The 56,436-nt window shown below is 71.7% G+C and carries 40 protein-coding genes and 3 pseudogenes; 28 read left to right on the forward strand and 15 right to left on the reverse strand.

Annotated elements, in window-relative coordinates:
* From TU30_RS30375 to TU30_RS30385, 3 genes are all read right to left on the reverse strand, one after another.
* Positions 1-2,106: serine protease (locus tag TU30_RS30375; RefSeq protein ID WP_042176268.1), on the reverse strand; the 2,106-nt coding region annotated here is incomplete at its 3' end.
* Positions 2,107-2,160: 54 nt separating this feature from the next.
* A complete protein-coding gene (locus TU30_RS30380; RefSeq protein WP_042176345.1) occupies positions 2,161-2,487 on the reverse strand; it encodes a trypco2 family protein in 327 nt (108 codons plus the stop codon).
* A gap of 160 nt (positions 2,488-2,647) precedes the next feature.
* The gene (locus TU30_RS30385) at positions 2,648-5,794 is read right to left on the reverse strand and encodes a Tn3 family transposase (RefSeq protein ID WP_042176270.1); all 3,147 of its coding nucleotides are present in this window, start codon (positions 5,792-5,794) and stop codon (positions 2,648-2,650) included.
* A gap of 294 nt (positions 5,795-6,088) precedes the next feature.
* On the opposite strand from TU30_RS30385, the gene TU30_RS34920 reads away from it, so the two are divergent.
* The 3 genes and pseudogenes from TU30_RS34920 to TU30_RS33265 all read left to right on the forward strand — a co-directional run.
* Positions 6,089-6,331 (forward strand): DUF397 domain-containing protein, encoded by a 243-nt coding sequence (locus TU30_RS34920; RefSeq protein WP_078878655.1) that lies wholly within the window; start codon positions 6,089-6,091, stop codon positions 6,329-6,331.
* A pseudogene (locus TU30_RS33260) lies at positions 6,235-6,791 on the forward strand (hypothetical protein); the annotation flags it as partial. The gene TU30_RS34920 and the pseudogene TU30_RS33260, both read left to right, overlap by 97 nt.
* A gap of 147 nt (positions 6,792-6,938) precedes the next feature.
* Positions 6,939-7,196 (forward strand): annotated as a pseudogene (locus TU30_RS33265) (hypothetical protein); the annotation flags it as partial.
* A 77-nt stretch (positions 7,197-7,273) separates the two neighbouring features.
* Here the strand turns inward: TU30_RS33265 and TU30_RS30395 are convergent.
* Both TU30_RS30395 and TU30_RS34925 read right to left on the reverse strand, forming a co-directional pair.
* Complete coding sequence (locus TU30_RS30395) at positions 7,274-7,906, reverse strand: DUF6879 family protein (RefSeq protein ID WP_052479973.1); 633 nt, start codon at positions 7,904-7,906, stop codon at positions 7,274-7,276.
* Positions 7,899-8,168 carry a hypothetical protein gene (locus TU30_RS34925; RefSeq protein ID WP_078878657.1) on the reverse strand — a complete coding sequence of 90 codons (270 nt, stop codon included), beginning with the start codon at positions 8,166-8,168 and terminating at the stop codon, positions 7,899-7,901. Before TU30_RS34925 ends, TU30_RS30395 begins: the two co-directional genes overlap by 8 nt.
* A 227-nt stretch (positions 8,169-8,395) precedes the next feature.
* Between TU30_RS34925 and TU30_RS30405 the strand changes: the two genes are divergently transcribed.
* From TU30_RS30405 to pglZ, 4 genes are all read left to right on the forward strand, one after another.
* Positions 8,396-8,806, forward strand: a complete 411-nt coding sequence (locus TU30_RS30405; RefSeq protein ID WP_042176274.1) for a hypothetical protein — start codon at positions 8,396-8,398, stop codon at positions 8,804-8,806.
* Positions 8,803-10,938, forward strand: coding sequence for a tetratricopeptide repeat protein (locus TU30_RS30410; protein ID WP_042176276.1), 2,136 nt, complete (start codon positions 8,803-8,805; stop codon positions 10,936-10,938). Before TU30_RS30405 ends, TU30_RS30410 begins: the two co-directional genes overlap by 4 nt.
* Before the next feature lie 380 nt (positions 10,939-11,318).
* Positions 11,319-15,212 carry a hypothetical protein gene (locus tag TU30_RS30415; protein WP_042176278.1) on the forward strand — a complete coding sequence of 1,298 codons (3,894 nt, stop codon included), beginning with the start codon at positions 11,319-11,321 and terminating at the stop codon, positions 15,210-15,212.
* Positions 15,209-18,139 carry a BREX-2 system phosphatase PglZ gene (gene pglZ / locus TU30_RS30420; protein ID WP_042176281.1) on the forward strand — a complete coding sequence of 977 codons (2,931 nt, stop codon included), beginning with the start codon at positions 15,209-15,211 and terminating at the stop codon, positions 18,137-18,139. The genes TU30_RS30415 and pglZ overlap by 4 nt, the downstream gene beginning before the upstream one ends.
* A gap of 386 nt (positions 18,140-18,525) precedes the next feature.
* Here pglZ and TU30_RS30425 read toward each other — a convergent pair whose 3' ends face one another.
* Positions 18,526-19,578: a CBS domain-containing protein gene (locus TU30_RS30425; protein WP_042176283.1), complete on the reverse strand. Its 1,053-nt coding sequence runs from the start codon at positions 19,576-19,578 to the stop codon at positions 18,526-18,528.
* The gene (locus TU30_RS30430; protein ID WP_042176285.1) at positions 19,575-21,392 is read right to left on the reverse strand and encodes a DUF262 domain-containing protein; all 1,818 of its coding nucleotides are present in this window, start codon (positions 21,390-21,392) and stop codon (positions 19,575-19,577) included. Before TU30_RS30430 ends, TU30_RS30425 begins: the two co-directional genes overlap by 4 nt.
* 240 nt (positions 21,393-21,632) lie before the next feature.
* Here TU30_RS30430 and brxD point away from each other — a divergent pair, with 240 nt between their 5' ends.
* The 4 genes and pseudogenes from brxD to fusA form a co-directional block, all read left to right on the forward strand.
* Entirely contained in the window at positions 21,633-22,982 is a 1,350-nt protein-coding gene (brxD, locus tag TU30_RS30435) for a BREX system ATP-binding protein BrxD (protein ID WP_042176288.1), read from the forward strand.
* Positions 22,982-25,174 carry a DEAD/DEAH box helicase gene (locus TU30_RS30440; RefSeq protein ID WP_042176291.1) on the forward strand — a complete coding sequence of 731 codons (2,193 nt, stop codon included), beginning with the start codon at positions 22,982-22,984 and terminating at the stop codon, positions 25,172-25,174. Before brxD ends, TU30_RS30440 begins: the two co-directional genes overlap by 1 nt.
* Before the next feature lie 1,106 nt (positions 25,175-26,280).
* A complete protein-coding gene (locus TU30_RS30455; RefSeq protein ID WP_042176296.1) occupies positions 26,281-27,621 on the forward strand; it encodes a PASTA domain-containing protein in 1,341 nt (446 codons plus the stop codon).
* A 10-nt stretch (positions 27,622-27,631) separates the two neighbouring features.
* Positions 27,632-28,048, forward strand: a pseudogene (fusA, locus tag TU30_RS30460) (elongation factor G); the annotation flags it as partial.
* A 107-nt stretch (positions 28,049-28,155) separates the two neighbouring features.
* Here the strand turns inward: fusA and TU30_RS30465 are convergent.
* Complete coding sequence (locus TU30_RS30465) at positions 28,156-30,000, reverse strand: hypothetical protein (RefSeq protein ID WP_042176300.1); 1,845 nt, start codon at positions 29,998-30,000, stop codon at positions 28,156-28,158.
* A gap of 308 nt (positions 30,001-30,308) precedes the next feature.
* On the opposite strand from TU30_RS30465, the gene TU30_RS30470 reads away from it, so the two are divergent.
* The 4 genes from TU30_RS30470 to TU30_RS30485 all read left to right on the forward strand — a co-directional run bounded on the left by TU30_RS30470 (position 30,309) and on the right by TU30_RS30485 (position 34,936).
* A complete protein-coding gene (locus TU30_RS30470) occupies positions 30,309-31,625 on the forward strand; it encodes a sugar ABC transporter substrate-binding protein (protein ID WP_042176302.1) in 1,317 nt (438 codons plus the stop codon).
* Between the two features lie 14 nt (positions 31,626-31,639).
* A complete protein-coding gene (locus TU30_RS30475) occupies positions 31,640-32,632 on the forward strand; it encodes a carbohydrate ABC transporter permease (protein WP_042176304.1) in 993 nt (330 codons plus the stop codon).
* A gap of 79 nt (positions 32,633-32,711) precedes the next feature.
* The gene (locus TU30_RS30480; protein ID WP_042176305.1) at positions 32,712-33,551 is read left to right on the forward strand and encodes a carbohydrate ABC transporter permease; all 840 of its coding nucleotides are present in this window, start codon (positions 32,712-32,714) and stop codon (positions 33,549-33,551) included.
* 29 nt (positions 33,552-33,580) lie between these two features.
* Positions 33,581-34,936: a GH1 family beta-glucosidase gene (locus TU30_RS30485; protein WP_199816921.1), complete on the forward strand. Its 1,356-nt coding sequence runs from the start codon at positions 33,581-33,583 to the stop codon at positions 34,934-34,936.
* Between the two features lie 332 nt (positions 34,937-35,268).
* Here TU30_RS30485 and TU30_RS30490 read toward each other — a convergent pair whose 3' ends face one another.
* Positions 35,269-36,243, reverse strand: a complete 975-nt coding sequence (locus TU30_RS30490; protein WP_042176308.1) for a DUF4232 domain-containing protein — start codon at positions 36,241-36,243, stop codon at positions 35,269-35,271.
* A gap of 216 nt (positions 36,244-36,459) precedes the next feature.
* Positions 36,460-36,582: a hypothetical protein gene (locus TU30_RS38100; RefSeq protein WP_267889358.1), complete on the reverse strand. Its 123-nt coding sequence runs from the start codon at positions 36,580-36,582 to the stop codon at positions 36,460-36,462.
* A gap of 235 nt (positions 36,583-36,817) precedes the next feature.
* Between TU30_RS38100 and TU30_RS30495 the strand changes: the two genes are divergently transcribed.
* The 6 genes from TU30_RS30495 (at position 36,818) to TU30_RS30520 (ending at position 41,556) form a co-directional block, all read left to right on the forward strand.
* Positions 36,818-37,390 carry a crossover junction endodeoxyribonuclease RuvC gene (locus TU30_RS30495; protein WP_042176310.1) on the forward strand — a complete coding sequence of 191 codons (573 nt, stop codon included), beginning with the start codon at positions 36,818-36,820 and terminating at the stop codon, positions 37,388-37,390.
* A gap of 28 nt (positions 37,391-37,418) precedes the next feature.
* Entirely contained in the window at positions 37,419-38,501 is a 1,083-nt protein-coding gene (ruvB, locus tag TU30_RS30500; RefSeq protein WP_042176312.1) for a Holliday junction branch migration DNA helicase RuvB, read from the forward strand.
* Positions 38,502-38,754: 253 nt separating this feature from the next.
* Positions 38,755-39,675 (forward strand): ATP-binding protein, encoded by a 921-nt coding sequence (locus TU30_RS30505; protein WP_042176314.1) that lies wholly within the window; start codon positions 38,755-38,757, stop codon positions 39,673-39,675.
* Positions 39,672-40,184, forward strand: coding sequence for a hypothetical protein (locus tag TU30_RS30510; RefSeq protein ID WP_042176316.1), 513 nt, complete (start codon positions 39,672-39,674; stop codon positions 40,182-40,184). Before TU30_RS30505 ends, TU30_RS30510 begins: the two co-directional genes overlap by 4 nt.
* Entirely contained in the window at positions 40,184-41,056 is an 873-nt protein-coding gene (locus TU30_RS36290; RefSeq protein ID WP_042176319.1) for a hypothetical protein, read from the forward strand. Before TU30_RS30510 ends, TU30_RS36290 begins: the two co-directional genes overlap by 1 nt.
* 11 nt (positions 41,057-41,067) lie before the next feature.
* Entirely contained in the window at positions 41,068-41,556 is a 489-nt protein-coding gene (locus TU30_RS30520) for a single-stranded DNA-binding protein (RefSeq protein ID WP_042176321.1), read from the forward strand.
* A 507-nt stretch (positions 41,557-42,063) separates the two neighbouring features.
* Here the strand turns inward: TU30_RS30520 and TU30_RS36655 are convergent.
* The 3 genes from TU30_RS36655 to TU30_RS30535 form a co-directional block, all read right to left on the reverse strand.
* A complete protein-coding gene (locus TU30_RS36655) occupies positions 42,064-42,237 on the reverse strand; it encodes a hypothetical protein (protein WP_176726341.1) in 174 nt (57 codons plus the stop codon).
* A gap of 231 nt (positions 42,238-42,468) precedes the next feature.
* The gene (locus tag TU30_RS30530) at positions 42,469-42,720 is read right to left on the reverse strand and encodes a hypothetical protein (RefSeq protein ID WP_042176326.1); all 252 of its coding nucleotides are present in this window, start codon (positions 42,718-42,720) and stop codon (positions 42,469-42,471) included.
* A gap of 13 nt (positions 42,721-42,733) precedes the next feature.
* A complete protein-coding gene (locus TU30_RS30535; protein ID WP_042176328.1) occupies positions 42,734-43,462 on the reverse strand; it encodes a TNT domain-containing protein in 729 nt (242 codons plus the stop codon).
* A 380-nt stretch (positions 43,463-43,842) separates the two neighbouring features.
* Here TU30_RS30535 and TU30_RS30540 point away from each other — a divergent pair, with 380 nt between their 5' ends.
* From TU30_RS30540 to TU30_RS30555, 4 genes are all read left to right on the forward strand, one after another.
* Positions 43,843-45,309 carry an aldehyde dehydrogenase family protein gene (locus TU30_RS30540; protein WP_042176330.1) on the forward strand — a complete coding sequence of 489 codons (1,467 nt, stop codon included), beginning with the start codon at positions 43,843-43,845 and terminating at the stop codon, positions 45,307-45,309.
* A gap of 72 nt (positions 45,310-45,381) precedes the next feature.
* Positions 45,382-46,950 carry a GMC family oxidoreductase gene (locus TU30_RS30545; protein WP_042176332.1) on the forward strand — a complete coding sequence of 523 codons (1,569 nt, stop codon included), beginning with the start codon at positions 45,382-45,384 and terminating at the stop codon, positions 46,948-46,950.
* Between the two features lie 258 nt (positions 46,951-47,208).
* Positions 47,209-49,332, forward strand: a complete 2,124-nt coding sequence (gene betT / locus TU30_RS30550; protein ID WP_078878659.1) for a choline BCCT transporter BetT — start codon at positions 47,209-47,211, stop codon at positions 49,330-49,332.
* A gap of 791 nt (positions 49,333-50,123) precedes the next feature.
* Positions 50,124-52,064, forward strand: coding sequence for an NACHT domain-containing protein (locus TU30_RS30555; protein ID WP_042176334.1), 1,941 nt, complete (start codon positions 50,124-50,126; stop codon positions 52,062-52,064).
* Here the strand turns inward: TU30_RS30555 and TU30_RS38465 are convergent.
* Positions 52,037-52,705, reverse strand: a complete 669-nt coding sequence (locus TU30_RS38465; RefSeq protein WP_360619232.1) for a hypothetical protein — start codon at positions 52,703-52,705, stop codon at positions 52,037-52,039. The two genes, TU30_RS30555 and TU30_RS38465, sit on opposite strands and share 28 nt — an antisense overlap.
* Positions 52,706-53,088: 383 nt before the next feature.
* Positions 53,089-53,976, reverse strand: a complete 888-nt coding sequence (locus TU30_RS30565) for a CAP domain-containing protein (RefSeq protein ID WP_042176336.1) — start codon at positions 53,974-53,976, stop codon at positions 53,089-53,091.
* Between the two features lie 910 nt (positions 53,977-54,886).
* On the opposite strand from TU30_RS30565, the gene TU30_RS30575 reads away from it, so the two are divergent.
* From TU30_RS30575 to TU30_RS30585, 3 genes are all read left to right on the forward strand, one after another.
* A complete protein-coding gene (locus TU30_RS30575; protein ID WP_042176341.1) occupies positions 54,887-55,195 on the forward strand; it encodes a transposase in 309 nt (102 codons plus the stop codon).
* On the forward strand, positions 55,192-55,932 hold the full coding sequence (locus TU30_RS30580) for an IS3 family transposase (protein WP_078878665.1): 741 nt from the start codon (positions 55,192-55,194) through the stop codon (positions 55,930-55,932). The genes TU30_RS30575 and TU30_RS30580 overlap by 4 nt, the downstream gene beginning before the upstream one ends.
* Positions 55,933-56,079: 147 nt before the next feature.
* A partial coding sequence (locus tag TU30_RS30585) for a transposase (RefSeq protein WP_042176355.1) occupies positions 56,080-56,436 on the forward strand: 357 nt, incomplete at its 3' end.

The raw sequence follows: 56,436 nt of genomic DNA on the forward strand, positions 1-56,436 counted from the left end.
AAAGGCGGCGGGGTTGCTGTGCGCCAGTTGCCGGCGGGCCTGGACGAGGGCACCGACGAGCCGTAGAGCGAGCGGGGTGATGATGCGGGATGGGTAGGGAAGTGCGGCCGAGGCCGACTGGACGGCCTGGTAGGCGAGCGGGGTGGTGTCCAGGGAGGTGTCCAGGGTGTGCAGGACGTGTTCGCTGTCGGCGGTCCGGCCAGAGTTGTAGTGGGCGATGACGGCGCGGGCCAGCACGGTGATGGTCTGGCCCTGCTGGGCGGGGGTTCCTGCGGCGAGGAGGGCGGGCAGGGCGATGCCGTCTTCTTCGAGGACCTGGCAGGCGTGGTATTCGGCGACGCGGTCGGGTTGGAGGGAGCCCCAGTAGCGGCCGGGTTCGGCCGGGTACAGCCGGGCCAGCCATGCCGCGGTGCGTGCCGTTTTGTCGGCGGGCAGGTCGGTGATTGTGCCCAGGACGTGGGTGGCTGCTTCGGTGGTGGTGGCTCCGCACAGCGCGGCGACGGCGACGGCGGCGGTCAGGGTGGTGGTGGGCAGGTTGAGTTTGAAGGCGGGGGCTTCGGCGCTGTCTTCCCAGAAGCGTGCCTCGTGCTCCAGGAGGATTTCTTCGGCCGGGGTGCCGGGGGAGGTGTCGGCGGGTTTGGGTCCGTGCTGCAGCAGGGTGACCAGGGCGGTGAGCTGCAGGGTGAGGGCGTTGTCGTAGCGGGGGTGGCCGAGGTCGTCGGGGGGCTGGAGGGCTTTGGCCAGAGTGTTCCAGTCGTGGTCGGGCACGGTGTGGACGCGTGGCAGCAGGCGGGCTAGGTCGCCGGCGGCGTGGGTGAACGCGGTGCGGCGGTCCTGGGCGGGCCGGCTGCGGGGGATGAGCGGGGCGAGCTCGACGGGCTGGGCTTGTTTGAGGAGTCTGCGGGTCGGCGCGTCGGCCTCGCGCAGGGTGGAGTCGGTGCGCCATTCGCCGTCGGAGCGGGCGAGCAGCAGCAGCCTGACGCGGTGGCGGGAGCGGTGCAGGTGGGTGATCAGGCGGCGCAGCAGGCGGGGGCGGGTCTCGGCGTAGTCGATGACGATCAGCAGGGGCAGGGCGGTGGTCAGGGGGGTGAAGTCGGGTGGGGTGTCGTGGTCGGTGAGGTCGGGGCGTAGGTGTCCGGTGACCCAGCCGTGGTGGCTGAGGAGGTCGGTCAGGCGTCGGGCCAGGCGGGTTTTGCCCTGTCCGCCGGGCCCGGTCAGCACCTGTACCGCCGTTGCGGGCGGGCCGTCCTGGCACCAGGCGCGCAGGTCGGCGAGTTCGCTGTCGCGGCCGTGGAAGGTGACGGCCTCGGCGTCGGCGCGCAGGAGGGCGGCGGGTGAGTCCAGAAGTCGTTCGGATGCCGCCGGGGTGAGCAGGGCGGCGGGCTCGACGGGTTCCAGGGCGGGTTCCCAGCCGGTGTGCTCGGTGACCAGGGCGCGGAAGCCGGGGTCGTCGAGGAGGCTCTTGGCGGGGGTGGCGGTCAGGCGGGCGCCTGTGTCGGCTTGGCGGTCGCGGCGGACGACCCCGCACAGCATGTCCCCGCCGTAGCCGTCGTCGGCCAGGAGGGCGGCTCCGGACATGCCGGACCAGCGGGTGCCGCCGCCAGCGGGGCCTTCATGGGTGGGGGTGGTACTGGTGATCTCGTAGCGGCCGGCGAGGGCACCGGTGCCCGGGGCGATCGAACCGGTCACCTGCTCGTCCAGGCGCCGGCCGTCGTCAGGGTCCTTCTGCAGGCGGGGGAAGCCGGTCGCGGTGACCGCGTGGGGCCGCGTGCCGATGAGCAGCCCGTAGCGCTGGGGCGGCCGGGCCAGCAGATCCGCGAGGGACTGCGGGACCTGCCAGTCCTGGTGGTCGGTGACCTCGATGAGGGCGGAGTCCACCGTCTTGTCCGAGTGCTGCCAGCGTACGGTTGCTGCGAACTCCCGCCCGCCGGTGTCGGGCAGGCGGACCGTCACCGGGACCCACTGCGCCTGGTCCATCCCCTCCAGGACGTGGGCCGCGGTCAGCACCAGACGCGGCGCGATGAGGTAGCCCGTTCCGAAGCCCGTGCTCTTCTCACCGTTCTTGAGACGGTTCACCCGGATCTGTACCCGGCGGTCGAACTCCACAGCAGTCCCCCGTTCGTCGTCCTGTCACATGCGGTGTGCCGCTGGTGGGCTGGGCTATTCCTCGTCGCTGACGTCGATGTCGCCGCCGCCGGGCCGGTGCGGGGTCAGCTTCACGGTCACCGTGTGGGTGGCCTTGCGGCCGCTCTCCTTCTTCCCGCCCAGGCTGATCACGCTCCAGCGCAGACCACCGTTGACGCCCTTGGTGCCGGTCAGTTCCAGACCGAGATCCAGGGTGATCTCCCCCATCGTGAACCGCACCCCCCGGTCGCCCCGTCCCGCTGGGTCGGCGATCCGGTCCTGGGCCTCGGCGATCTGATCCCGCAGCAGGGTGATCGCGTCCGCCAGGTCCATCCACTCCTCGTCCGAACTGTTTGCGCTCATGTCCATCCCCCTCCGTGTCACCACGCCCACCCCTGCCCTCCCGGCAGGAGGAAAGACGTGTCCTAGTCCTGTTTCCTGGAATGCGTCTCAAGAACCACACCATGCTGGGCGGGTGTGGAGAACCTGCCGTATCCCGGGCGGGACACGGCGTTGCCGTCTTCTACATGCCGTCCTCCAGGTCCTCGTCGTGTGCGGCGTCGGCCGGCTCGCGCAGAGGCCGCAGCGTCCCGCGGTCGGGAAGGGCGGGCCGGAAGCTGTAGCGGCCCAGGCAGTTGAGGTTCGCGTGCTTGAGCGGGGAGAGCCGGGCCACGTCCTCGTCCAGGACGTCGTGTTCACGCTGGTCGGCGGGCAGCGCGCGCAGCTGTCCGACGGCGGCGTCCAGGTAGCGGCTGGTCCACAGCACGGCAGCGTTGAGGACCAGGCCGAGCGCACCAAGCTGGTCCTCCTGGCCCGTCCGGTAGGCCTGCATGATCTGCCCGCGCTTGCCGTGGCAGATGTCCCGGGCCAGCTTGTGGCGGGACTCCTGCACGGTGAGCTGCCGGTTCATCTGCCGCCGATAGGTGTCGTCCACCGGGTCGACCACGCGCAGTAGGTGCAGCGTCTTGGCGATCCGCCCGTACTCGGCGAACGCCTGCCCCATCGGGGTCGGGCGACCCTCGCGGCCGAACATCCGCAGCAGGTCATACGCGCGGACCTGCCCGGTCACCAGGGAGCCGGCCACCCGCAGCATGTCCGGCCAGTGCGTGGTCACCTTGCCCAGGTTGACCTTGTTGCGGGCCAGCGGCTCCAGCGGCCCGTAGCCGCCGGTTTCCACGCCGGGCAACTCCGCCCGCCAAAACCGCTGGTCGGCCAGGTCCCTGAACCGGGGCGAAAAATTGTAGCCGAGCATCGAGAACAGGCCGAACACCATGTCCGAGTACGAGGCGTGGTCGGTGGCGACCATCTCCGGCTTCACCCCGGCGTCCAGGTTCAGCAGGGTGTCCAGGATGTGCAGGGAGTCGCGCGGGGTGCCCGGCACCACCATCTGCCCGATGCCCACGACCTGGTCATTGACGGCGTTGAGCCAGGTGATGCCGCGTTTGAAGTGGTAGTACTTCGGCGACGGACCGGCGTTGATGGTGCGCTTGGGCACCACGAACCGCAGTCCGTCGACCGAGGCGAGCAGGCCATCGCCCCAGTGCGCCACAATCGGCACCTGGGCTTGGGCTTCGATGAGGCGCGCGTTCGCCGCGGCGATGGTGTCCGCCCGCAGGTAGTACTGGTCGACGTGCACCAGCCGGGCCCTGGTGAGTGCCTCGTCGCCCGGGTCGGCGACGGGGGTGTAGCCGATGTTGCACGCCTCGGAGACCAGCAGCGCCACCAGGGAAGTCTTCAGGTTCTCCATACGGGTGCGGCCGTCGCCAAGGTGCACGAAGGCGTCCAGGAATCCGGTCCAGGAGTCGACCTCGAACAGCAGGTCCGGCAGGTCGATCTTCGGGAGCATCGTCGCGGTGGTCGTGCGCAGCCAGCGCAGCGACTTCGCTTCGCCGAGGGCGCCGAGCCGGTCCACGTTCAGCTTCAGCCGGCCGCCCGGCTGGACCTCGAAGCTGAGCTTGGCGTCCTGCCCGGCCTCCTGAAGCCGTTCGGCCATCAGCTGCCAGGCCGCGTCCAAAGCGCGCACCCGCCCGGCGAGGTGTTCTTCGACCGGCTCGTGAAGGCTCAGGCCGTGCAGAACGTCCTCGGCGACGGCCTCCCACCGCTTGCCGTCCAGCAGCCTCGCCCGCGGGTCGGCCCAGCGGTTCGACGGCGAGGCGAACACGTCCCTGCGGTTCAGCGCGCGGTAGAGCTGCTCCAGCACGCACACCATGTACGCGTCACGGTCCACTGCCCCTTCCGGCAGCCCGGGGTTGGAGTACACCGCGCGCTTCCACGCCGGCGGCACCAGCTTGCCGTCGATCTCGCGGGGGAGCAGTGATTTCTGCTTGACCTTGCGCCGGGCCAGCGCGGGAAGCCGCTTCACCGCCTGAAGCACCCGCGTGCCGCCGGAGGCCGCCCCCAGCGCGGCCGACTCACCAAGCAGGGACAGGAACGGGCGGACGGTGTTGTAGCGGGTGGCGAGCAGGCGCCTCATCTCGGCCTCCGCCTCGTCGTCGCCCGGCGGCAGCAGCTCGTCCAGCAGCGTGGCGGCGGACTCGACCTCGTCCCGCGGCCCGATCTCCGTCTCCAGCGCCCGCCACATCGCCGCCGCGTCCATGTCGGCGCCGTGCTCGGTGACGAGGTTCAGCTGCTCGCTCCACAGCCGGTAGACCGCCGTGACCGTACGGGACGCCTTCGCCAACCGCGGCTTCGCCGCCAGCCAGTCCTTGTCCGTCGCCCGGCGAGCGGCGCTGATCAGCTTCACCTGCATCAGCAACGCGAACACATCCAGCGCGTCATCGATCGCGGACGCCTCCAGATGCCGCACCACCGACGTCAACAGCGCGGTGCGCTTCGGCTCCGGAGTGCGCTCCAGATTCGGCGCCTTCGACCCCAGCCCCGTACGGGCCAGCGCCGACAGCCGGTTCGGCGGAACCCTGTCCACCTTCACCCGGCCCAAGCGGAAGGAAGAGATCTCATCGACCCGCTCCAACGGTTTCGCCATACCCGTGCCCGTCGTCCGCGTCGGCTGCCGGCGCAGCCGCTCCAGCTCCGAGACCCGACGGCCCTCCGGAACCTCCAGCAGCGCCACCAGGTCGCCAGGCAAGGACGTGTCCGCGCGGCGCGCGGCCCTGGCCACCGCGGCATACAGCCGCTTCTCCGCCGTCCCGCGCACCTCCGCCACCTGCCGGGCCAGCACCGAAACCCCCGGCAGCAGCACCCGGTTGCGACGCAGCCAGCCCACCGCCTGGTTGAACAGCGCCACCGGCCCCTCGGCGTGCGTCCACGCCCTACCGTGCAGGAACGCGCGGAACTTCCGCCCCCACTCGTGGTCCTCGAACTGGTGGTAGCCGTAGGCGTCCCGGATCTCCCATGCGTGCTCGTACGCCGTCATCTGCCGCCCGGTGTACCGCCTCGCACACGACGCGTCCTCCACGCCCAGGTGCTCCGCCAGGTACTCGACCACCGACCACGGCACATCCAGCGGATCCTCCAGGAACAGCCCGAGATAGCGGACCGTGCACATCTGCAGCGCGAACCCGAGACGGTTGTGATCCCCCCGCCGCTTCCCGACCAGCTCCCGATCCACGTCATCCAGGTAGAAGAACCGCTCCAGCTCCGGACGGGTCGGCTCCTCCACGAACCGCCCGTACGCCGCAGCCTGCTCGTCAGTCAGAAACTCCACCGGCACGCAGCGGACGCTAACCGCAAACCGAACCACTCATGCGATCTTCGGGCGAACATCCACGAAGCATGGGGTCACTGTGCTACGCGATCAAGATCACGGCCTTGGCGCTAGTTCCGTTGTTCCCCGGGGCCGTACTCGGCCGAGCTCTCCGTCACCCAGCCCCGAGAAATCGAGCTGTACACCAAGGCGTTCGCTCTCCTGAAACAGTCAGCGGTCTACGGCACCGCCGTCCGCGGCCTCATCTCCACAGCGATGCAGCACTTCGACCAGATGCCTACGGACTAGGAGAGCGGCCCCATGCAGCCCGTGACCCCGAACTGGCGAACCAGCTCCTACACCGAGACACAGAACTGCGTTGAACTGGCCGACAGCGATCCGAACAAGGTGATGGTCCGGGACACGAAGGCACGCAGCCGGGGAACCGTGACCGTCCTGCGGGACACTTGGACGATCTTCGGCGTGTGCGTATCCGCAGGGAGGCGTACCTCCGGAGTGCGCCGGCTCGCCACTGCTCCGAGGACGAGATCCGACGAGCGATAGAGGAGACTCCCGCTGCCGCGGGCATCACCGTCGAGGTCCTCGACAAGGTCGCCAACGAATCCATCCGCTACGAAACCACCACGGTCAGCGCTCTCTCGGCCGCCGCCGGGATACCCGGCATCCTCGCCCTTCCCGCCACGGTGCCCGCCGACACGGCCCAGTACGTCGGCCACATGCTGCGCATCGCCCAGAAGCTTGCCTACCTCTACAGCTGGCCCGAGCTGTTCTCCGGCGAGGGCGATGGCGTCGACGACGCGACCAAGGCGGTGCTCACACTGTTCTTCGGCGTGATGTTCGGCACCCAGTCGGCGAACGCCGCTGCGGGAAAGTCGCGGGGATGATCGCGGAGCAGGTCACCAAGGAACTGCCCAAGAAGGCACTCACCCATGGGGTCGTCTACCCGATGGTGAAGAAGGTCGCGAAGTACCTCGGTGTCAAGATGACGACGCAGTCCTTCGCCAAGGGCGACTCTGTTGCTCCATTACGGAGAGTGACGCCGGCCCGTCGGCGGGGCGCAGGGAACGGACCTCGCGAGGAAACGGTCCGGCCCCGGCCGGCCCCTCTCGGCTGCGGTGCGTGACCATCCCCCGAATTGAGCAACGGAGTCAAGGGCGTCTCCAAAGCCATCCCCGTCATCGGGGCCGTCGTGTCCGGCGGGCTCACTCTCGCGACCTACCGTCCGATGGCCAAGAGGCTCAAGAACCACCTCGCCGGCCTGCCCCTGGCGGACCCGTCGCACCGAGTGTCGGAGGGGGACGTCGTGGACGGCGAAGTCGTGGAAGAACACGAGACCTTCGCACCAGTGGACGCCGAACTGCACGGTGCGGACACTCCTACCCTCAAGCTGGAGGAACCCAGGCCCTGACGCCGCGAGTGCCCACCACCGGGGCGGGGATCTGTCGGCCTGTGGGCTTGCTCGTCACCCCGTCCCGCTGATCACCGTTACCCGCGACAACCCGTCGAAGCACCGACCCCCCGCGGTGGGGCCAGGGGAGCGATCTCCCGGTCGAAGAAATCGTGGAATTCCTCACCACGCTCATACAGCGCATCGAACCCGGTGTTCGTCTCCCGGATCAGTGAGCGGTCGGTGTAGCGGTGGGCGCCGGCCGCATTTCCGTCCTCGTCGTACACGACCTCGTACATGACCACATCGCCGAGGATCACGACTTCCGGGACCGGGTGATTTCGCTCGATGCCGGAAATATCGCGAGCGTCGATGACTCTGATCGCGTCACCCGCGTCCACGCGCACACGCAGGACGGACAACTCCCATTGCACATACGGCGTGACAGGAAATTCCACCACCCGGAGGCGACGGTGCGTGACGCCCAGTTCCGACGCCCGCCGGATTTCCCGGGCGTAGTCCTCGCGCCTCTCGTCGGCCAGCGACAGCGCCCTCTCCCAGTCGCCGTCGGCGAAGGCCTCCCAGCTCGGGAAGCCGCGCTCCTTGAAGTGCTGGCCGCGCTCGAGCTTGTTGAGGAAGTCGATCCCGTCGGTGTAGACCCGGCCCAAGTCGGCGTGGTACGTGGGGCGGTCCAGGCGTTCGGAGGTGCCTCTGGAGAAGGAGTCAAACACTGGGGATGTCCGGCTTCGCCGCGATGAGCATGTTCCTGGGGATGACCACGAGGCGTTCGTCCGACCCGATCGAGACTCCGGCGGGCAGGTTCCTGCCGAGTGACTGGGTGAGGTCCCGGCCGATGACGGCGATGTCGCCGTTGGCGAGTTCCCAGATGTCCGGGCAGTCAGGAGTTCCGGTGGTGTTTCCGAGGTCCTGGGGAGTCCTCCCTAAACGCTGTTTGAAACTCGTGTCCGGATCTGCTTCCCATGGCCTGGTCATTTCCCTCGCCCCCTGGATCGGTCAGGATGCTTCACTGTAGCGTGCAACTGGCCTGCCTGGCCATATGCCAGAGCCTGGCGGCGGGGTAATGGCGAGGATTGATTCCTCCTTGTTCCCTGTCGTTCGGAGGTGGAATGATATTGATCGGAAAGAAAGTCATACCAACGCCCGGCAGGTGGCGTTTTCCCTATGTGGTATCGGATAATCGGGTGAATGGAGGGGCGGCTGTGGAAGCAGAAGTGGCCTTGCTCGCACAGAGCGCGGGGACCACTCTGGTCGCGCTGATGGCGACCGATGCCTGGCGCCACGCGCGTGACGGGATCACACGGCTCTGGCGCCGGACGCAACCCGAGCGCGCCGAGACCGTCACCGCCGAGTGGGAGGCCGGCCGCGAGGACGCGCTGGCCGCCGTGGCCGCGGACGACCGGGAGACCCTGGACGAACTGCGCCTCCAGTGGCAGGGGACGGTGCGACGGCTGCTCGTCGCCCGGCCCGCCGCCATTGAGGAACTGCGCGCACTGCTGGACCAGCTCGACCCCGGTGGCTCGGCCGCGCGGCAGATCACCCAGCACGCCACCGCGTCCGGTCAGGCCCGGGTCTACCAGGCGGGACGAGACCAGCACATCGCCGAGCGATGACGGGTGGGACGGACGGCCACGCCGAGGACCAGGGGCGCGTCTACCAGTCGTCGGGCGACCAGCACATCAGCGAGCACCACCACTACGGCGGTGACGGGCCGGAGCGCGGCGGACCGGACTCGGTGCGACGCCCGGCGGTCGGCCGGCCCCCCGTCGCGCTCCGCGACCGCGGCGAGGTGATGGAGCGCCTGCGGGCGAGCGTCGAGACGGAGCGCGGCGGCCAGGTCTACGTGCTGTACGGCATGGGCGGCTCGGGCAAGACGGCGGTCGCCTGCGCCCTCTTCCAGGAGGTCACCGCAGAACAGGACCGGGTGGGCCTGTGGGTCAACGCCTCCGACCGCGCGAGCCTGCGCGCCGGCATGCTCGCCGTCGCGGCCGACCGAGGAGCGGAGGACGCCGAACTGCTGGCCGCACGCAACGGCCTCAGGCCCGCCGCCGATCTCGCCTGGACGTATCTCGACCGTTCCGCCGAACCCTGGTTGCTGGTCCTGGACAACACCGACGAGCCGGAGATCCTGCGGGACGGCGACTGGCTGCGCACCAGCCCGCGCGGCACCGTCCTGGTGACCACCCGGCGAGCGGCGGCCCGGTGGTGGCCGGGCGCCGAGCTGCAGTACATCGGCGTACTGCCCCGGGAGGACGCCGCGCTCGTACTGCGCGATCTCGCCCCGCACAGCGGCACCACGGAGCAGGCGGCGCGGGTCGCCGACCGGCTCGGGCGGCTGCCCCTCGCCCTCACCCTGGCGGGCGGCTTCCTCTCCCACCAGGTCATCGACCCCTGGACACTGGACGCCTACGGGGACCAGCTCGACGGGGACGAACGGGTCCAGCTGATCGACCGGGGAGCCGACGCGCTGTCCGCAGCGGATCCCCGGCACCTGGTCGGCCTGACCTGGCAGCTGACCCTCGACGCGTTCGAGGCGCGGGGGCTGCCCGAAGCGGCGGCCCTGCTCCGGCTGCTGGCCCGGTTCGCCGCCGAGCCGCTGCCCCTGACCCTGTTCAACCACGTCGGCATCGGCGCCGTACTGCCCCGTGCCCGAACCGAGACGGCGCTCAGAGCCCTCCTCGACCAGTCACTGTCGGAACGGGTCGACGCCGCCGGCGCGCGCTGCGTACAGAGCCACGGCATCCTGCTCGACAGCGTCTCGGCGGCGACCCCCGCGGACCTGGTGCCCGCCCTCGACACGACGGCCGTCCGCCTGCTCGACGCGGCCGTGCCCGGCGTACCCGACGCCGGTCCCCACGATCCGCGCATGCGCCTGCTGGTACCGCACGCGCTGGCCCTGCTGGGGCGCGTCGGCGGACCGGCCGCCGCCGACGCCCTGGCCGTCGCGACGCGGCTGTCCACCGCCCTGCACCGCACCGGTGACTACCTCTCCGCCTGGGAGACCGCCCGAAACGCGGCGGACCTCGGGCAGCGACTCCTCGGCGCGGACCACCGCACGGTCCTCGCCACCCGCTCCAGGGCAGGACGGGCACTGTTCCGGCTGGGCAGGTACACCGAGGCCGAAGCGGCACTGCGCGCGGTCAGGGACACCCAGGAGCGCCTCTTCGGCGCCGACGACCCCGACACCACGGACAGCGGCTACGGCCTCCAGCTCGTCCTGGCGAACCTCGGCAGACGCGAGGAATCCGTCGCGCTGCTCCGCGACACCGTCGCCGGGCGGCGCTCGGCGCTGGGCCCCGCGCACCCGCTGACGCTGCGGGCCCGCGCCGGCCTGCTGGAGATGCTGCCCGCCGCCGACGTGGTCGCGGAGGAAGGCGGCGCCCTGCTCACGCTGCCGTCGGAGTGCGAGCGCGTCCTCGGCCCCGACCACACCGTGACCCTGGGCGCCCGGCACAACCACGCGTGGGCGCTGTACCTCCTGGGCCGCCTCGACGAGGCCGACCGTGGGATCCGGCAGGTCGCCGAGGCGTACGAGCGGCGCTTCGGGCCCGAGTACCCGATCGTGCTCGCCGCCCGGCAACTCCTCTCCCGGACCCGGACCGCGCTCGGACACACGGACGAGGGGATCGCGCTGATGACCGACGTCGTCGAGCGGAGGGAACGCGGCCTGGGCCCCGACCACCCCTTCACCGTCGCGAGCCGACACCTCCTGGACGCCTACCGGTCGGGGCGAGGGCGGCCGTAGCGCTCACGGCGGGACCGCAGCGGCCGGCGCGGACGGGCGGTGCGCGCGGGTATACGGCACGGGGCCGAGGGGGGGACCGATGTAGGGTGCTGTGCGCAGGCCGTACGGGTGACGATCAGCACGAGGGGGGCGAAGAGTGCAGACGTCGCAAACCCGCCCGACCTGACCCGGCCGACGCCGTGGGCGCCGTTCCCGTCCGGTCGCCGCGCGACCGGATCCGTCCCCGCCACCGGCCGGGACGGCCGGCCCGCCGCACCGGCCATCCGTACCCCTGAGCCCTGCCCCACTCCTCGGACCGGCCCGGGCCTCGGCGGCGGCCCCCGCACGACACCCCGTACGAGCAGCAGCACCGACCACCCCCAGGGAGAGCGAGACCCGCGATGGCCCAGCCGCCCCTCCTTCGCGATGTCATCGACATCAAGGAGTCCATCTCCACCTCGGACTTCGTCCTGTCCCTCGCCGAGGCGACGACACCCGAGGGCGCCCGCAACGCCCTCAAGGACTACGTCGTCACCGAGCGGCTGCTGGAGAACTTCGACGAGGCGCTGGCGCTCATCAAATCGTCCCTCGACGGGCACCGGTCCAAGGCCGCCTACCTGCACGGCTCGTTCGGTTCCGGCAAGTCGCACTTCATGGCCGTGCTGTACGCGCTGCTCAGCGGCGACGCGTCCGCCCGTGTCCGTACCGAGTTCGACCCGGTGCTGACCAAGCACGAGTGGCTGACCACGGACGGCAAGCGGTTCCTGCTCGTGCCGTACCACATGCTCGGCGCGAAGGCCCTCGAACAGCGGGTGCTCGGCGGGTACGTCACGCACGTCAGGAAGCTGCACCCGGAGGCGCCGACCCCGCAGGTGTACCGGACCGACTCCCTCTTCGCCGACATCCGCGCCAACCGTGCCACCTACGGTGACGAGGCGGTCGTCCGCGGCCTGGGCGGCGGTGACGCGGACGACGACGAGACGGACGAGTGGGGTGAGGGCTTCGCCTGGACCGCGCAGCTCCTCGACACCGCCCTCGCCGCCGAGGAGAACCACGAGGGCGGCACCCCGCTCGACCTCCGCAACCCCTCCACCCCGGCCGAACTGCGCGCCAAACTGGTCAACGACGCGAGCACGAACCTCTTTCCCGGCTTCGCCAGGAACGCCACCGAGAACGAGCACGGCTTCGTCTCCCTGGACGCCGGTCTGTCCGTCATCGCCGAGCACGCCCAGTCGCTCGGCTACGACGGTCTGGTCCTGTTCCTGGACGAGCTGATCCTCTGGCTCGCGACCCTCATCCACGAGCAGAAGTTCGTGGCCCGCGAGGCCAGTAAGATCACGAACTTCGTGGAGGGCGGCGACGCCCGGCGCGCCATCCCCGTCGTGTCGTTCATCGCCCGCCAGCGCGACCTGCGGGAACTCGTCGGCGAAGAGGTGTCCGGCGCGGCGGAAGCCTCCATCCAGGACACCCTGAACCTGGCCTCCGGCCGGTTCGACAAGATCACCCTGGAGGACCGCAACCTCCCGCAGATCGCCCACGCGCGCCTCCTCAAGCCGAAGGACGCCGAGGCGGAACGGCTCGTCGACGCGGCCTTCGAGCAGACCAAGCGGGTCGGCACCCAGGTCTGGGACACCCTCCTCGGCTCGGAGAAGGGCACCACCGGCGCGGACGCGGAGTCGTTCCGGCTGACATACCCGTTCTCACCGGCGTTCATGGACACCCTGGTCCACATCTCGTCCGCGCTGCAGCGTTCCCGCACCGGTCTGAAACTGATGGGACAGCTGCTCGCCGACCACCGGGGCGAGCTCCGGCTCGGGCAGCTCATCCCGGTCGGCGACCTCTACCCGGTGATCGCGGCCGGCGGCGACAAGCCCTTCACCGACAGCCTCAAGGTCGTCTTCGAGGCCGCCGACAAGCTCTACAGGACCAAACTGCGGCCCTACCTGCTCAGCTCGTACGACATCACCGAGGACGACGTCGAGCAGTACCGCAACCGGCCCGAGTCCCTCACCGACCCGAAGCGGCTGGGCGGCTGCCGGATGTTCACCGGCGACAACCGGCTCGTGTGCACCCTGCTGCTGTCCGCGCTCGCGCCCAGCGTGCCCGCACTGTCCGAACTGACCATCCGGCGGCTCGGCGCGCTCAACCACGGGTCGGTCCTCGCCCCCATCCCGGGCGCCGAGGTCGGCATCATCAAGAACAAGGTCGCCGAATGGGCCGCCAGGTTCCCCGAGATCAAGGAGACCGGCACCGACGCCAACCCCGGCGTCCGCCTCGAACTCTCCGGCGTCGACGTGGACTCCGTCATCGCCAACGCCCAGGTCAACGACAACCCCGGCAACCGCGTCGCGCTCGCCCGCCGCCTGCTGTCCGAGGAACTGGGCGTCGAACACGGCCAGTTGAGCGACCAGCTCCACTTCACCTGGCGCGGCACCGCCCGCACCGCCGAGATCGTCTTCGGGAACGTCGCCGACGAGGACGAGCTGCCCGACCACGACCTGATGCCGCAGGAGGAGGGACGCTGGCGGATCGCCATAGACCTCCCCTTCGACGAGGGCGAGTGGGGCCCGGTCGAGGACGTCAACCGCGTCCAGCGCCTGCGCGAGCGCCAGCAGGGCGAGCGGTCCCGCACCGTCGCCTGGCTGCCCGCGCACCTGTCCGCGCAGCGCTTCCAGGACTTCCGGCGCCTCGTCGTCATCGACAAGGCCCTCGCCGACGAGCACCGCTTCGACACCCAGTACGCCGGCCACCTCAACGCCGACAACCGCAGCCGCGCCAAGGGCCTCCTGGAAACCCAGCGCGAGGCTCTGCTCAAGCAGGTCAAGGGTGCCTTCAAGCAGGCGTACGGACTCGCCCAGAAGCAGGCCGCCGACGTCGTGCCCGACTTCGACGACCACCTCGTCGCACTGCCCGACGTCGACGGGCTCACCCTGTCCTTCGGGCAGAGCCTGCGCGACGGCATCCGGCACGTCGCGGGGAAGCTGCTCGTCCACCAGTACCCGGCCCACCCCGACCTCGACCCCGACGCCACCGGCACCGCCGTCAGGTCCGCCGACACCAAGAAGGTGTTCACCCACGTCCGGGCCGCCGCCGAGGCACGCGACGGGCGGGTGGAGGTCCCGGCCGCCGACCGCAGGCTCATGCAGCGCATCGCCGGACCGCTGCGCCTCGGGCAGCAGAAGGAGGCGTACTTCGAGCTGTCCCGGTACTGGCCCGACCACTTCCGGCAACTCGCCCGCTCCCAGGGCGTCACCGGGGACCTGTCCCTGATCACGCTCACCGACTGGACCGACCGGCCCGACCCGCGCGGCCTGCCCGACTTCCTCGCCCGGCTCGTCGTCGCCGCCTTCGCCGAGACGGACGACCGGGTGTGGGTGCGCGGCGGCACCGTCCTCGACCCCGCGCCCGAACTGTCCGCGATCAAGGACCACGACGCGCTGCGCAGCCAGCCGCTGCCCGCCGAATCCGACTGGGACACCGCACGCCAGCGCTTCGAGACGGTCTTCGGGGCGAAGCCGCCCGCGCTGCGGCGCGGCCGGATGGTCAACCAGTTCGCCCGCCAGATCATCGAGGCCGCCCGCACCCACCGGGACCACGCGGCCGACCTGGTGCACCAGCTGGAGGCCCACGCCTCCTTCCTCGGCCTCGACCAGACCGCCGGCACCGGACGGCTCGCCCTCGCCCGCCGCTCCCTGCAACTGCTGGACGCCCTCACGGCGGAGGCCGGCAAGGGCGCGGCCGGGGCGAAGAAGACCGTGGAGGCCCTCGCCTCCTTCGACCTGGGCGAGACCAGCGCCGACCGGTACGGCACCTCCGTCAAGAAGGCCCGCGCGGTCGCGGAGGCCGTCGCCTCCGCCCCCTGGAGCACCCTGGAACTCGCCGCCGGGCTCGGCCCCGAGGGCGAGGCACTGCTCGACTCGCTGCGCCACGTGGCCCGCGACGACCAGCGCACCGCCGACCTGCGCGACACGCTCGCCCGCACCCAGCGCGAGGTCGTCGCCCTGATCAAGCGCAGCCAGGCCGCCGCCACCCCGACGCCCGTACCCGTCGCGCCGCAGCCGACGGCCGGTGACCTGTCCCTGGACACGTCGACCAGCGACCCGCGCATCTCCTACACCCAGCCGCAGGAGACGCCCTCCGCGGCGAGCGGCAGCGGCAGCGGCACGGCGCGGAAGTCCGGAGGCCGCCGTACGACCGTGGTACGGGCCGCCGCCGACCTCCAGGCGGAGCTGTCCGAACTGGCTGCTCGCCACCCGAACGCGACCATCGAGATCACCTGGCAGGTCGTCGAATGACGGATACCGCCGTCGCCGCCGTCCCGGGCGCGGTCCGGCTGAACACCGCGACCGTCACCCAGTACCTGTCCTCGCAGTCCTCCCTCGCCGCCTCACTGACGGGGGACGTCGAGGGCAGGCGCCGGGTCGTGCTGCTGCGGTCCGCGCCCCAGTGGGACGGCCCCGCCCAACCCGTCTGGGGCGAGGGCCGTACGGCCGGTGTCTCGGTGGCGCCGTCGCCGCTCGCCGTCCACGAACTCGTCCTCGACCACCTTGCGGGCCGCCGTCCCGGCCCCGCGGTCCTGGTCGTCCTCACCGACCGGGAGCAGCACGAACTCGACCCGGCGATCCTCGCCCGCGTCCACAAGTTGCGCATCGACACGGTCGACAGCTGGGACGTCGTCCGTGAGGCGTTCGGCGCCCGGCAGATAGACCCCCGGCTCAAGGACGTCAACTGGGCCTCCGAGGCACTCCTCGACGCCACTCCGCCCACCACGGGCGGCTGGCCGCCCGTCCCCGGCGGCTGGCTGTCCCGCCAGTACGCCCTCACCGCGCTCGCCCAGCGCCGCCTGCGCCTGGGCCGCTACGACACCGAGGACGGCACGCGCCGCCCCGGCGACGACCGGCTCGACGCCCAGGCCCTGCTGCACTGGTCGACCCGGCCCGGCGCCCCCGAACGGCTCCTCGCCCTGCGCGGCCCCGAACGCTCCGGACTGGCCGCCTTCCTCGGCGAGGAGGACCAGGCAGGTCTCGCCGGCCGTGCCCTGCTCGCCCTCGTCGACGCCGAACGCGGCGCGGACGCCGCCGCCTTCGGCCTGGTGTGCGCGGCGCTGTGGCAGCATGCCGAGCCCGCCCCCGAGACCTACCGGGCCCGTGGTCGGGCCGAACGCTACTTCGGCGACCAGCCCCCGGTGGTCGGCGACCGGTTCGACGTCCTGGTGACCGTCTTCGGGCGGGCCGCCGAGGAGTACGTGACCACGCTGCCGGCGGCCGGACACCGCACCGGCGGCACCGACGCCGACCAGGCCCGGGAGGCGCGCCGCACCACCGGCACCGTGCTCGACCGGGCGTCCGCGCTGGCCCGCCGGTTCGGCGCGGAGCAGGCCGTGGCGGCGAGCCCCGTCCTGCGCGGCGGACTCGAGGCCCGGTTCACCGCCGTCGGCCGGGCCCTCGCGGCGGGCGACACGGCCGCCGTGACGGACGCCGTCCGCCGCCTGGAGGACCACCGGCTCGCCGCCGGGCCGGAAGAGTCCGCCCGTGTCGAACGCGCCCGCATGGGCCAGCGCCTCGCCCGCTGGCTGGCCACCGACCCGCCCGCCGACGCACCCACCGTCGCCGACGCCGTACAGCGGCACATCGCCGAGACCGGCTGGGCGGACCTCGCCCTGGAACACATCGAGGCCGGCGGCGACCCGGACCCCGCCCTCAAGGCCGCCTACGACGTCCTCGGCACCCGCGTCCGGGACCGGCGCCGGCAGATCGACGCGTCCTTTGCCCGCTCCCTGGCCTCCTGGACCCAGGCCGGCACCCAGCCCGGCTCCATGCTCACCGTCGAGACCTTCCTCGACCGCGTGGTCGGCCCGGCCGTGCGGCGCGGGGAGGAACGGCGGGTGCTGCTGCTCGTGCTCGACGGCATGAGCGCGGCCATCGCGAACGAACTCGGGGAGGAACTGCGCCGCTCCTGGGCCGAGTTCGACCCGCTGCCCGAAGGCAGTGCCCCGCACCGCCGGGCGATGGCCGCCGCCCTGCCCACCGTGACGGCCGTGTCCCGCACCTCACTCTTCGCGGGCACGCTGATGAAGGGCACCCAGGCCGACGAGAAGCGGCTCTTCCCCGCACTGAAGCTGTGGGGCGGAGCCCGGGCCGCCGTGTTCCACAAGGACGACCTGCGCACCGAGACCGCGGGCGAGACCTTCGGCCCGGCGCTCACGGAGGCGCTGGCCGACGGCAGGACCCACGTCGCCGTCGTCCTCAACGCCCTCGACGACCGGCTCGCCAAGGAGCAGAAACTCGGCGACGGCGCCTGGCGGACCGACGACGTGCCCGGCCTGCGCGACCTGCTGCGGGTGGCGGCCACCCAGGGCATGGCGGTCCTCGTCACCAGCGACCACGGCCACGTCGTCGACCGGCACGGCACGAAGGTCGACACCGCCGCCGACCCCGCGTCCGCCCGCCACCGCCTGCCCGGCGGCGGCCCGCTCGCCGAACACGAGATCGCCCTGTCCGGGCCGCGCGTGGTCTGGCCCGAGCCCGGCGCGTCCGTCGTCGCCCTGTGGGACGCCGACTCCCGCTACACCGCCCTCAAGGCCGGCTACCACGGAGGGGTGTCGCTCGCCGAGGTCACCATCCCGGTGCTGGCCTTCCTGCCGTTCGGTGCGGAGCCGCCCAAGGGGTGGCGGGAACTGGGCGACCAGCGGCCGGTCTGGTGGGCTCCGGAGGACACCGGGAAGGCACCGCTGCCGGACGAGCACGCGGCTCGGCCGGTGACCGCAACGCCTCCCGCTCCCAAGAAGCCGACGGGCAAGGCCAAGAAGGAGCAGGCGGAAGTCGCCCGGATGCACGAGGCGCTCTTCGACGTGGCGCTGACGGCAGGGGGAGACGACGCCCTGCTCACCCCGACCGTCGTCTCCCGGGCCGAGACGCTGGTGACGGCACTGCTCGACTCGGAGACATACCAGGCGCAGCTCGGCGGCCTGGCCCGCAAGCCGCAGCAGGAGCAGGTCCACCAGGCGCTCGCCGCCCTGCTGGACGCGGGCGGCACCCTGCCCGTGACCGCGCTCGCCCAGCGCGCCGGCATGCCCGTCACCCGGGGCGACGGCTTCGCCGCCGTCCTGCGGCAACTCCTCAACTACGACGGCGTACAGGTCCTGGAGACCCTGCCGGACGGCCGCACCCTGCGGCTCCACGAGGCGCTGCTGCGCGAGCAGTTCGCCCTCGGAGCGGGCTGAGGACACGACTCCGGGTGCCTCCGGAGCTTGTCCCGGAGGCACCCCGGGTGTGGTCCGTCGACAGACGGTGATCTCGAACAGCGGAAACCTCGCCGCGGCCCACCGGTACTCACCCACGGCCGGCTGCCGGGACGGGACTTCAGACTCTTCCTGCTGCGGCTGCCCGGAGCACGTTCATGTCGAGGTGACCGACGCGCGCCCCGAACGGCTGCCGCCGACAACCCCCGCCGCCGAGTCCCGCTCACTGGACGCGGACTCGGGACGGGGCTGCTCCTGTGGCGGCGTACGCCGAACGCCGGGGCTGCGAGGTACGGGACACCTGCACGAAGACGGTGTGGGCCGAGAGCGCGTGCCCGCGGTGAGGAGCAGCCCGCCCCCCTGCTACCTCACGACGCGAACGCCCGCAGCACCTTCGCGAAGGTCGTCAGCTCGTCGATCATCTCCTGCGGAAGCGGCTTCTCGTCGAAGTGGGCGATCCGGTTGCGGATGTCCTTCACCCGCTTCAGCAGGCCGACGAACTGTTTCCGGGGCATGTTCGGCCACTTCAGCGCCTCCCAGTTGCGGTCGGCCCGTTCGGCGAAGGACTGCTTCGTCTGGTCGCCGTCCAGGAGCCTCAGGTAGTCGCCGAACATGAGGTCCGACACCTGGCCGGTGCGATGCTCCGGTTTCTTGTTCGTCTGGACCGCTTTGATGGCCTCCGTGTCCAGTGCCGCGCCCAGGCAGCGCCGCAGCAGCGACTCGATCTCGCCCACGATGAAGAAGGGCCGCGCCGCCCCCTCGAAGCGTTCCGTGACGTCCGCGGCGGTGACGGTGCCCGAGAGGCAGCCGTCGTCGCCGCGGACGAGCAGGTAACCGTGCTCGCGGACGACCGGGAGGGCGGTGAAGAACTCCTGCCGGGCGTCGGCGACGGGCAGGGAGTCCTTCTCCATCGCGTTGTCCAGGGTGGCCGGCTTCCCCGCCTCGTACATCTTGGCCACGGACCCCCAGGTGACGACCCCGTGGACCTGCGCCATTCCGGTGGTCACCGGGACCTGGGAGAGGCCCTTCGTGCGCATCAGGAAGGTGGTCTGGGACAGCGGAGTGCCGGGGCCCACGGACACCACGCCGCGCCGTGCCGACGGGATGTCGCCGAGCAGCAACCGCTGCGGCAGGGCGTGCGAGGGAAGGGCGTCATCCGTCGCGTCGGCCTCGTCGCCCGCACCGGCCGGCGCCCGCTGTGCGGGAACGGACGCCAGCGGCACGACGTCGACGCTGCTGCGCAGACCGCAGACGGCGAAGTCCGGCAGCGTGGTCAGCCCGGCGTCCGTGAACGCCTGCGAGATGCGGTGCACCGTCCGGTGGTCGCGGACCCTGACCTGGAACAGGTCGAGGATCTCCTGCACGGACACGGTCCTGCCCTTGAGCGAGGCGACGTCCTGCTCGTGAGACCTGGTCGTCATCGGACGTCCGCCTCCGGCAGGTCGCGGAGCATCGTCTTCTTGCCCATGGCGGAGTGCACCAGGTTCTGCAACTGCTTGGAGCGGTCCCGGTAGAAACGCTCGTAGTCGTTCTCGCGCAACGCGTCCGGATCGATCAGGTGCGTGGACAGGACGTCGTCGAACCACTCCGGACGCATGTCGGACGCGGCGATCATCGTGGACAGGTACGACGACGGCGCCCCCGTCATGTCCATCGCCGCACGGTAGGACAAGGGGGTCTTGTTCACAATCGAACCCGTGGGCAGACCCTCGCTGTTGCCCCGCCGGAACCACGTCTTGGGGAAGATCTGCCGGATGTCCACGCCGTACTCGTCCAGCCTGCCGGGGCTGAGCGGGGCGCCCGTGTGGTGCCAGTCCACCGCCCCCTGCTTGATCAGCAGGGCGTAGATCCCCTTGTAGGCGGCGCTGTTGCGGGTGCTGAGGGTGTCGAGGCGCTCGGCGAAGAAGAACGCCTCCGTGACCGTCTCGGGCGCCCTCTCGTCCTGCGCGATCCAGGGGACGAGCTGTTCGACGTCCTTGGTGAAGCGCGTCTCCGTGGAGCCGCCGTACATCTCACCGAGCACCCCGCACCAGTACCACTGCTCGATCCTCTCCTCCGCCCCCAGACCGTCCGTCCCCGTGTCGAGGATCGCGCGGACCGCCGCGAGCGGGACGAGCTGCGTCTTGTACGGCAGGTCGGCCGGGCGGACGATGCACTGCCGCTCCAGGAAGTCGCCCACCCAGGCGAAGGCGTCGGCGAGCTTGGGCGCCAGGCGGACGAAGTCGGCGAGGGGCAGGTCCAGCAGGTCGCGGCGCTTGCAGGACACCGTGGCCCCGATGCCCTCCTGCTTCCGCTCCCAGGTGCGTACCAGGGCGATGGCCTGCAGGAAGTCGATGCTGCTGAGCCCGTTCTCGAGGCCGCTGTCGAGCCGGCCGAAGACCGGGTACTTGCTCGCCAGCGCCTGCTTGACCTCCCGCCACACCACCGGAAGCTGGTAGTAGTCCCCGGTCCGCTCCACGTAGTCGCGGTCCCCGGCGTAGGTCGCGGTGAGCAGTTCGAAGACGTTCAGGGGCACACCGCCCGTGTTGACCCGCTCGAACACCGCGCAGACGGCGTCCATGGAGGTGGAGGCGGCCAGCCGGATCATCGGGACCTGGAAGGCGCGGACCTGCTGGAGGACCGCCTCGTCGAACTGGCCCCACAGGTCCCAGTTCCGGTCCTCGTCCGCCTTGATGTACGACCTCTTCCACTCGTTCACGCGCTGGGCGTCGAAGACGAGGTGCAGGGGGAAGAGACCGGCCGTGCACTCGTCCTCGGTGGTGCTCAGGTCCAGCACCACGGTGCGGTTGAAGTCCGTCCGCAGCACCTTGTCGGCCGGGACGGACACGATGGCCTCGTCACGGTCCGCGGACTGCCCCACGGCCTTCGCGATGTCGACGTAGTACCACCGCTGGATGGGCTTGCCCCGCGCGTCCGCCGTCTCCACCGGGGCGTCCTGCCACAGAGCCTGGAAGAGGGAGGTCAGGCGCTGCTGCCCGTCCAGCAGCAGGAGGTCGGCCTCCGGGTCCCCGTCCGGCCGGGCGCCGGTGAGGGTCCGGGAGCGGAACCGGGTGGCGCCGCCGGTCTGCAGCGTCATCACGACGCCGAGCGGATAGTCCAGCGTGACCGTCGCGATGATCGCCCGGATCCGGTCGTCGTCCCACTTCCAGTTCCGCTGGAAGTCGGGCAGTTGTAAGGAACCCGAGGCGACATCCGCCAGGACGTCCTTGAGCTTCACGTTGTCGAGCGCCGCCATGTGACTCCACTTCCCGCCTTGTTGCCTGTACGGAGAGTGATTCCAGCAGTGCTCTGTTGTGACGGTCAAGCCGGTTCGCAGAGAAACGGGATCACCGCGCCGCCGGTGCCCGGCCGGCAGACGGGACAGGTGCACCACGACGCGGCGCGGGACGTCGGGCGTTGCGACCTGGATGACCAACCGGACCCCGTGACCCTGCGCCGGGGCGCTCGGCCACGGGGAGATGGAACACTGGTCCCCGTGAGCACCACCGGATCCAAGCGCCCCGCCCAGGTCAGCGCCGCCCGCCGCCGTACCGTCGTCGACGCCCTGCGCCGGGGGGCCGTGCCCGAGAGCGGGCTCGACCTGCTCGCCACCGGGCTCGACCGGTTCGAGGCGGCCCTCGACGCGGAACTGGACGCCGTCGCGTCCGGCGGGTCCGTGTTCAAGGCCGTGCGCGGTGAGTACGGGTCCGGCAAGACGTTCTTCACGCGCTGGCTGGGGGAGCGGGCCAAGCGCCGCACCTTCGCCGTGGCCGAGATCCAGGTCTCCGAGAACGAGACGCCGCTGCACAAGCTGGAGACCGTCTACCGGCGGCTCACCGAGCGCCTCACCACCTCCAGCTTCCCGCCCAGCGCCCTGCGCCCGGTCGTGGACGCCTGGTTCTACGCCCTGGAGGAGGACGTCCTCGCGGCCGGTGCGACCGAGGACGATCTGCCCGGAGAGGTGGAGAAGCTGCTCGTCGCGCGGCTCGCCGAGGTCTCCCGGCACGCGCCGTCCTTCGCCACCGCCCTGCGGGGCTACCGGGCCGCCCTCGCCGACGGCGACGAGGCGACCGCCGCGGCCGTCCTGGCATGGCTCGGCGGTCAGCCGCACGTCGCCGCCGCCGCCCGCCGGTCCGCCGGGGTGCGCGGCGACCTCGACCACTTCGGCGCCCTCGGCTTCCTGCAGGGCCTGCTCACCGTGCTGCGCGACTCCGGGCACACCGGGCTCTTCGTCGTCCTCGACGAGGTGGAGACGCTCCAGCGGGTCCGCTCCGACGCCCGCGACAAGGCGCTCAACGCGCTGCGGCAGCTCATCGACGAGGTGCACTCCGGCCGCTTCCCCGGCCTGTACCTCGTCATCACCGGCACACCCGCCTTCTACGACGGCCAGCAGGGCGTCCAGCGCCTGGCTCCGCTCGCCCAGCGGCTCGCCACCGACTTCACCACCGACCCGCGCTTCGACAACCCCCGCGCGGTGCAGATCCGGCTGCCCGGCTTCACCCAGGAGTCCCTGGTCGGTCTCGGCGTCACCATCCGGGACCTGTACGCGGACGCCGCCACATCACCCGAGCGCGTGCGGGCGGTCGTCGACGACGCCTACGTCGCCGACCTCGCGCGGGCCGTCGGCGGAGCGTTGGGCGGAAAGGTCGGCGTGGCGCCCCGGCTGTTCCTGAAGAAGCTCGTCGGGGACGTCCTCGACCGCGTGGACCAGTTCGACGAATTCGACCCCCGGCAGCACTACAAGCTGACGGTCGCGAGCAGCGAACTCACCGACGTGGAGCGGAACCTGGCCGCCACGGTCGTCGGCGGATCCGCGTCCGCGGACGACATCGACCTGGAGCTGTGATGGCGGACGCGGACGGCCCGGCCGGGGGAGGGGCCGACGTACTGGACCGGCTCGACCCCGTCGTCCTGCACCATATCGTCAACACCCTCGGCTGGCCCGATCTGCGCCCCCTGCAGCGGGCGGCGGTCACCCCGCTCATGGACGGCGAGGACGCCGTCCTGCTGGCCCCGACGGCCGGCGGCAAGACCGAGGCGGCCTGCTTCCCGCTGCTGTCGTCGATGGCCGAACACCGGTGGACCGGCACCTCGGTGCTGTACCTGTGCCCCCTCAAGGCGCTCCTGAACAACCTGGTCGGCCGCGTCGACACCTACGCCCAGTGGCTGGGACGACGCGCCGCCCTCTGGCACGGCGACACCAAGGAGTCGCAGCGGCAGCGCATCCGCACCGAATCGCCGGACGTTCTGCTGACCACACCCGAGTCGCTCGAGGCGATGCTGATCGGCGTCAAGACCGATCACGCCCGCCTGCTGGGGAGCGTACGGGCCGTCGTCGTCGACGAGGTGCACGCCTTCGCGGGCGACGACCGGGGCTGGCACCTGCTCGCCGTGCTCGAACGGCTGGAACGGGTCACCGGCCGGCCCATCCAGCGGATCGGCCTCTCCGCAACCGTCGGCAACCCCGCCCACCTGCTGCACTGGCTGCAGGGCGCGGGCGCGGGGACCCGTACCGGGCAGGTCGTGGCCCCAGGGGTCCGGTTCCCGGCGTCCGACGGGGCGGGCGACGGCGACCCGACCGCCGCGGAGCAGACCTCCAGACCGGCGGGTGACGTGGAACTGGACTACGTGGGGTCCCTGGACAACGCCGCGAAACTCATCGCGGCGCTGCACCGGGGGGAGAAACGCCTCGTCTTCTGCGACTCGCGGGCACAGGTCGAACAACTGGGCGCGGCTCTGCGGGCCCGGGAGGTGACCGTGTTCCTCTCCCACGCCTCCCTCTCCGTCGACGAACGCAACCGTTCCGAGCAGGCGTTCGCCGAGGCACGCGACTGCGTCATCGTCTCCACGTCCACCCTCGAACTCGGCATCGACGTCGGTGACCTGGACCGCGTCATCCAGATCGACTCACCCGCCTCCGTCGCCTCGTTCCTGCAGCGCATCGGCCGCACCGGCCGGCGTGCGGACACGGTCCGCAACTGCCTGTTCCTCACCACCCGCAAGGACTCGCTGCTGCAGGCGGCGGGCTTGCTGCTGCTGTGGTCGCGGGGGTGGGTGGAACCCGTCCTCGCGCCACCCGAGCCGCGTCACCTCGTGGCCCAGCAACTCCTCGCCGTCACCCTGCAACAGCACAAGCTCGGCGATCAGTTGTGGCACCGGCAATGGAACGGCCTCGCCCCCTTCGACCGGTCGGCGGCACCCATCCTGCGCCACCTCACCGAGGAGGGATTCCTCGACACCGACGGCGGCCTCCTGTTCGTCGGCCCGGAAGCGGAACGCCGCTTCGGCAAGAGGCACTTCATCGAACTCACGGCATCCTTCACCGCCCCGCCGCAGTTCACCGTCCTGTCCGGGCGTACCGAGATCGGCCGAACCGACCCGAGCGTCCTCACCGAGGAACGCCCCGGCCCACGCCGCCTGCTGCTCGGCGGACGCAGCTGGCAGGTCACCTACATCGACTGGCTGCGCAAACGCGTCTTCGTCGAACCTGCCGACGGCGGCGGCGTCGCCAAGTGGATGAGCGGCGGCGTCGCCGGACTGTCCTATGCCCTCAGCCGCGCCATGCGAGAGGTACTGCTGGGCACGGACCCACCCGTCGTCCTCACTCGGCGCGCCGAGGCGCACCTCGCCGAACAGCGCGAGACCGACGCACCCGACACCGTGCACCCCCACACCACACTGGTGACCCGCGTCGGCAGCGACGTCCGCTGGTGGACCTGGGCCGGCCACCGCGCCAACGCCACCCTCGCGGCCACGCTGCAGTCGGTCACCGACCCCCTGCAACGCCCCACCGACTGCTGGCTGCGCCTGCGCGAGGACCTCACCCCGGCCGCCTGGCACGCGGCCCGGGAAAGCGTCGGTGCGAACCTCGTCCTGCCCGACGTCGACCCCCGCGCCGTACGCGGACTGAAGTTCTCCGCCGCCCTCCCCGAACATCTCGCCGTCGCCACGGTCGCGGCCCGGCTGGCCGACTTCCAGGGCGCTCGCGCGGTGTTGTCGCAACCCGTACGGCTCGTCGGCTTGAGCGGTTCCGCCTGAGAACCGAGAGACCGGTGCCCCGCAGGGCGTGAAGCAGGCTCCGGTGGGACCGTCCACACGCCCGACCACGCCCGGAGCCCGACCACGCTTGTGCCCACAGCGGAGGAAGCCACCCGCAAGGCCCGGACGGCCGCCGCGGGATTTCCCCCACTGGCCACCCGTCGTCCTCAGATGCCCACGGATCGGGGTGCGCTACCGCCGCCGGGTCCTCGGACCAGAGCATTCGGGCCTCGGTTTCGGCACCGGTGAGCTCGATGAGCCGTTCGACCGCCCACCCGTTCCACTGGACGGCGCCGGGGAACTGCGGCAGACGGAAGGCCGCCAGGTGCGAGGGGACCGCGTCGGCGCGGTACACCGCCTTCTTGGCCTCGCCGTTCACCTTCTTCGGCGTGGATGACCTGCGGAGATCCAGGCAGTCGGTGCGGCCGGGGAGGTCCGATCCGCACCACCTGCCAGCAACCCCTGCCCCGCAGACCGCACACGACACCAAGACCGAGGCAGACCTAACGGAGTCCTGGTAGAGCGTTGTCCGGTCTCGGGCACCTGGCCCGCAAGCCGCCGCAGGAACAGATCAGGAAGGCGCTCGCGAGGCTCGTCGACGCGGGCACCCTCCCGGTCACCGCCCTCGCCCAGCGCGTGTGGCTGCCGCCCACACGGGGCGGCGGCTCCGCGGTGGTCCTGCGGCACCTCCTCAACCACGACGGAGTCCACGTCCTGGAAACCCTCCCGGGCGGCCCCACCCTGCGGCTCCACACGGCCCTGCTCCGCGACCGGTTCGACCTGCGGCAGTCGCCGCCGGACGGACAGCTTGCCGACGTGGGCGGCGGGGCGTCCGTCCGACGGTACGGGCCGAGGTCGCGTGCCGGCGACGACCCGTACGACTCCGGGGAATCGGCACAGTTCACGAGCGCCTCCGGTGACTCCTGCTGGTGTCCGGGCCTGGATCGGCAGCCGTTAACATCTCCATATGTCGGTAACTGTCGCGCAGCGCCTCCTGCATGGCGTCCGGCGGCGCGGGACGTGTCTCTGTGAAGGGGCGGCGTACCGGCCTCCGGGGCCCACAGCTCGACACGTCCGAAGAACTCGTCGAAAGGGCTGGAGAACCGTTGTCCGATCTGCTGGCCATGGACCGGCGCACCGCCAGAGCCGCCGCTGGTGAGAGCATCTCCCTGTCCGACGAGCAGGCGAAGGTGCTGCTGGGGGAACTGGGACCCCAGGAAGACGTCCTGGCCGTCTACCACAACGGCTGGGGCAGCGTCGTGCTCGCGAAGGACGGCCTCATCCTTCTGCGGAGCCTCCTGAAGCCCATAGCGATCTGCGTCCCCGCGCCCCTGCGGATCCTCCGCCGCACCTACGGCATGTCCGACTCCGTCGATGTCCTCGTCCTCGGGCATCCGTACAAGCTGTGGGGCTCGAAACTCGACCCGAAGGGTGAGCTCCTCATGGCCATGGGCGAAATCCTGCCCTCCGGCTCCCCCTTGCGCCCCGGCCGCGGAATACGGCTCTCCACCTGGATGAGCCGACACCCTGTTCTCATGGCCGCAGCCGTGTTCGGAGTCCTCTTCGCCGTCCTGGGCCCGGGCTCCGGCGAGAAGGAGGTCGTGGCCCAGAAGCCTGAACCCGTTCTGGCCGTTCCCGACTTCGAGGGGACCTCTCTCGCCACAGCGGCTGCGTCGGCCGGCCTGCATCCGTGGCAGACGGTGTCGGCAGCCGACGCCTCCTCTGACCAACGACCTGTGAAGACCACTACGAGCGGCTGGCAGGTCTGCTTCCAGAGTCCGTCCCGTGACGAGATGGTCCGTCCCTCGGTCAGGACACTCACTCTGTACGCGGTTCCGGAGCAGGAGGAATGCCCGGACCGGCTGCACGGCCCCCGCCGGATCGTCATGCCGGACCTCGTCGGCGAGCAGGCCGACGATGCTTCCCACGCTCTCGGCGACCTCGGCCTCGAACGCGTGATCTACTTCCACGCCTACACCGGAAAGCGTCTGCACGACGGACTGCAGGACCTGGCCGACTGGCAGGTGTGCCGACAGCAGCCGGAACCCGACACCGAGGTCTCGACCGGGCCGCAGATCGACTTGTGGCTGATCGGCCTCAGTGGCCCCTGCACCGAACCCAGCCCGAAGCCGACACCGAAGCCCAAGCCCAAGCCCGAGCCCAAACCCGAGCCGAAGCCGCGACCCCAGCCCTCGTACGGCACCAGCTCGGGCGGCGCTACCACAGGCGGCAGCAACAGTGGCGGCTCGTCCGGCGGAGGTTCCACCAGCGGTGGTTCCTCCGGTAACTCGGGCGGTAGCACCGGCGGCACCGGGAGTCGACCCGGCGTCCAGTTCGGTCAGTACTGTTCTCCCGTCGGTGCCTTCGCGACGACCATCGACGGGCGGCCCGCGAAGTGCTTCATGGGCAAGGACGGCAACGCACGGTGGGGCTACAACTCCGGATGACCGCGGAACCGGTCATCCGGTGACCGGTCTGCGCGTCACGCTCACCGACCGGGCAACCCACGTGAAGGACTCGTCGGACACGGCGTTCCGCACCGCGGGCCGGTTCGGTCTGCGGGACGCCGTGCGGGCCTGCGCGATGGTGCTGCTGGAACCGGTGGCCGAGGCCACCGTCACCGTGCCCGAGGATGCGGTGGGCGGAGTGCTCGGAGACCTGGCCGCCCGCCGCGGAAGGGTGACCGGCTCGGACACCCGGACGGGCGGCAGGGCGGTCACCGCGACGGTCACCGCCACCGTGCCGCTGGCCGAACTGTTCGGCCGCGCCACCCGGTTGCGCAGCCGCACCCAGGGCCGGGGCACCTTCACCACCCGCCCCACCGGCTACGCCCCGGCGACGGCGGCGGGGCCGTCGCCCGCTTCCGCGCGGTAGCCGGCCCGTGCGAACGGCAGGTCCTCCCGGTCACGTACCCCGGGAGGGCCCGCCACCGGCGACACACCGGCGCCCGGAGCCCGGAGCCCGGGATCAGGGCTCCGGGATCAGGGGTAGGAGACCACCTTCGACGGCACGGTGTTCGTGCCCGACGTCGGCGCGCCGGTGTCGTTGATGACGCACTCGTACTGTCCGTTGCCGCTGAGCGACACGACCAGCAGGTGGTGGAAGCGGACACCCGGGCGGTTCGGGGCGGCGAAGCCGTGGTGCTGCACGATCGTCGGGTTGACGTTGTAGTAGCAGTAACTGCCCATGCCCCAGCCCTCGTGGGTGGTGACACGGTCGCCGACCCTGTACGCGGCGTAGCCCTTGACCGAGCCGTTCTGGATGGCGGCCTGGTTCGGGGCGTCGTACGCCTTCTCGTTCTGGAAGAAGACCGTGCGCCCGCGTTCGCCGTTCCACTGCACGTCGTACTTGTTGAAGTGTTCCACGAACAGGCCGGTCGCCAGGACGTCGTGACCGTTGACGACTACACCGTAGTCGCAGCGGTTGGTCTCCCAGCCGACGCCCTCGCCGTGGTCGGCGCGCCAGACCCAGGTGTGGTCGACGATGGTGTGCCGGGCGTTGACCACCATGCTGGTGGTCGCCCTGCCGGGGCCCGCGCCGCCGATCCGGATGAACACGTCCTGGACGGTGATCGGGTCGGCGGCGTGGTTGCGGGAGGCGCCGCTGGGGCCGATCTCCACCAGGGTGCGGGAGTTGACCGGTCCGGCGTCGACGAGGAAGCCGGCCAGCCGTATGCCGTCGACGTCGGCGACCCGGAGGGCGGTGGCGCCGTTGTCGGGGATCAGGGTGGCGTAGCCGAGACCGAGGACGACCGTGCCCGGGCGGTCGACCCGGACCGGCTGGTCGACGTGGTAGATGCCCGGCGTCAGCAGCAGGTTGAGGCCCTGGTCGAGTGCCTGGTTGAGGGTGGCGGCGGAGTCGCCGGGCTTCGCCACGTAGAAGCGGTCCAGGGGCAGGGAGGTGCCGCGCGGAGTGCCGTTGCCCCAGGTGACACCGCGTGCGTCGCGGCGCAGCGCGGGCAGGAACACGCGGTAGTCGGCGCCGTCCAGGTACAGGAACGGCTTCTCGCGGGAGAGCGGCGTCCGGTCGAGCGTGGTGTACGGCGGCTCCGGGAAGCTCTGTGCGGGGGCGCCCTCGACACCCGAGAACACCATGTTCCACACGGCGTTGGTCCACCCGCCGACCGAGCTGTCCCGGGTGTACCACTGCTGCTGCGAGTACGGACCGACCTCGCCGTCGATCCGGCTGTCGGCGATGTAGCCGCCGCTGGCCCAGCCGTAGCCGGCCGGCGCCAGGTTGAGGCCGCCGCGGATGTGCATTCGGCGGAACGGGGCTGCCTGGGCGACCGCCCAGCGGTTGGTGCCGTTGACCGGGACGAGGGCCAGGTTCTCCGCCGAACGCCAGAAGTTCTGCGTGGCGTTGCCGTCGAACCAGCCGGCGTCGACCGTCACGTCGCCGTGGAGGGTGGTGTCGTCGGGGGAGAGGCCGAGGCCCGAGACCGAGGTGTAGAAGCCCAGTTGGGCGTTGAGCCCGTGGTAGGTGCCTGGCTTGAAGAAGAACTGGTAGCGCCCCGGGCCGAACTGGTCCGACTCCTGCCGGGCGAACACCTCGTCCAGCTTCGCCTGGATGCCCGGCGTCGACGGGTCGAAGACGATCACGTTCGGGCCGAGATCGCCGCCGGCCCGCAGTCGGTGCCGCCTCCCGCGCTTCGTCGCGGCGACAGGGGCGGTCGGCGCGGAGGGGGCGGCCGGTGCGGCGGAGGCCGTGGTGGTGGTCAGTGCGGCCAGTACGGGTGCGGCGGCTGCGGCTCCGAGGACGGCCCGGCGGCGGAGGTCGGTCCGGGGGTCGTCGGCGGAGGGCTGGGCGGAGGGGGAGTCGGAGGTCATGGGGGCTCTCCTGGTTCAGGAAGTGAACGGTGTGGGGGAGGTGGGAGCGCTCTCTCGCCGCTGATGGTTCATCCGTGGAACAGACGAGTCAAGGGGTGCGGCAAGAGTGGGGCGACTCTGTCCAAACCCTTGACGGCGTTCCTTCCGAGGGTTTAACTCACGTCCTAAATTAAGCCATGAGTGGCCTCCCCTCCGTCCTCCCCGCATGCCCCCGCACCCTCCCTTCGCATCCCCGCACACACCCGCGCCCCTCGCACCTCCCCTGACCCCCTCGCCCCCTGCCCTCGCGGAAAGGCACATCAGGAGCCATGCGCAGCATCCGAGCCGCGGCCACCGGCGCCGTCATCCTGTCTCTCGTACTCACCGCCACGGCCTGCGGCGGCGGATCCACCACGGGCGGCGGATCCGACGACTCGCCCGGGGAACTCACCTACTGGGCCTCCAACCAGGGGGCCAGCGTCGAGATCGACAAGAAGGTGCTCCAGCCCGAACTGGACAAGTTCGAGAAGCGGACCGGCATCAAGGTCACCCTGGAGGTCGTGCCCTGGTCCGACCTGCTGAACCGGATCCTCACCGCCACCACCTCCGGTCAGGGACCGGACGTGCTCAACATCGGCAACACCTGGTCCGCCTCGCTCCAGGCGACCGGCGCGCTGCTGCCGTGGGACGCGAAGAACTTCGAGAAGATCGGCGGCAGGCACCGCTTCGTCGACTCCGCGCTGGGCTCCACCGGCGCCGAGGGCCAGGACCCGGCCGCGGTCCCGCTGTACTCGATGGCGTACGCCCTCTACTACAACAAGCAGATGCTCGCCGACGCCGGTGTCGACGAGCCTCCCGCCACCTGGGACGAACTGGTCGCCGCCGGCAAGAAGGTCTCCGGGGACGGCAAGTGGGGGATCGCCATGGAGGGTTCGAACCCCTCCGAGAACGTCCACCACGCCTTCGTCCTCGCCAAGCAGCACGGCGCCGGCTTCTTCACCGCCGACGGCACGCCCGACTTCACCAACGACGGCGTGGTCACCGCGGTCAAGCAGTACGTCGACCTCATGGCCAAGGACAGGATCATCGCCCCGGGCAACGCCGAGTACGCCCAGAACCAGTCCGTCAGCGACTTCGCCAAGGGCAGGACGGCGATGCTGCTGTGGCAGTCCGCGTCCGCCAACCTCACGTCCCAGGGCATGAGCGAGGACGACTACGGCATCGCCCCCGTGCCCGTGCAGTCCGGCACCCCGGGCGCCGGCACACAGGTCAACTCGATGGTCGCCGGCATCAACCTCGCCGTCTTCAGGAACAGCGACAACATCGACGGCGCCACCGAGTTCGTGAAGTTCATGACCAGCGACGCCGAGCAGAGGATCCTCAACACGGCCTACAGCTCCATCCCGCCGGTCAAGACCGCCCAGGACGACGACGCCTTCGACTCCCCGGCCGACGCCGTCCTGAAGGACACCCTCGCCGAGAGCGCCGTACCCCTCCCGCAGGTCCCCGACGAGTCCCAGTTCGAGACCGCCGTCGGAACGGCGGTCAAGGACCTGTTCGCCGACGCCGCCGGCGGCCGCGAGGTGACCACCGGCTCGGTCGAGGCCGCCCTCACCAAGGCCCAGCAGCAGATGCCCGAGAAGTGAGTCCCGACACCGCCATGACCGCCACCGTCCCCGCAGCACAGGCCGCCGCGCGGAAGGGTTCCCCCGGTGCGGCGCGCGGCCCCCGCCGCCGTCCCGGGCGGGTCCGCCGCATCGGACTGCCGTACCTGCTCCTCCTGCCCGCGCTGCTCCTCGAACTCCTGGTCCACCTGGTGCCGATGGTGATCGGCATCGTGATGAGCTTCAAGGAACTCACCCAGTTCTCCCTCCGCGACTGGGGCGCCGCCCCGTGGGCCGCCCTCGACAACTACAAGGTGTCGGTGGACTTCGACGCCCCCGTCGGCGCGGCCCTGCTCCACTCCTTCTTCGTCACCGTCGCCTTCACCGTGCTGTCGGTCGGCCTGTGCTGGCTCCTCGGCACCGCCGCCGCGATCTATCTGCAGGACACCTTCCGCGGACGCGGCCTGCTCCGCGCCCTGTTCCTGGTGCCGTACGCGCTGCCGGTCTACGCCGCCGTCATCACCTGGGTGTTCATGTTCCAGCACGACAACGGGCTGGTGAACCACGTCCTGCACGACCAGCTCGGCCTCACCGACAAGCCGTCCTTCTGGCTCATCGGCGACAACAGCTTCTTCGCGCTGCTGACCGTCTCCGTGTGGAAGGGCTGGCCGTTCGCCTTCCTCATCGTCATGGCCGGCCTGCAGAACATCCCCCGCGAGCTGTACGAGGCCGCCGCCCTCGACGGCGCCGGGATGATCCAGCAGGTCCGCCGCATCACCCTGCCGTCGCTGCGCCCGGTCAACCAGGTCCTGGTCCTGGTCCTGTTCCTGTGGACGTTCAACGACTTCAACACGCCGTTCGTCCTGTTCGGCAAGGCCGCCCCCGAGGCCGCGGACCTCGTCTCGGTCCACATCTACCAGGCGTCCTTCGTCACCTGGAACTTCGGCACCGGCTCCGCGATGTCCGTCCTGCTCCTGATCTTCCTGCTCGTCGTGACGGGCGTGTACCTCGTCCTCACCTCGCGCCGACGGAGGCCGTCACATGGCTAGTCCACCGACGAAGACCCGGACCCGGGTGTCTCCGGCGGCCTCCGCGGCCTCCAGGCCCCCGGCCTCCCCGGTGTCGCCCATGGCCCCGCCCCGCTCGTTCCTCTGGTCGAGGCGGATCTTCCTCACCCTGCTCACCGGCTTCGTGACGGTCCCGGTGTACGTCATGGTCTCCAGCTCGCTGAAGCCGCTCGCGGACGTCACCGGTGAGTTCCGCTGGCTGCCGAGCGAGCTGACCGTGCGCCCCTACATCGACATCTGGTCCACGGTCCCGCTCGCCCGGTACTTCGTGAACTCGCTGATCGTGGCGGGCGCGGCGACCGTCTGCTCGGTGCTGATCGCGGTCTTCTCCGCCTACGCGGTGAGCCGCTACGACTTCCGCGGCAAGCGGGTCTTCACCGTGACCGTGCTGTCGACGCAGATGTTCCCCGGCATCCTCTTCCTCCTCCCGCTGTTCCTCATCTACGTCAACATCGGCAACGCCACGGGCATCGCCCTGTTCGGCTCGCGCGGCGGCCTGATCCTGACGTACCTGACGTTCTCCCTCCCGTTCTCCGTCTGGATGCTCATCGGGTACTTCGACTCGGTGCCCCGCGACCTCGACGAGGCCGCGCTGGTCGACGGCTGCGGCCCGCTCGGCGCGCTCTTCCGGGTCGTCGTGCCGGCCGCGGTCCCCGGCATCGTCGCGGTCGCCGTCTACGCCTTCATGACGGCCTGGGGCGAAGTGCTCTTCGCGTCGGTGATGACCAACGACACCACCCGCACCCTCGCCGTCGGACTCCAGGGCTACTCCACCCTCAACGACGTGTACTGGAACCAGATCATGGCAGCCTCGCTCGTGGTGAGCGTCCCCGTGGTCGCCGGCTTCCTGCTGCTGCAGCGCTACCTCGTCGCCGGCCTGACGGCAGGAGCCGTCAAGTGACCGGCTCCACCCCCCACGAAGGGACTTCCGTGACCATCGACTACGCCGCCCTCCCCGACGACTTCCTGTGGGGCACGGCCACCTCGGCGTACCAGATCGAGGGAGCCGTGGCGGAGGACGGCCGCTCACCGTCGATCTGGGACACCTTCTCGCACACCCCGGGCCGTACCGACAACGGCGACCACGGCGACCTCGCCTGCGACCACTACCACCGCTGGCGCGAGGACATCGGCCTGATGCGCCGCCTCGGCACCAACGCCTACCGCCTGTCCCTCGCCTGGCCCCGGATCGTCCCCGGCGGCGACGGCCCGGTCAACGCCAAGGGCCTCGACTTCTACGACCGGTTGACCGACGGCCTGCTCGAGGCGGGCATCACCCCGTCGGTCACCCTCTACCACTGGGACCTGCCCCAAATCCTCCAGGACCGCGGCGGCTGGCCGGAGCGCGACACCGCCGAGCACTTCGCCGCGTACGCCTCGGCGGCCGCCGAACGCCTCGGCGACCGGGTGCACCACTGGGCGACCCTCAACGAGCCGTTGTGCTCGGCCTGGATCGGCCACCTGGAAGGCACGATGGCGCCCGGCCTGACCGACCTCACGGCAGCCGTCCGCGCCTCCTACCACCTGCTCCTCGGCCACGGCCTCGCGGCCCGGGCCATCCGCGCCGCCCCCGACGCCCAGGTGGGCATCGTCAACAACCTCTCCACGATCCACGCGGCCACCGGCAGTCCCGAGGACCTGGCCGCCGCCACCCGCATGGACGGCCACACCAACCGCTGGTGGCTCGACCCCGTCCACGGCCGCGGCTTCCCGGACGACATGCGCGAGGTCTACGGCGTCGAACTCCCCGAGCGATCAGGCGACCTGGAGACCATCGCCGCCCCGCTCGACTGGCTCGGCCTCAACTACTACTTCCCCCAGGTGGTGGCCGCCGACCCGAACGGCCCCGCCCCGCACGCCGCGTTCGTACGCCGCGCCGGCGTCCCGCGCACCGGCATGGACTGGGAGATCGACGCCGGCGGCATCGAGACACTGCTCCTGCGCCTGACGAACGAGTACGGCGCCCGCAAGCTCTACGTCACCGAGAACGGCTCCGCCTTCCCGGACGTGGTCCGCCCCGACGGCACGATCGACGACCCCGAACGCCAGGACTACCTGGAGCGGCACCTCGCCGCCTGCGCCTCCGCCGCCCGCAGGGGCGCCCCGCTCGCCGGCTACTTCGCCTGGTCCCTGCTGGACAACTTCGAGTGGGCCTACGGCTACGGCAAGCGCTTCGGCCTCGTCCACGTCGACTACGCCACCCGGACCCGCACCATCAAGGGTTGCGGCCACCGGTACGCGGACATCATCCGAGGGCACGGGGGAGAGGCCCGGCGGGCCGCGTAAGGGCCGCTTCGGCGTGGAGCAGGGGCCGGGCCGGGGCCAGGGCCGTCGGCGACTGTGCCAGGGCCTCCGGCACTGGTTCACGAACTGCTGCAAGGGCCTGCATGTCCCCGTCCGGCAGCTGCTCGGCCGTCGGCCGGACCTGCCTGCGCCGGCCGTCCGGCACCAGCCCCCGCAGACGACCTCCGCTCCACCGACGCTGATCCCGCCACGGCAACGAGGGGAACACGTCGGCAGCGAACTCCACCACCTCACCCCCGGAGCCGTTCCACCTCCCCGGCCTCGCACCAGGAAGATGCCCACCAGCAGGAAAGACCACCCGACGTGACGAAGCGCTACTGGGGTTCCGCCTTTTTCCAGGGCCTGACCCCGAGCTTTCCGGTGGTCCCGAGGTCGAGGTCGGGGGTCACCGTCACCGGGGCGGCGCCCTCCTTCGCCCTGACCCGCACGTAGGGCACGTTGACGGCCGTACCGAACCCGGTGGTGTTGCGCCAGACCAGGCCGGCGGTCGCCGACTCGCCGGGCTCGAGCGTGACGGGCCGGGGCTGTTCGTCGGGGCCGGCAGCGGTGGTGATCTCGCCGCTGCCGTCGAGGATCTCGACACCGTCGACGGGCTCGAAGCCGTCGTCCAGGAGTTCCAGCAGCGGATAGCCCTGGACGCTGTAGGCGTGCGTGCCGCAGTTGGCGAGCCGCAGGCTCACGACGCGCAGTCCCATCGCCGCGTTGCCCTCGTCGGCGCTGACCCGGATCCCGGAGGCGGGGCACGCGCCCGGCTCGGCCGGCGCCTCGCCCGCGGGGACCCCGGTCACCTCGAGCACCTCGGCCTGGGTCACCCGCGGCGAGGTGGGCGGCAGTTCCCCGGCCCGGACCGTACCCCGCACGGTCCGCCCGGGGCCGACGTCGCGCACGGTCCCGGTCCGGTTGGTCACGGCCCCGCCGTCACCGCCCCTGAAGGTGAAGACGACCGAGTAGGTCAGGGTCTCGGCGCCCTCGTTGGTGACCTCGTAGGCGGCGAAGACCCCCGAGTCCGAGCCCGTGGTGAGCCTGTCGGCGGAGACCGAGTGACTGCGGGTGGGCGAGGGGGAGGCCGACGGGAGGGTCAGCGAGGTGATCCGTACGCCGTCCTTGCCCGGATCGTCGATCCGTGTGCCCTCCTGCGACGCGACCGCGTCGGTGCCGGCGCCGCCGCCCCCGGCACCCGCGTGCTCCGTCCCGCAGCCCGTGAGCAGCAGAGCGGTCGCGGCGAGGGCCGACAGGAAGGGGAGGACGGTCGCGGCGGGAGGCGGGCGGAGGCCGGCGGGTCTGCGCATCGGCTCATCCCATCAAGGCGCGGGACCCGACGCGTGCGAGGAAGATCACAGCTACGGTCACAGGGGTGTCACAAGTGGGTGGGGAGGCGGCGGGGGGAGGTGGCCCGATCCACGCTGCCGCTCCTCGGCACCCTGTGCCTCTGCCGGTGGGAGGGGCGGGGCGGGCTGTGCGAGGCGCGCGGGCGGTGACGTGGCGCGGGTGGTCGGACGTCGGGATCAGGGGCGGGGCACCAGCACCTCGGGCGCGGTGTCCGTGCCCGAGGTGCTGGTGCCGGTCCTGTTGATGACGCACCCGGCGCGGCGGTGCGGCGGGCGACGCGCGGGCGTCGTGCGGTTCACGTCGGCCGCGACCTCGCGTCGTACACCTGTTCGAGTTACGGTGAAGTTCAGGGCCTGCCGGACACCCGGGGGAACCGCCCCCGCCGGCCGGGGCCCGAGGAGGACTTCCCGATGTGCCCGGAGGGCCCGTCCGTCCCGCATCCGCGGGGCGGACCCTCCGCCCGACCGGTGTCGACGCGACCCGATGCACAGGCTTGGTTCGATCATGAAGGCTTCGATTCCCGAGGAAAGCGCCGTGCGGGTGCTCGGCGTGGACCCGGGGCTGACCCGGTGCGGCCTCGGAGTGGTCGACGGCGCCCCCGGACGGCCGTTCGCGGTGACGGCCGCCGGTGTCCTTCGCACCCCGGCGGACGCGGACACCGGTCACCGCCTCCTCCTCATCGAGCGCGGTATCGAGCGGTGGCTGGACGAGTACCGGCCCGGAGCCGTCGCCGTGGAGCGGGTGTCCAGCCGGTACGGCGTGCGCGCCGTGATGGGTACCGCGCAGGTGGGTGCGGTCGCGATCCTGTGCGCGGCCCGGCGTGGCCTGCCCGTCGCCTGGCACACCTCCGGCGAGGTGAAGGCCGCCGTCACCGGCAGCGGAGTCGCCGGCCGGGCCCAGGTCGGTGCGACGGTCACCCGGCTCCTGCGGCTCGACTCCCCGCTCGGGCCGGCCGGCGCCGCCGACGCCCTGGCGCTCGCCATCTGCCACATCCGGCGTGCCCCGGCCCTGAACCGCCGGCAGCAGGTGCACACCGCCACCCCTCCCTCCGCCCCCTCCGCCGCCCCCTCCCCTTCCGCGCACGCCGAACCGCGCACGCCCGGTTGAACCGCACGCGCCGAGAGGAGTGGACCGCATGCCCTCGGACGAAGCCGAAACCGCCGCCCTCGCCGAGCGGCTGGTGGGATCCGTCGCCGACGGGGAGGACCAGGCCGTCGAGGCCGCCCTGCGGCCCAAGGACCTGGACGAGTTCATCGGCCAGGAGAAGGTCCGTGAGCAGCTCGACCTCGTGCTGCGCGCCGCACGCGCGCGCGGCGCCACCGCCGACCACGTGCTGCTCTCCGGCGCCCCCGGCCTCGGCAAGACCACCCTCTCCATGATCATCGCGGCCGAGATGGAAGCCCCCCTCCGCATCACCTCGGGACCGGCCGTCCAGCACGCCGGCGACCTGACAGCCGTCCTGTCCTCCCTCCAGGAGGGCGAGGTCCTCTTCCTCGACGAGATCCACCGCATGTCCCGGCCCGCCGAGGAGATGCTCTACATGGCGATGGAGGACTTCCGCGTCGACGTCATCGTCGGCAAGGGCCCCGGCGCCACCGCCATCCCCCTCGAACTGCCGCCCTTCACCCTGGTCGGCGCCACCGTACGGGCGGGCCTGCTGCCGCCCCCGCTGCGTGACCGCTTCGGCTTCACCGCGCACATGGAGTTCTACGAGCCCACCGAGCTGGAGCGGGTCGTCCACCGCTCCGCCCGGATGCTGGAGCTGGAGGCGACCCCCGACGGTGCCGCCGAGATCGCCGGCCGGTCGCGTGGCACGCCCCGCATCGCCAACCGCCTGCTGCGCCGCGTGCGCGACTACGCGCAGGTCAAGGCCGACGGGCGGATCACCAGGGAGATCGCCGAGGCGGCCCTCGCGGTCTACGAGGTCGACGCCCGCGGCCTCGACCGGCTCGACCGGGCGGTGCTGGAGCCCCTGCTCAAGCTGTTCGGCGGCGGCCCCGTCGGCCTGTCCACGCTCGCCGTCGCGGTGGGGGAGGAACGGGAGACCGTCGCGGAGGTCGCCGAACCCTTCCTCGTACGGGAGGGGCTGCTCGCCCGTACCCCGCGCGGCCGGGTCGCCACGCCCGCCGCGTGGGAGCACCTCGGCCTCGTGCCGGCGCGGCAGGGCGGTCCTGCCGACGGACGGGACCGGTTCCCGCCGGATGCGCGCCGCGGCTGACCCGGCCGCACCGCCGGCGCGGCGCACTCGGACCGCTCCCCGATGCGGACATATGGCGTATTGGTGATTTTCCGTAGAAAGGTGTTGATTTTTCTCTCGCTCGGTGTCTAGCGTGGGGTTCCACGCAATTTCGAACTAGCATTCGAACCGAGGCTTCGGCCGTGTGGGTGCACGTCTTGCCGGAAGAGGACCGCTTCCCGTCCCTCCCCAAGCCCACCCCGGACCGCCGTGGCATGCGCCAGAGGAGAACGGCGTGAACAGCTTCACCTTCACCCCCGCAACCAAGGAACAGGCCAAGGCCCGCATCGCGCTCACCGGGCCCACCGGCTCGGGCAAGACCTACACCGCGCTCGTCCTCGGTACCGGCATCGGCGACCGGATCGCCCTGATCGACACCGAGCACGGCAGCGCTTCCAAGTACGCCGACGAGTTCACCTTCGACGTCCTCCCGCTCGCGACGTTCGAGCCGCCCGCGCTCGTCGAGGCGCTCGCGGTGGCCGCCCACGAGGGCTACGATGTCGTGATCGTCGACTCGCTCACCCACTTCTGGTCCGGCTCGGGCGGAATGCTGGAGCAGGTCGACAACGCCGCGAAACGCGTCGCGGGAGGCAACACCTTCGCCGGCTGGCGGGAAGCCCGCCCCCTGGAGCGGGCGATGATCGAAGCCCTGCTCGCCTACCCCGGCCACATCATCGCCACCATGCGCACCAAGACCGAGTACGTCGTGGAGGCGGACGACCGCGGACGCAAGGTGCCGCGCAAGGTCGGGCTCAAGCCCGAGCAACGGGACGGCATCGAGTACGAGTTCGACATCGTCGGCGACCTCGACCACGAGAACACCCTGGTGATCTCCAAGTCCCGGGCGAAGCCGCTCTCCGGGCGCGTCATCCGCAAGCCGGACGAGAAGTTCGCCGAGGCCGTCCTGGAATGGCTCAACGCAGGCAAGCCCACCCCGAGCGCGTCCGACTACCTCACGGCCGCCACCGCCCCGCACGCCGCCTACGAGGAACTCCGCGGTCTCTACGAGGAGGTGCGCCGGCACAACCTGCTCGCCTCCGCCGTCCTGGACCCCGCCGGGGGATCGACCACGCTGGGCGAGCTCATCGTGCGCCGCGGCACCGCGGCCAAGAAGGACACCGGGAAAGAGACCGAGCAAAAGGGTGAGGCCGCGTGAACCTCCGGGACCACGCCACCCGGGTCGTCGTACTCAGGGTGCTGCGCGACGCGGTGGAGGCCGAGTACCGGGCCGAGCGTTGCGCGGTCCTCGACGGACTGCGCGCGGCGCGCGCCGAACTCGCCCTCAAGTCGATGCGGGTGACCATGCCGGACGACACCCCGATCGCCACCCTCACACTCATCGACCCCCAGCCGACGGTCGTGGTCGCCGACGAGGACGCCTTCACCGCCTGGACGGCCGCGAACCACCCCGGCGAGGTGGAGACCCTGGTCCGGGTGCGCTCCGCCTGGCAGCGGGAGTTCTTCGCCCGGCTCGCCTGCTCCGGCCCGGTCGCCGACCCGCGCACCGGCGAGGTGGTCCCGGGACTGACGGTGGCGCCGGCCCCCGAACCGCGTTCGTTCAGCCTCAGGCCCGTGCCCGGCGGAACGGAACGGGTCGCCCGGGCCTGGCGCACCGGCGAGATCGACCTGCGCGGACTGCTCGCCCTCGACGGGGGTGAGACGTGATGACCACCGTCATGGCGCGTTCCACGGCCACCGCCACGGCGCGCTCCGACAGGGACTCGACCGCCACCCTGTGGTTCCTGATCTCGCAGGCCGCTCACCTCGGCTGCGGCCGTTGGAGCCTCGGGGACGACGGGCGGCTGCGCTGTGCCTGCGGCACCGTCCTGTACCTGTACCCGCAGCCGGCGGACGGGGCGGGAAGCGGAGGACCAGGGCCACCCGGGGAGCGCCCCCGCGGAAGGGAGGAACGGATGACGCCGGCCGAGACCGCCGGGCTCGCCGCACTGGTCGCGGCGATGTGCCCGTCGATGCATCTGGAGGAGACCACGACGGACGCCTGGCACCTCCTGCTCGCCGACCTGGACGTCGCCGACACGCGGGAGGCAGTGATCCGGCTGGGCCACAGACAGCCCCGCTTCGACGCCGCCGACATCCGCGCCGAGGTGCGCGAGCTCCGGGAGGAGCGGCTCGCCCGCGACCCGCTGCCGCTCCCGGACGCCGACCCGGACGACCCGCACCGCTATCGCGCGGAACTCCTCGCGATCGTGACCGCGATCGCCTCGGGGCAGCGCGTCAGGCGGACACCCGCCGTCCCGGTCCAGCCGTCCCCCGCCCCCGCGGGCCGGCCGAGGGACGACCTCCGCGTCCACGCCCTGCGCGTGCCCTGCCCCTGGTGCCGGGCCGCCGTCGGCCGTCCCTGCACCGTCCCCCGGCTCGGTGTCCCGCTGAGGAACGCCCCGGCTCACGCTTCGGGACTCGTCACGGCGGGGCCCGCCGAACGAGGGGGAGGCACACCGGACGGCGAACCCGAAGACACCCCGAAGTCCCCGCGTGGTTGTCGGACCACCCACTCCTCCAGTCCGTACATGCGTTAGGAGCACCTCTCATGGTCGGCGAGACCGTCGTCACCGTCGTCGGCAACCTGACCGACGACCCCGAGATCCGCAGCACCCCGTCCGGCGAGGCGGTCGCACACTTCACCGTCGCCTCCACGCCCCGCACCTTCGACCGGCAGAGCAACGAGTGGAGGGACGCCGACACACTGTTCCTGCGCTGTTCGGCCTGGCGGAAGACGGCGGAACACGTCACCCGGTCCCTGACCCGCGGCACCCGCGTCATCGTCCAGGGGCGGCTGCACCAGCGGACCTACGAGACCAGGGAAGGTGAGAAGCGGACCGTCATCGAGCTGGAGGCCCTGGAGATCGGCCCCTCCCTGCGCTACGCCGACGCGACGGTCAGCAGGATCCCGAGCGCGGGCGGACCCGGCGGCACCCTCTTCGACACCGCTCCGCCCGCGTCGAACGACGAACAGGGGGCGTCCGACGGGGACAGGAACCCCTCCCACGACCACAACAGCCCCACGTTCCCCTTCTGAACCGGCCGAGAAGCGCAGGGCGACCGTCATGAACGCCCTCCCGCCCTGCGGGCCGCCCCGACTCGAGAGCCGCACCCCGGCAGCGGCCGTCGGCCCGACCTGCCCCGGCCGCCGACCCCCGACCGCCGGCACACCGCCCCGAGGTGGCCGGACGACGGGAACGGGACGGCCCGCAGCGAGGCCCGGCGCGTCCGCAGGCCAGGAGTCCACCGTCCTCGCCGAGGGACTCGGCACGCAGGACGAGACGGCACCGGAGACGGTCCCCGCCACGCCGGAAGAACCCGCGATCCGCAGGGCCGCACGGCCGGCTTCGTCACGCACGTCGGAGCCCTGGCCGAGCGGGTGCCGACCCGCTGTGCCGTTCACCGCGGCCGGGTACCTTCTCGGTACAGCGGGAGACGGGGACCACGAGCGGAACCCCGGAGCCGACCACCGGTCTCCGACCACTGGCCTGAGACCACCGATCTCCGACCACGGGGAAGAACGACCGGTCGGTGGTTCCGCGCGTCAGCCGACGCCGGTCGCGGGCGTGAAGCCCGGCCTGCACAGGTCTTCGAGGTCGGAGCCCCCGCCGCCCCACACCAGAGTGCGGGAGCCCCAGTCCAGCTCCACGTGCTCCGGCCCCCGGTGACGGACCATCCAGTCGTAGTTCTTCAGAGCGGTCTCGGCCTCTTCGGTCATGGTCCGAGGCTATGGGGCGACCGGGGCCGGAAGCCGTATCTCCGACCCGGGACACACCGGGATCCGATGACGCCGGGCACCCGCGGAACGAACCGGCCGTCACAGGAGACAGCGGAGGCTCGTGAGCGGCCGCGCGGGCGGACCGGTGCCGGACGATGCACGACGGGTCGGGCACGTCGCACGGATGGACGCCCTACGGGGCTTCCGCCCCAGGACGGAGTTCCGGGCCGGTCAGCAGCCGCTTGCGGTCAGCAGGCGCAGGAGGTGCGTGCAGGCCGATTCCTCCCGCGTGTGCCGGGCGACGATCTCCCAGGTGCCCCGTTCGTAGGCGCCGGTCTCCCACATGCCCGGGGCTGTGCGGGAACGGCGCAGGTAGAGGAAGTCGGTCGGCAGGGGAGAGGGCTCGTGCACGCCCTCGATGTAGTAGTGGCCGTCCCGCACGCCCAGGGCGCGCAGGACGGTGCGCAGAGTGCCGCGGTTCACCGGCAGGCCCGGGTCAGCCCGTCGCGTGAACGAGGTAGCCGTGGTCCAGGAGCCATCTGACGTTCAGACGCTCGCCGTCGCCCGGGGCGAGCAGCGCGGGGTCGAGCTTGATCTGCTGTCCACCGCCGGGCTGTTCGAACCAGGGGGCGACGCCGCCCTGCCAGACGGCGAAGGGCTGCGTGACGGTGTAGCGGTGGTAGTCGCACGGGTGGTCAGGCTCACGGGTGTTGAGGTTCTGCGGCGGCAGCGCCCGCTTGGCGTAGGGGTCGCCGGCGGGGGCGAGGTAGGAACCGTACTCGGAGCCGAAGCGGTCCAGGTCCTCACCCGGCTCCAGGACCTCCACGTGCTTGTCGACCTGCCCGTTGACCTCGGCGAACCCGTCGTTGGGCGGGTACTTCCATCCCGCCGGGCCCTCAGGATCCTCCTCCTTCCAGTACGTCGCCAGGAACGCGTCGGGGGAGAGGTCACCGGTGCGCCGGTAGTCCTTCAGCAGCGGTCCCACCGGGGCCTCCCAGGGGCGGGGCAGGGTCTTCGGACCCAGCCGGGCGTCGCCCCGGTACGCGCCGGTGCACGGGGCCGGACGCGACACCGGACGCGGTGCCGCCTGCTCCGTCCGCTGGTACTCCTCGGCCGCCGGGGGCGTGGGCGGTGCGGGGGTGGACGCGGTCGCGGTCGCCGGGGGCAGTGCGGCTGCGAAGGCCAGGGACAGCGCGGACAGGGCGGCGCGTGAGCGGTTCTTCACGTCTCTCGTACTCCGATGTTCGTCGGGGTGCCCCGGCCCGTACGAGGCCACCTACCGGGGCGCGCTGGGGAGGTGAACAGCGACGGTGGCGCATGCCGGGGCCGATGCCCTCCGGCGTCGGCCATGGCCCGGCTTCCACCGTCAGGAGGTGGCCGTCCCGGCCGCTTCGGCGTGAGGACCAACGATCGTGTGGCGGCAAGGACACGCGTTCTCATGACCGGAGACAAGAAGACAAAGAGACGCGGAGACGCGGAGAAGGGGCGCCCGGACCACCCGGTCGCGAGCGTGGAGGTGCGGCCTGCGGCCGCCGACCGCACGATGGGCCGTGTCGCCGACCGGCACACCGGTCGGCACCGGCCGGATGCGAAGGAGGTCCCGCGGTGGGCGAGCTGTACATCGACGGCGAGTGGACACAGGCCGCGGCCGGCGGGCGGCGGGAGGTGGTCAACCCGTACGACGCCTCCGTCGTCACCACCGTCGACGAGGCGGACGCCACCGACGTGGACCGCGCGGTGCGCGCCGCCCGGCGCGCCTTCGACCAGGGGGAGTGGGCGAACGCCCCCACCCGCCACCGCGCCGACCTCCTGCTGCGCGTCCACGACCTGCTGCTGCGCGACAGGGACGAGATCGCCCGCACCGAGACCCTCGACACCGGCAAGACACTGACCGAGGCCCGCATCGACGTGGAGGACGTGGCGAACGCCTTCCGCTACTTCGCCGAACTCGCGGGCAAGGACGGCGGCCGGGTCGTGGACGTCGGCCCGGACGTCCTCAGCCGCGTCGTCTACCAGCCCGTCGGGGTGTGCGCGCTCATCGCCCCCTGGAACTACCCGCTGCTGCAGGCCTCGTGGAAGGTCGCGCCGGCGCTGGCCGCCGGCAACACCTTCGTCCTCAAACCCAGCGAGACGACGCCGCTCACCACGATCGCCATGATCCGGCTGATCGAGGAGGCCGGCGCACCCCCCGGCGTCGCCAACCTGGTGCTCGGCTCCGGGGCGACCGTCGGCGCCGCCCTGACGGACCATCCCGAGGTCGACCTGGTGTCCTTCACCGGCGGCCTGGCCACGGGACGCGCCATCATGGCCGCCGCCGCCCGGGGGCCGAAGAACATCGCCCTGGAACTCGGCGGCAAGAACCCCAACATCGTCTTCGAGGACGCCGACTTCGCCGCCGCCGTGGACTACGCGCTGGACGCCGCCTTCCTGCACTCCGGGCAGGTCTGCTCCGCCGGCTCACGACTGCTGGTCCAGGACTCCCTGCACGACCGGTTCGTGGACGCCCTCGCCCGGCGCGCCCGGGCGATCCGCCTCGGCAACGGCATGGAGGAGGGCACCGAGAGCGGCCCCCTCAGCTCCGCCGAGCACCGGGAGAAGGTCGAACGCCACATCGCCGCCGCCCTCAAGGAGGGCGCACGGCTCGTCACCGGCGGCACCCGCCCCGACGACCCGGCGCTGAGCAGTGGCTTCTTCCTCCTGCCGACCGTCTTCGCCGACTGCGACCGGTCCATGGGCATCGTCCAGGAGGAGGTCTTCGGACCGGTCGTCACGGTCGAGCGCTTCCGCACCGAGGACGAGGCGGTGGAACTGGCCAACGACACCCGCTACGGCCTGGCCGGCGGCCTGTGGACCTCCGACGCGAGCCGCGCCCAGCGCGTCGCCCAGCGGCTGCGGCACGGCACCGTGTGGATCAACGACTTCCACCCCTACGTGCCGCAGGCCGAGTGGGGCGGCTTCGGCCGCTCCGGCGTGGGGCGCGAGCTGGGCCCCACCGGGTTGCGCGAATACCAGGAGGCCAAGCACATCTACCAGAACCTGGCCCCCGCGCCCTCCGGCTGGTTCAAGGGCTGACCGGCCGCGGCACACCGCCCGCAGCTCACCGCTCACCGCCCGCTCCCGACGGCTGCCGAAGAAAGGCATCCCATGGCCCCCACCACCCCGCACGGCGCCGAGTCCGCCTACGACTACGTCATCGTCGGCGGCGGCACCGCCGGCTGTGTGCTCGCCGCCCGCCTGAGCGAGGACCCCGACTGCCGCGTCTGTGTCATCGAGGGCGGCCCCAGCGACGTCGGCGACGACCGCATCCTGCGCCTGCGCAACTGGATCAACCTGCTCGGCTCGGAGTTCGACTACGGCTACACCACCGTCGAGCAGCCGCGCGGCAACTCCCACATCCTGCACTCACGCGCCCGCGTCCTGGGCGGCTGCTCCTCCCACAACACGCTGATCAGCTTCCTGCCGCTGCCGCAGGACCTCGACGACTGGGTGGCCCACGGCTGCACCGGCTGGGACCCGGCGACGATCCTCCCCTACCGCGACCGCCTGCTCACCAAGATCGTCCCGGTGGCCGAGGCCGACCGCAACCCCATCGCCAAGGACTTCGTCACCGCCGCCTCCCGGGCCACCGGAGTCCCCGTCGTCGACGACTTCAACGCCGAGCCCTTCGCCGACGGCACCGGCTTCTTCTCCCTGGCCTACGAGCCGGAGGGCAACCTGCGCTCCTCCGCTTCCGTCGCCTACCTCCACCCCGTCCTGGACCGCCCCAACCTCACCCTCCTCCTGGAGACCTGGGCCCACCGGCTGCTCGACGACGAGTCGGGGAGGCCGACCCGCGTCGCCGTCCGCGGTGCCGACGGCGAGCCCGCCACCGTGCGCGCCGAGCGTGAACTCCTGCTGTGCGCCGGCGCCATCGACACCCCGAGGCTGCTGATGCTGTCCGGCATCGGCCCGGCCGACGACCTGCGCCGCCTGGGCATCACCGTACGGGCCGACCTGCCCGGCGTGGGGGAGAACCTGCTGGACCACCCCGAGTCCGTGATCGTCTGGGAGACCGACGGCCCCCTGCCGCCCAACTCCGCGATGGACTCCGACGCCGGTCTGTTCCTGAGCCTGGAGGCCGGCCAGCCGCGCCCGGACCTGATGTTCCACTTCTACCAGGTGCCGTTCACCGTCAACACCGAACGCCTTGGCTACCCCGTCCCGGACCACGGGGTGTGCATGACGCCGAACGTGCCGCGCGCCCGCTCCACCGGCCGCATGTGGCTGCGCAGCGCCAACCCGATCGACCATCCCGCCCTGGACTTCCGGTACTTCACCGACCCCGAGGGCCACGACGCACACACCCTCGTGGAGGGACTGAAGATCGCCCGCGAGATCGCGGCGACCGATCCCCTGAGCAACTGGCTCGTCCGCGAGGTCGCACCCGGCCCGGACGTCACCTCCGACGCCGACCTGTCGGAGTACGGGCGCCGCGCGGCGCACACCGTCTACCACCCGGCGGGCACCTGCCGCATGGGCGCCGCGGACGACCCGATGGCCGTCTGCGACCCCGAGCTGAGGCTGCGCGGTGTCGAGGGCGTGCGCATCGTCGACGCGTCGGTGTTCCCGACGATGCCCACCATCAACCCCATGGTGACCGTCCTGCTCGCCGCCGAACGCGCCGCCGACCTGCTCACCGGCCGCCCGGGGCCCGCCGGGGGGACGGGGCGGTGACCCGGACCGCAGCCGTCCGGGTCCCGGGACCGGCGAGCGAGGCCACCATGTTTCACCGGTGCCGGTCGGGGACGCGGAACCACCAGGACGCTCCCGTACCACCCGTACCACCCGTACCACCCGTACCGCCCGTACCGCCCGTACCACGGCGAGTCCGGACACCGACGAGAGGCCTCCCGCGCTCCGTGCGCGCCGCCGCGGCAGCCACCGGCCGCCGCGAGCCGATGTCCTGACCCTCGACCAAGGAGGAAAACGGCCGTGTCGACCACAGGAGACAAGGGCGTCGGAACAGCACCGGAAGAACCGACGGTGGAAGCCGCGACGGCGGGCGCGGGCACGCTCAAACCCGTGGTCTTCTTCGGGTCGGCCGTGCTGATCCTCGCGGTGTCGATCTGGGCGATCATCACGCCCTCCGGCGCGGAATCGGCCATCGGGGTGGCGGTCGACAAGATCTCCTCGTGGTTCGGCTGGTACTACTTCCTCGCCGCGACCCTGTACCTGGCGTTCGTCGTCTTCATCGGCGTCTCCAAGTACGGCACGGTCAAGCTGGGGCCCAAGCACTACAAGCCCGACTACGGCCTCTTCGCCTGGGCGGCGATGCTGTTCGCGGCGGGCATCGGCATCGACCTGATGTTCTTCTCGGTCGCCGGACCCGTCAGCCACTACCTCGCGCCACCGGAGGGCGACCCGGAGACGGTCGAGGCCGCCCGGCAGGCCGTGGTGTGGACCCTGTTCCACTACGGCATCACCGGCTGGGCCATGTACGCGCTGATGGGCATGGCACTCGGCTACTTCGCCTTCCGGTACCGGCTGCCGCTCGCGATCCGCTCCGCGCTCTACCCGATCATCGGCCGCCGGATCCACGGACGGATCGGTGACGCCGTCGACCTGGCGGCCATCCTCGGCACCGTGTTCGGCATCTCCGTGTCGCTCGGCATCGGCGTGGTGCAGCTGAACTACGGACTGAAGGTCCTCTTCGACGTGCCGGAGGGGCTTCCCGCGCAGATCGGCCTGATCGCCGTGGCGGTGGTGATGGCCACGGTGTCCGCGGTGGCCGGTGTGGACAAGGGCATCCGCCGGCTGTCGCAGCTCAACGTCCTGCTGGCCGTCCTGCTCATGCTCTTCATCCTGGTCGTGGGCGAACCGTTCCGACTGCTCAACTCCCTCGTCCAGAACGTCGGGGACTACGTCAGCCGCTTCCCGTCGATGACCCTGAACACCTTCGCCTACGACCAGCCCACCGAGTGGCTGGACGCGTGGACGCTCTTCTTCTGGGCCTGGTGGATCGCCTGGGCGCCGTTCGTCGGGCTGTTCCTGGCCCGCATCTCCCGGGGCCGCACCCTGCGCCAGTTCGTCGCGGCGACACTGATCATCCCGTTCCTCTTCACCGGCCTCTTCCTCGCCGTCTTCGGCAACAGCGCCCTGTTCCTGGTGCGCGACGGGAACGCCGAGTTCGGCGAAACGGCCATGAACGCCCCCGAGCAGGGCTTCTACGGCCTGCTGGACCAGTACCCGGGCGCCCTGTTCAGCGTCGGCCTCGCCACGTTCGTCGGGCTGCTGCTGTACGTCACCTCCGCGGACTCCGGGGCCCTGGTCATGGGCAACCTCAGCTCCGACCTGCCCACCCCGGTGACCGACGCGTCCCCGTGGCTGCGCATCTTCTGGGCGGTGACGACGGGGCTGCTGACCCTCGCCATGCTCCTCGTGGGCGGTGTGCAGGCGCTCACCGACGCCACCATCATCATGGGGCTGCCCTTCTCCTTCGTCATGTTCCTGATCATGGCGGGGCTCTATCTGGCGCTGCGCACCGAACGGATGCGGGCGGAGGCGCTGATCACCACGCTGCCGGCGTCGCTCTCCAGCCGTACCACGCTGCAGGGCCCGCCGGGGGCACGCAACTGGCGGCACCGGCTGGCGCGGGTGATGGCCTTCCCCGGCCGGCGGGCGGCCACCAGGTTCGTCGACGAGGTGGGCCGCCCCGCCTTCCAGGAGGTCGTCCAGGAACTGCGGGAACAAGGAGCGGAAGCGGAACTCCTGGAAGGGGTCGACGAGGACAACGGCCTGACGCACGTCGGCCTCCGGGTACCGAGCGGCCCGAGCGACGAATTCGTCTACCGGATCTGGCCCGTGGAACTGCCGACGCCCGCGTTCGCCACCAAGTCGGTCAGCACCCACGACACCTACGTGCGCTTCGAGGTCCAGCTCGCCGAGGGCAACCAGGGATACGACGTGATGGGCTACACCAAGGAACAGCTCATCGCCGACAGCCTCGACCAGTACGAACGGCACCTGGAGTTCCTGCGGCTGCACCACGAGGCGGCGGCCGGGTCGGCCCTCCCCGACCACCGCCCGGACGCGCCGGAGGCACACCTACCGGAGTAGGCCCCGTACAAGGCCGGCACGACGTGGACCCGACGACGAGCGAAGCCGACGCCCATGAACTGTGCCGACGCCGGGTCGAGCGCCGGCCGCTCGGCGGGCCGACCGCTGCCCTCGCGCCGCGAGGCACCGGTGTCCATGACGACGACGGCGCCTCGTCCGCGACCACCTCGACCGGGCCGGAGGCACGAGAGCCCACCGGCGCCGGGTCCGTACGGCCCGGGGGAGCCCGGGCGGTTGCCACGCGCGCGTGAGTCTCACGGGGCCGGGAGTGGCTGGGTAACCTGATCCGTGCCCCTCGGCCGTGTGCGTGGGGGGCGTCGGGCCGTGTACAGGCGGGTGCGAGGAGCGGCAGGGGTTCTCGGCCAAAGGGGGACGCTCGTGGAACGGGACGCGCAGGAGGAGGAGCGGACGGGGGGACGGCGACACCCACAACGAGTTCTCGGGGGTCGGCGGGCCCGTCGTCCTGCGGCGGGACTTCCTCGGTCCCGTCACCGTCAACCCTCCCGTCGACCCGCCGTCCAGGACGACGGGGGAGGCCGACCTGGTCCGGGCCGCGGACGACCTCGCGTCCGCCGTCACACGCCAGTGGAGGGAGGAGGCGGCGCTGCGGCGCCTGAACGATCCGTACCCGCTTCCGGTCCGGTGGCGGTCCGCCGATCCTGAACTCATGGAGCCCTGGCGTTCGCTGCTCCGGCTGGCGACGACCGGAATCGGCTGGGCGCCGGCCTCGCCGTCCGGCTGGGCCTCCGGGCCCGAAGCGCTGTCCGGGGGGCGGCGGCGAACTGGTGGGGGTGCTGACCCGGGTACCCACGGGGCGCCTGGTCGTGCTCGGGGAACCGGGCTCCGGCAAGACCGTGCTGCTGGTGCGGCTGGTGCTGGACCTGCTCGTGCGCCGCCGCCCCGGGGGCCCCGTGCCCGTGCTCGTACCACTCGCCTCGTGGGACCCGGACCGGGAGGAACTGGACCTGTGGCTGGAACAGCGGCTGGGCATCGACTATCCGTGGCTCGGCGATCCCGGCCGCACGGGAGCCAGCAGGGGACGGGAACTCCTGGACGCCGGCTGCATCATGCTGGTGCTGGACGGCCTGGACGAGATCCCCGACGGTGTCCGCCGTCGTGCGATCGCCCGGATCAACGACACCCTCGGCCTCCACCCGGACCTCGGAATGGTCCTCAGCTCACGCAGCGCTCCCTTCGCCGCCACCGTCCGGCCCCGCAGCGGGCCCGAGGTGCGGGTGATCGGCGCGGCGGGCGTCGAGGTCGAGCCGCTGGACCTGGACACCGTCGCGTCGTACCTCCGGGACTCCGCCGGCGGGCCGACCAACGAAGCCCGCCGGCAGAAGGTGTTCGCCGCGCTGGCCGCCGGGCACGACCCTCATCCCTTGGCCCAGTTGCTCACGACGCCGCTGATGGCGTACCTGGCCCGCGTCGCCTACGACCCCCCGCCGGACGCAGGGGAGGACATCGGGTACGCCTCCGGACCGGAGGGCCGCCCGTCGGATCCGGCACAGGACTCCGCGTACGTCCCCGCGCAGGACTGTGAACGAGACCCCGCGCCGGACGGACACCACGCCCCTGCCGGCCATCCGGCCGAACTCCTGGACCGCTCACCCTTCCCCACGCCCGCCGCGATCCGGGCACATCTGCTGGATTCCTTCATCCCCGCCTCCTACGCGCGGCACCGGACCCCACCCCCACCCCCGGCCCGGACGGCCGGTCCTTCACGGCCGAAGCCCCACTGGACGCTCGGGCAGGCGTCCCACTTCCTGACCTGTCTCGCCCGTGACCTGGAAGACCGTCAGCAGGGCACCACCGACCTCAGATGGTGGGATCTCCCCGACGCGGCGCCGAGGGTTCTGGCAGGACCCGTGGTGGGACTCGTGGCGGTGCCGGCCGGTGTGGTGATGCCCTTCGGCGCCTGGCTCGGGGCCGGCATGATCGTCGGTGTCGCCGTGGCGCTGCTGGGCCGCCGGTGGAGTCCACCCAACCGGACCTTCAACCGCGGGCTGGCAGGAGGTCTGATCGGCAGCCTCCTCGGGTCCGCGTTCGGGCTCGGCATGCGCGCCACGCTCGGGATCGAAAGCCCGGCGGGGTACCTCGTCAGCGGGCTCGCACTGGGCCTGGTGCCCGGATTCCTCGGCGGCTTCCGGGCCGGACTGGCGGGCGGTCTCGCGGCGTCCTTCGTCGGGGCGTTCGTCGGAGAGCCTGAAATGGGGGACTCGGCGCCGTGGGTCAACAGCGTCGGGTTCGCCGTCGCCGCAGCCTGCGTGGTCACCCTGGGGCACAGCCGCCTTCCGGCGAGAGGACTCCGCTGGTCACCGATCGGCATCCTCACCGGCCTGGGCGGCGGTCTCGCCCTCGGATCGCCGTCACCCTGCAGGCCGGCCTGCTCAACGGGCTGCTGTCGGGCGTGGTGGGTGCCGTTGGCGGTTCCTTCGGCGCAGGGCTGGAGGCCAAACCGGCCGAGGCGACGGCCGCGGCGGACCCGCAGACCGCACTGGCCCAGGACCGCGCCACGTTCTGGACCACCGCCATGGCGGGCGGCCTCGCGATCGGCATCGCCGCCTCCTTCGTCATCGGATCGCTCCTGGGGCCGTGGCGGGGAGCCCTGGCCGGAGTGGCCGACGGGCTGGCCACCGGCCTGGCCTGGGGCTTCCTCCAGGCCAGGTACGGATCGTTCACGCTCGCCCGATGGTGTCTCGCCCTACGCGGCCAGGTGCCATGGCGGCTGATGCCGTTCCTCGCGGACGCACACCGGAGGGGAGTGCTTCGGCAGGTCGGCGCGACGTACCAGTTCCGCCACGCCGAACTGCAGCGTCGCCTCGCCGGGAGGGCGTGAGCCGCTGCCCGCCGGCGACGCCGGTTCAGCCCTCCTGCGCGTCACCCGTCGCGGAAGGCGCGCCCCGTCCGGGGCAGGGCGCGTCGGTCCGTGCCTGTCGGTGGACACCGCACCGGGCCCGGCCGGGCCGTGGGTGGTGAGGGTGAGACCGGAGAAGTCCCTGCCCATGACGACGGGACCGTACTGCGTTCCCCCGCTGACCCGGTTCGTCACCGCACCTTCACCCGTACGCACCGACCGCGCCTGCTGCCACCAGCTCTCCAGGGCGAGGCGAAACTCCGCGTCGAGCGCGGCGCGTACGGCAAGGGCCGTGCTCAACCGCTGGGCTCGCTCCAACTCGCCGGGATCCTGCGTCAGCGCCGTGAGCTCGGCCTCACCGGAACTCACCACCAGTGCACCGGCCCCACCATCGGCCTCATCACGCCGGAACGGGCGACGGACCAGCGTGCTCAACGCCGCCCACGCCTGCCGGCCGGCCTCGCCGCCGACACTCCCTGCCAGAGCCGCCAGCGCGGCTGCCGAGATCGGATCCATCGCCACTCCCCGGACACTTGCCGGTCACCGTGCCCACCTGCCGGGCACCGGACAACACACCCACAGAGCATGACCCGTCCAACGGCAACGCGCCCCCGACTCGAGGTCCTTCCCGGCAAAAGGAGCCGACGGCCATCAAGGACGAGGTGACCGAGCCGGCACTCCGGCCGGACCTCGTGTCCCGCGGCCCCGGCCGGGAACCGGGAGCCAGGGCGGTCGGTGCCCCGATGCCGGGGCCGGGACGGCTGCGGAGACAGCCCGGCCGCGCCCGCCGTGACGGCTCGGTCGGCCGGGGTGGTGCGTTCGGCGCGGGGTCGGCCGGCGCGGCTCGCCGTGCACGTCGCGCTGACGGCAGACCGCCGGCGGGTGCGGGCGTGCGGCGGCTACCGGGCCGTGCCGAAGTTCTGGGTCCAGTAGTCACCGGGCTGCGCGAGACCGACGCCGATCTCCTCGAACGCGCAGTTCAGTATGTTCTCCTTGTGGCCGGGGCTGGCCATCCAGCCGGCCATCACCTGCTCGGGAGTGGAGTAGCCGTAGGCGACGTTCTCGCCGTAGGTGCTCCAGTTGTAGCCGGCCCGTGTGATGCGGTCGGCGGGCGAGGACCCGTCCGAGCCGGTGTGCGACATGCTGCCGCTCGCCGCCATGTCGTCGCTGTGGTCCTGCGCGGCCTCGGTCAGGGTGGGGTTCACCTTCACCGGGGAGCAACCGACCTTGCCGCGCTCGGCGTTGACGAGTTCCACGACCCTGGCGACGGCTCCGGAGGCGGTGGCGTCAGCCGTCGCCGCGGGGCTCGAAGCACCGGCGGCGGGTTCGGGGGCGGCCGTAGTGGGCCGCGGCGCGGTCGTAGAGGACTCAGGGGCCGCGGTGGTGGGCTTCGGGGCCGCGGTGGTGGGCTCGGCGGTGGGCTTCGGGGCCGTGCTGATGGGCCTGGAGGCGGATGTCCCGGGAGCCGTCTTCTTCGGCTTGTGCGACGGCCTGGCGCTGCCGTGCTTCGGTGCACCGGCCTTCGAGGGGCTCGCGGTGGCGGCCGGTGTGCTCGTCGGCGCCGTCGTGGACCCGCCGTGCTGCCGGCCGTTCCACGGGCGGTGCCGGTCGGCGTCGCCCCACCTGTCCTCGGCCGCGGCGGGGGCGGCGGTGTCCTGGTTCTGCCGTTGCCCGCTGCCGGGCCAGTCGGCACAGGCCATGGCGACCGAGGGTATGCCTATGGCGCTCATGGCGACTGCCGTGACGACCGTCCGCCGGTACCGCTTCTGATGACGATGCTTTCCCATGCGTGACCTCACCTGCTGCTGTCCGGAGGTCGTCATTCTTGGGACGGCCCGGCGTCGGGCGCAAAGGCCGTCGCACTACCGGGCTTCGTAGGTCCGCGAGGGTCTTGCGGCGGGCGGGAGAGCGTGCCGACCCGCTCGCGCCGGGCCCCGCGGGACGCCTGCCGCCTCGTCAGAAGCCCTCGTCCGGCGAAAGAACCGCAGCACTCGGCTCCCCACCGGATCGCCGCCCGCCTCGGCCCGCCTCACGCCCACGGCAAGACGGACAAATCCCCTATGTCGTCTGAGCGGGTTCTACTAAACGGCCTGCGTAGATCGCGGACGTGGTGTGACAGGTGTCACGGAATCATGGATTCCGGATCGTGGCCGGGGTCCGGGAAGCACGCCCGCGGGTGCCGGACCTCGTGCACCGACTGCCGCGATCCGGACTCCGGCCCGGGGCGGACGGCCCGCCCGGAGCGTCTTGGAAGCGGCAGGCCCCGCCCGTCCTCCAGGGCCGCCACCTCCTCCTCGCCGCCCTGGACGGAAGCCTCGTCGTTTCCGTCCGTATGGGGCACCTCCTGGGGCTCGAAGCCGCTTCCGCGGTACGTCACCACCTCGGCGCGCCGGAGACGAGCGGTGCGGGTGTGCCCCGGGGGGCCGGTCTGTGGCGGGGGACGGCTCTGTTCGGTGGTGACCGGCGCCGGGTTCGATGGAGCTGACGCGTACGTGCTGCCGGGTGGGCTCCCGGCGGAGTGCTTCACTGAAGGCGGTGACGGTGAACTCGGCGGCGCCGGTGTCGGTCATGTCGGCCACGCGCCGGGGGGAGGGGCGCCCGACCGGGGGAGACGCGGGCGGCCAGGGGTGAGGTTCCCCCGAGATGCGGAGGGTGGTGACAGAGGGTCAGATGGTTCTCATGAGAGGAGCATCGGCCATGGCTGCACCCAGAAAGTACTCGCTGGAGTTGCGTGAGCGTGCGGTACGGATGTATCGCACCACGGAGCCGAGGCCGCAGATCAAGAAGCCGGCTGTCGACCTCGGTGTGCATCCCGAGGCTCTGCGCGGCTGGATCCGGCAGGCCGAGGCGGACGCCGGCGAGCGCGACGACCGGCTCACCACCGACGAGCGGGCCGAGCTGGTGGCGCTGCGTAAGGAGAACGCCCAGCTCAAGCGGGCGAACGACGTGCTGCGGACGGCGTCTGCGTTTTTCGCGGCGCAACTCGACCCGACCCGGCCCAGGTGACGGCGCTCCTCGACGAGCATCCCCGCCTGGGAGCCGAGTGCGTACTTCGGGAACTGCACATCCCCTCCTCCACCTGCTACCGCTGGCGCCGCGCCGAGCGCGAGCCGTGCGAACGGCAACGCCGCGACGCCGGGCTCACCGAACTCACCGAGCAGATCAAGGAGATCCACGCGGAATCCGGTGGCGTCTACGGATCACCACGCGTGCACGCCGTCCTCAGACGCGAGGGCACGCGCGTCGGCCGCAAGCGGGTCGAACGTCTGATGCGCGAGGCCGACATCGCGGGCATCAGCCCACGCCGCAAGGGCTTCACCCGCCGCGATGCCAAGGCCACGCCCGCCCCGGACCTGGTCAACCGGGACTTCACCGCGTCCGCGCCGAACCGGCTGTGGGTCACCGACCTCACCATGATCTCCACCGGGGAGGGCCCGTTGTGGCTCTCGGCGATCCGGGACGCGTTCTCCCGCCGGGTGGTGGCCTGGGAGACCCCGGCCCGCGCGGACGCCGACCTGGTCCTGACCACGCCGGAGTACGCGCTCGCGTCCCGTGAGGTCGAGCCCGGCAAGCTCATCCATCACGCCGACCACGGCTGTCAGTACACGTCCATCAAGCTCACAACACGCCTGGTGAGAGCGGGAGTTCAAGCGTCGATGGGTTCCGTCGGGGACTCATATGACTGTCAGTCTTTTCGCACCGGATCCCGCAAGGATCGGGTAGTCCCGGCTGAGGCGGTCTGACTCTTGCGTATGACTGACCCCGTGAGTGTCCTGGCGTTGATCTGTATAGGAGCCTGGAGCCGACTCACCAAAGCGTCCCCGTGACAGTCCTGTCCGTCCGACCGGCGACAGCGTGAACACCCACGTTAGCGACCGGAAGGACCAACCGTGCACCACAGCGAGCAGCCCAGGTCCGGGCATGTTGTGATCGGCGTCGACACGCACAAGCACGTGCACGTCGCGGCGGTGATGGACACGATCGGCGGGATCCTGGCCACCTTGACGATTCCCACCGACACCGGCGGCTTCCGGCAACTGGCGGACTGGGCCGCCTCGTTCGGCAAGGTTCTGGCCTTCGGGATCGAGGGCACCGGCTCCTACGGTGCCACGTTGACCTCGTTCCTGCGCAGGGCGGGCCACAAGGTGGTCGAGGCCGGCCGCCCGGACCGGCGGCTGCGGCGCATGAACGGCAAGTCCGACACCCTGGACGCCGAGAACGCCGCCCGCGCGGTGCTGGCCGGGTTC

Source organism: Streptomyces sp. NBRC 110035, from assembly GCF_000829695.1.
Taxonomy (GTDB): Bacteria; Actinomycetota; Actinomycetes; order Streptomycetales; family Streptomycetaceae; genus Streptomyces.

Excerpts from the sequence above, each read along its gene's own strand:
- TU30_RS30415 (WP_042176278.1), top strand. The coding sequence starts at position 11,319 with ATGGCCCAGCCGCCCCTCCTTCGCGATGTCATCGACATCAAGGAGTCC.
- TU30_RS34925 (WP_078878657.1), bottom strand. The coding sequence starts at position 8,168 with ATGACCAGGCCATGGGAAGCAGATCCGGACACGAGTTTCAAACAGCGT.
- TU30_RS30465 (WP_042176300.1), bottom strand. The coding sequence starts at position 30,000 with ATGACCTCCGACTCCCCCTCCGCCCAGCCCTCCGCCGACGACCCCCGG.
- TU30_RS30565 (WP_042176336.1), bottom strand. The coding sequence starts at position 53,976 with ATGGGAAAGCATCGTCATCAGAAGCGGTACCGGCGGACGGTCGTCACG.
- TU30_RS30410 (WP_042176276.1), top strand. The coding sequence starts at position 8,803 with ATGACGGGTGGGACGGACGGCCACGCCGAGGACCAGGGGCGCGTCTAC.
- TU30_RS30520 (WP_042176321.1), top strand. The coding sequence starts at position 41,068 with ATGGTCGGCGAGACCGTCGTCACCGTCGTCGGCAACCTGACCGACGAC.
- TU30_RS30480 (WP_042176305.1), top strand. The coding sequence starts at position 32,712 with ATGGCCCCGCCCCGCTCGTTCCTCTGGTCGAGGCGGATCTTCCTCACC.
- TU30_RS30470 (WP_042176302.1), top strand. The coding sequence starts at position 30,309 with ATGCGCAGCATCCGAGCCGCGGCCACCGGCGCCGTCATCCTGTCTCTC.
- pglZ (WP_042176281.1), top strand. The coding sequence starts at position 15,209 with ATGACGGATACCGCCGTCGCCGCCGTCCCGGGCGCGGTCCGGCTGAAC.
- TU30_RS30490 (WP_042176308.1), bottom strand. The coding sequence starts at position 36,243 with ATGCGCAGACCCGCCGGCCTCCGCCCGCCTCCCGCCGCGACCGTCCTC.
- TU30_RS38465 (WP_360619232.1), bottom strand. The coding sequence starts at position 52,705 with ATGGATCCGATCTCGGCAGCCGCGCTGGCGGCTCTGGCAGGGAGTGTC.
- TU30_RS30380 (WP_042176345.1), bottom strand. The coding sequence starts at position 2,487 with ATGAGCGCAAACAGTTCGGACGAGGAGTGGATGGACCTGGCGGACGCG.
- TU30_RS30475 (WP_042176304.1), top strand. The coding sequence starts at position 31,640 with ATGACCGCCACCGTCCCCGCAGCACAGGCCGCCGCGCGGAAGGGTTCC.
- TU30_RS30425 (WP_042176283.1), bottom strand. The coding sequence starts at position 19,578 with ATGACGACCAGGTCTCACGAGCAGGACGTCGCCTCGCTCAAGGGCAGG.
- TU30_RS36290 (WP_042176319.1), top strand. The coding sequence starts at position 40,184 with ATGACCACCGTCATGGCGCGTTCCACGGCCACCGCCACGGCGCGCTCC.
- TU30_RS36655 (WP_176726341.1), bottom strand. The coding sequence starts at position 42,237 with ATGACCGAAGAGGCCGAGACCGCTCTGAAGAACTACGACTGGATGGTC.
- TU30_RS34920 (WP_078878655.1), top strand. The coding sequence starts at position 6,089 with ATGCAGCCCGTGACCCCGAACTGGCGAACCAGCTCCTACACCGAGACA.
- TU30_RS30575 (WP_042176341.1), top strand. The coding sequence starts at position 54,887 with ATGGCTGCACCCAGAAAGTACTCGCTGGAGTTGCGTGAGCGTGCGGTA.
- TU30_RS30430 (WP_042176285.1), bottom strand. The coding sequence starts at position 21,392 with ATGGCGGCGCTCGACAACGTGAAGCTCAAGGACGTCCTGGCGGATGTC.
- TU30_RS30545 (WP_042176332.1), top strand. The coding sequence starts at position 45,382 with ATGGCCCCCACCACCCCGCACGGCGCCGAGTCCGCCTACGACTACGTC.
- TU30_RS30440 (WP_042176291.1), top strand. The coding sequence starts at position 22,982 with ATGGCGGACGCGGACGGCCCGGCCGGGGGAGGGGCCGACGTACTGGAC.
- ruvB (WP_042176312.1), top strand. The coding sequence starts at position 37,419 with ATGCCCTCGGACGAAGCCGAAACCGCCGCCCTCGCCGAGCGGCTGGTG.